The sequence below is a fragment of the Streptomyces sp. cmx-4-9 genome (assembly GCF_046548835.1).
GTDB lineage: Bacteria > Actinomycetota > Actinomycetes > Streptomycetales > Streptomycetaceae > Streptomyces.
Window position 1 is genome coordinate 111,847 of record NZ_JAEBEE010000010.1, and the last position, 56,596, is coordinate 168,442.

General features: G+C 73.9%; 48 protein-coding genes (2 of these 48 running past the window's edge). 33 read left to right on the top strand and 15 right to left on the bottom strand.

What is annotated here, in order from left to right; all coding sequences use genetic code 11:
- Together ACLJTM_RS29180 and ACLJTM_RS29185 are read left to right on the top strand one after the other, a co-directional pair.
- On the top strand, nt 1-701 hold the final stretch of the coding sequence (locus ACLJTM_RS29180; RefSeq protein WP_411106748.1) for an NAD(P)/FAD-dependent oxidoreductase. 712 nt of this gene lie to the left of the window's left edge; 701 of the gene's 1,413 nt are visible here — the last part of the coding sequence; the start codon falls outside the window, past its left edge; it ends in the stop codon at nt 699-701.
- Nucleotides 702-783: 82 nt separating this feature from the next.
- Nucleotides 784-1,977, top strand: coding sequence for an MAB_1171c family putative transporter (locus tag ACLJTM_RS29185; RefSeq protein ID WP_411106749.1), 1,194 nt, complete (start codon nt 784-786; stop codon nt 1,975-1,977).
- Between the two features lie 40 nt (nt 1,978-2,017).
- Here the strand turns inward: ACLJTM_RS29185 and ACLJTM_RS29190 are convergent, their stop codons facing one another.
- From ACLJTM_RS29190 to ACLJTM_RS29215, 6 genes are all read right to left on the bottom strand, one after another.
- Nucleotides 2,018-3,292: an NADH:flavin oxidoreductase/NADH oxidase family protein gene (locus tag ACLJTM_RS29190; RefSeq protein WP_411106750.1), complete on the bottom strand. Its 1,275-nt coding sequence runs from the start codon at nt 3,290-3,292 to the stop codon at nt 2,018-2,020.
- Between the two features lie 166 nt (nt 3,293-3,458).
- Entirely contained in the window at nt 3,459-4,649 is a 1,191-nt protein-coding gene (locus ACLJTM_RS29195; RefSeq protein ID WP_411106751.1) for an epoxide hydrolase family protein, read from the bottom strand.
- Nucleotides 4,650-4,674: 25 nt separating this feature from the next.
- Nucleotides 4,675-5,463 carry a thioesterase II family protein gene (locus tag ACLJTM_RS29200; protein WP_411106752.1) on the bottom strand — a complete coding sequence of 263 codons (789 nt, stop codon included), beginning with the start codon at nt 5,461-5,463 and terminating at the stop codon, nt 4,675-4,677.
- A 14-nt stretch (nt 5,464-5,477) separates the two neighbouring features.
- Nucleotides 5,478-5,801, bottom strand: a complete 324-nt coding sequence (gene fdxA, locus ACLJTM_RS29205; RefSeq protein WP_411106753.1) for a ferredoxin — start codon at nt 5,799-5,801, stop codon at nt 5,478-5,480.
- Nucleotides 5,802-5,861: 60 nt separating this feature from the next.
- Entirely contained in the window at nt 5,862-6,344 is a 483-nt protein-coding gene (locus ACLJTM_RS29210) for a hypothetical protein (protein ID WP_411106754.1), read from the bottom strand.
- Between the two features lie 166 nt (nt 6,345-6,510).
- A complete protein-coding gene (locus tag ACLJTM_RS29215; protein ID WP_411106755.1) occupies nt 6,511-6,687 on the bottom strand; it encodes a hypothetical protein in 177 nt (58 codons plus the stop codon).
- A gap of 674 nt (nt 6,688-7,361) precedes the next feature.
- Here ACLJTM_RS29215 and ACLJTM_RS29220 point away from each other — a divergent pair.
- The 11 genes from ACLJTM_RS29220 (at nt 7,362) to ACLJTM_RS29270 (ending at nt 27,054) form a co-directional block, all read left to right on the top strand.
- Complete coding sequence (locus ACLJTM_RS29220; protein WP_411106756.1) at nt 7,362-8,561, top strand: cytochrome P450; 1,200 nt, start codon at nt 7,362-7,364, stop codon at nt 8,559-8,561.
- 30 nt (nt 8,562-8,591) lie between these two features.
- Nucleotides 8,592-10,250 (top strand): condensation domain-containing protein, encoded by a 1,659-nt coding sequence (locus ACLJTM_RS29225; RefSeq protein WP_411106757.1) that lies wholly within the window; start codon nt 8,592-8,594, stop codon nt 10,248-10,250.
- A 71-nt stretch (nt 10,251-10,321) separates the two neighbouring features.
- Nucleotides 10,322-13,750, top strand: a complete 3,429-nt coding sequence (locus ACLJTM_RS29230; RefSeq protein WP_411106758.1) for an amino acid adenylation domain-containing protein — start codon at nt 10,322-10,324, stop codon at nt 13,748-13,750.
- 32 nt (nt 13,751-13,782) lie between these two features.
- Nucleotides 13,783-17,490, top strand: a complete 3,708-nt coding sequence (locus ACLJTM_RS29235) for a type I polyketide synthase (RefSeq protein ID WP_411106759.1) — start codon at nt 13,783-13,785, stop codon at nt 17,488-17,490.
- Nucleotides 17,477-18,748 (top strand): MFS transporter, encoded by a 1,272-nt coding sequence (locus ACLJTM_RS29240; RefSeq protein ID WP_411106760.1) that lies wholly within the window; start codon nt 17,477-17,479, stop codon nt 18,746-18,748. Before ACLJTM_RS29235 ends, ACLJTM_RS29240 begins: the two co-directional genes overlap by 14 nt.
- A 20-nt stretch (nt 18,749-18,768) precedes the next feature.
- Nucleotides 18,769-20,082, top strand: coding sequence for a cytochrome P450 family protein (locus tag ACLJTM_RS29245; protein WP_411106761.1), 1,314 nt, complete (start codon nt 18,769-18,771; stop codon nt 20,080-20,082).
- 4 nt (nt 20,083-20,086) lie between these two features.
- On the top strand, nt 20,087-21,097 hold the full coding sequence (locus ACLJTM_RS29250) for an NAD-dependent epimerase/dehydratase family protein (RefSeq protein ID WP_411106762.1): 1,011 nt from the start codon (nt 20,087-20,089) through the stop codon (nt 21,095-21,097).
- Nucleotides 21,094-21,900 carry a hypothetical protein gene (locus tag ACLJTM_RS29255; RefSeq protein ID WP_411106763.1) on the top strand — a complete coding sequence of 269 codons (807 nt, stop codon included), beginning with the start codon at nt 21,094-21,096 and terminating at the stop codon, nt 21,898-21,900. The genes ACLJTM_RS29250 and ACLJTM_RS29255 overlap by 4 nt, the downstream gene beginning before the upstream one ends.
- Nucleotides 21,897-24,359, top strand: coding sequence for an amino acid adenylation domain-containing protein (locus tag ACLJTM_RS29260; protein WP_411106764.1), 2,463 nt, complete (start codon nt 21,897-21,899; stop codon nt 24,357-24,359). The genes ACLJTM_RS29255 and ACLJTM_RS29260 overlap by 4 nt, the downstream gene beginning before the upstream one ends.
- A gap of 104 nt (nt 24,360-24,463) precedes the next feature.
- On the top strand, nt 24,464-25,747 hold the full coding sequence (locus ACLJTM_RS29265; RefSeq protein WP_411106765.1) for a homoserine dehydrogenase: 1,284 nt from the start codon (nt 24,464-24,466) through the stop codon (nt 25,745-25,747).
- 32 nt (nt 25,748-25,779) lie between these two features.
- Nucleotides 25,780-27,054 (top strand): MFS transporter, encoded by a 1,275-nt coding sequence (locus ACLJTM_RS29270; protein ID WP_411106766.1) that lies wholly within the window; start codon nt 25,780-25,782, stop codon nt 27,052-27,054.
- A gap of 34 nt (nt 27,055-27,088) precedes the next feature.
- Here ACLJTM_RS29270 and ACLJTM_RS29275 read toward each other — a convergent pair whose 3' ends face one another.
- Nucleotides 27,089-27,709, bottom strand: a complete 621-nt coding sequence (locus tag ACLJTM_RS29275; RefSeq protein WP_411106767.1) for a hypothetical protein — start codon at nt 27,707-27,709, stop codon at nt 27,089-27,091.
- Between the two features lie 200 nt (nt 27,710-27,909).
- On the opposite strand from ACLJTM_RS29275, the gene ACLJTM_RS29280 reads away from it, so the two are divergent.
- Both ACLJTM_RS29280 and ACLJTM_RS29285 read left to right on the top strand, forming a co-directional pair.
- Complete coding sequence (locus ACLJTM_RS29280) at nt 27,910-28,050, top strand: hypothetical protein (protein ID WP_411106768.1); 141 nt, start codon at nt 27,910-27,912, stop codon at nt 28,048-28,050.
- A 150-nt stretch (nt 28,051-28,200) separates the two neighbouring features.
- Entirely contained in the window at nt 28,201-29,439 is a 1,239-nt protein-coding gene (locus ACLJTM_RS29285; protein WP_411106949.1) for a helix-turn-helix domain-containing protein, read from the top strand.
- Nucleotides 29,440-29,490: 51 nt separating this feature from the next.
- On the opposite strand, the gene ACLJTM_RS29290 is transcribed toward ACLJTM_RS29285, so the two are convergent.
- Nucleotides 29,491-30,768 (bottom strand): M6 family metalloprotease domain-containing protein, encoded by a 1,278-nt coding sequence (locus ACLJTM_RS29290; protein WP_411106769.1) that lies wholly within the window; start codon nt 30,766-30,768, stop codon nt 29,491-29,493.
- A gap of 243 nt (nt 30,769-31,011) precedes the next feature.
- On the opposite strand from ACLJTM_RS29290, the gene ACLJTM_RS29295 reads away from it, so the two are divergent.
- The 4 genes from ACLJTM_RS29295 to ACLJTM_RS29310 all read left to right on the top strand — a co-directional run bounded on the left by ACLJTM_RS29295 (nt 31,012) and on the right by ACLJTM_RS29310 (nt 35,631).
- Nucleotides 31,012-31,680, top strand: a complete 669-nt coding sequence (locus ACLJTM_RS29295) for a TetR/AcrR family transcriptional regulator (RefSeq protein WP_411106770.1) — start codon at nt 31,012-31,014, stop codon at nt 31,678-31,680.
- A gap of 70 nt (nt 31,681-31,750) precedes the next feature.
- Nucleotides 31,751-33,283, top strand: a complete 1,533-nt coding sequence (locus ACLJTM_RS29300) for an MFS transporter (protein ID WP_411106771.1) — start codon at nt 31,751-31,753, stop codon at nt 33,281-33,283.
- A gap of 138 nt (nt 33,284-33,421) precedes the next feature.
- Nucleotides 33,422-34,183, top strand: coding sequence for a dioxygenase (locus ACLJTM_RS29305; RefSeq protein ID WP_411106950.1), 762 nt, complete (start codon nt 33,422-33,424; stop codon nt 34,181-34,183).
- A 461-nt stretch (nt 34,184-34,644) separates the two neighbouring features.
- A complete protein-coding gene (locus ACLJTM_RS29310; protein WP_411106772.1) occupies nt 34,645-35,631 on the top strand; it encodes an RNA polymerase sigma factor RpoD/SigA in 987 nt (328 codons plus the stop codon).
- A 96-nt stretch (nt 35,632-35,727) separates the two neighbouring features.
- On the opposite strand, the gene ACLJTM_RS29315 is transcribed toward ACLJTM_RS29310, so the two are convergent.
- Nucleotides 35,728-36,684 (bottom strand): helix-turn-helix transcriptional regulator, encoded by a 957-nt coding sequence (locus tag ACLJTM_RS29315; protein WP_411106773.1) that lies wholly within the window; start codon nt 36,682-36,684, stop codon nt 35,728-35,730.
- 63 nt (nt 36,685-36,747) lie between these two features.
- Here ACLJTM_RS29315 and ACLJTM_RS29320 point away from each other — a divergent pair, with 63 nt between their 5' ends.
- The 3 genes from ACLJTM_RS29320 (at nt 36,748) to pfkB (ending at nt 40,198) form a co-directional block, all read left to right on the top strand.
- On the top strand, nt 36,748-38,328 hold the full coding sequence (locus ACLJTM_RS29320) for an MFS transporter (RefSeq protein WP_411106774.1): 1,581 nt from the start codon (nt 36,748-36,750) through the stop codon (nt 38,326-38,328).
- A 140-nt stretch (nt 38,329-38,468) separates the two neighbouring features.
- On the top strand, nt 38,469-39,230 hold the full coding sequence (locus ACLJTM_RS29325; protein WP_411106775.1) for a DeoR/GlpR family DNA-binding transcription regulator: 762 nt from the start codon (nt 38,469-38,471) through the stop codon (nt 39,228-39,230).
- Nucleotides 39,227-40,198 carry a 1-phosphofructokinase gene (gene pfkB, locus ACLJTM_RS29330; RefSeq protein ID WP_411106776.1) on the top strand — a complete coding sequence of 324 codons (972 nt, stop codon included), beginning with the start codon at nt 39,227-39,229 and terminating at the stop codon, nt 40,196-40,198. Before ACLJTM_RS29325 ends, pfkB begins: the two co-directional genes overlap by 4 nt.
- Nucleotides 40,199-40,216: 18 nt before the next feature.
- Here the strand turns inward: pfkB and ACLJTM_RS29335 are convergent, their stop codons facing one another.
- Nucleotides 40,217-40,987, bottom strand: coding sequence for a DUF6227 family protein (locus tag ACLJTM_RS29335; protein ID WP_411106777.1), 771 nt, complete (start codon nt 40,985-40,987; stop codon nt 40,217-40,219).
- A 192-nt stretch (nt 40,988-41,179) separates the two neighbouring features.
- Between ACLJTM_RS29335 and ACLJTM_RS29340 the strand changes: the two genes are divergently transcribed.
- Nucleotides 41,180-41,821 carry a vitamin K epoxide reductase family protein gene (locus tag ACLJTM_RS29340; protein WP_411106778.1) on the top strand — a complete coding sequence of 214 codons (642 nt, stop codon included), beginning with the start codon at nt 41,180-41,182 and terminating at the stop codon, nt 41,819-41,821.
- A 135-nt stretch (nt 41,822-41,956) separates the two neighbouring features.
- On the opposite strand, the gene ACLJTM_RS29345 is transcribed toward ACLJTM_RS29340, so the two are convergent.
- Nucleotides 41,957-42,367: a rodlin gene (locus ACLJTM_RS29345; RefSeq protein WP_411106779.1), complete on the bottom strand. Its 411-nt coding sequence runs from the start codon at nt 42,365-42,367 to the stop codon at nt 41,957-41,959.
- A gap of 272 nt (nt 42,368-42,639) precedes the next feature.
- Here ACLJTM_RS29345 and ACLJTM_RS29350 point away from each other — a divergent pair, with 272 nt between their 5' ends.
- A complete protein-coding gene (locus tag ACLJTM_RS29350) occupies nt 42,640-43,068 on the top strand; it encodes a hypothetical protein (protein WP_411106780.1) in 429 nt (142 codons plus the stop codon).
- 144 nt (nt 43,069-43,212) lie between these two features.
- On the top strand, nt 43,213-43,452 hold the full coding sequence (locus ACLJTM_RS29355) for a chaplin (RefSeq protein WP_411106781.1): 240 nt from the start codon (nt 43,213-43,215) through the stop codon (nt 43,450-43,452).
- Nucleotides 43,453-43,521: 69 nt separating this feature from the next.
- On the opposite strand, the gene ACLJTM_RS29360 is transcribed toward ACLJTM_RS29355, so the two are convergent.
- The 4 genes from ACLJTM_RS29360 to ACLJTM_RS29375 form a co-directional block, all read right to left on the bottom strand.
- Complete coding sequence (locus ACLJTM_RS29360) at nt 43,522-43,869, bottom strand: hypothetical protein (protein WP_411106782.1); 348 nt, start codon at nt 43,867-43,869, stop codon at nt 43,522-43,524.
- 179 nt (nt 43,870-44,048) lie between these two features.
- Nucleotides 44,049-45,182, bottom strand: coding sequence for a chaplin (locus ACLJTM_RS29365; RefSeq protein WP_411106783.1), 1,134 nt, complete (start codon nt 45,180-45,182; stop codon nt 44,049-44,051).
- Nucleotides 45,183-45,300: 118 nt separating this feature from the next.
- Nucleotides 45,301-45,534 carry a chaplin gene (locus ACLJTM_RS29370; RefSeq protein ID WP_411106784.1) on the bottom strand — a complete coding sequence of 78 codons (234 nt, stop codon included), beginning with the start codon at nt 45,532-45,534 and terminating at the stop codon, nt 45,301-45,303.
- 238 nt (nt 45,535-45,772) lie between these two features.
- Nucleotides 45,773-46,183, bottom strand: coding sequence for a rodlin (locus ACLJTM_RS29375; RefSeq protein WP_411106785.1), 411 nt, complete (start codon nt 46,181-46,183; stop codon nt 45,773-45,775).
- A 273-nt stretch (nt 46,184-46,456) separates the two neighbouring features.
- Here ACLJTM_RS29375 and ACLJTM_RS29380 point away from each other — a divergent pair, with 273 nt between their 5' ends.
- The 8 genes from ACLJTM_RS29380 to ACLJTM_RS29415 all read left to right on the top strand — a co-directional run.
- Nucleotides 46,457-47,629 carry a DUF3344 domain-containing protein gene (locus ACLJTM_RS29380; protein ID WP_411106786.1) on the top strand — a complete coding sequence of 391 codons (1,173 nt, stop codon included), beginning with the start codon at nt 46,457-46,459 and terminating at the stop codon, nt 47,627-47,629.
- A gap of 19 nt (nt 47,630-47,648) precedes the next feature.
- Nucleotides 47,649-48,851, top strand: a complete 1,203-nt coding sequence (locus ACLJTM_RS29385; RefSeq protein WP_411106787.1) for a glycosyltransferase — start codon at nt 47,649-47,651, stop codon at nt 48,849-48,851.
- The gene (locus ACLJTM_RS29390) at nt 48,848-50,383 is read left to right on the top strand and encodes an exopolysaccharide biosynthesis polyprenyl glycosylphosphotransferase (protein WP_411106788.1); all 1,536 of its coding nucleotides are present in this window, start codon (nt 48,848-48,850) and stop codon (nt 50,381-50,383) included. The genes ACLJTM_RS29385 and ACLJTM_RS29390 overlap by 4 nt, the downstream gene beginning before the upstream one ends.
- Nucleotides 50,383-51,771 (top strand): O-antigen ligase family protein, encoded by a 1,389-nt coding sequence (locus ACLJTM_RS29395; RefSeq protein ID WP_411106789.1) that lies wholly within the window; start codon nt 50,383-50,385, stop codon nt 51,769-51,771. Before ACLJTM_RS29390 ends, ACLJTM_RS29395 begins: the two co-directional genes overlap by 1 nt.
- Nucleotides 51,772-51,851: 80 nt before the next feature.
- Entirely contained in the window at nt 51,852-53,939 is a 2,088-nt protein-coding gene (murJ, locus tag ACLJTM_RS29400; RefSeq protein WP_411106790.1) for a murein biosynthesis integral membrane protein MurJ, read from the top strand.
- A complete protein-coding gene (locus tag ACLJTM_RS29405) occupies nt 53,929-54,702 on the top strand; it encodes a polysaccharide deacetylase family protein (RefSeq protein WP_411106791.1) in 774 nt (257 codons plus the stop codon). The genes murJ and ACLJTM_RS29405 overlap by 11 nt, the downstream gene beginning before the upstream one ends.
- Nucleotides 54,699-55,901: a glycosyltransferase gene (locus tag ACLJTM_RS29410; RefSeq protein WP_411106792.1), complete on the top strand. Its 1,203-nt coding sequence runs from the start codon at nt 54,699-54,701 to the stop codon at nt 55,899-55,901. The genes ACLJTM_RS29405 and ACLJTM_RS29410 overlap by 4 nt, the downstream gene beginning before the upstream one ends.
- Nucleotides 55,902-55,969: 68 nt before the next feature.
- Nucleotides 55,970-56,596: the 5' portion of a lipopolysaccharide biosynthesis protein gene (locus tag ACLJTM_RS29415; RefSeq protein ID WP_411106793.1), read on the top strand. 90 nt of this gene lie beyond the right edge of the window; the window shows 627 of its 717 coding nt (coding positions 1-627); the start codon lies at nt 55,970-55,972; the stop codon falls past the right edge of the window.

Genomic DNA, 56,596 nt, shown 5'->3' on the forward strand with positions numbered 1-56,596 from the left:
TCGTCCCCGTCGAGGACGGCCAGTGGCAGGTCACCCTCTCCGGTACGCGGGGCGGCGAGCCCACGGCGGACCCGGAGGAGTTCATCCGCTTCGCCCGGGACATCCGCGACCCGGTCGTGGGGGACATCCTGGCCGGCAAGCAGCCGCTGTCCGACATCACGCTGTGGCCCGGGACGGCCAACCGGCGCAACTACTACGAGAAGGCCGAACTGCCGCGCGGCTTCTTCGCCATCGGCGACAGCGTGGCGACCTACAACCCGCTGTACGGGCAGGGCATGACCGTGGCCGCCAGGGGCCTGCTGGAGGTACGCAAGGTGCTGCGCAGCAGGGGGCTGGGCGATCCCGCCTTCGGCAGACGCGCCCAGCGGGCCATCGCCCCGATCGTGGGGGACGCCTGGGCACTGGCGACCTCGCAGGACTGCCTCTACCCGGACGCCCGGGGCATGAGCCCGCGCCCCGGATCGTCCCTGCTCAACGCGTACGTCAACCGGCTCGTCACCGGTGCCACGACGAACCCGGCCTCCACCGGGGACTTCCTGCGCGTCATCACCATGAGCGAGCGCCCCGCGGACTGGCTGCGGCCGGGTGTCGTCTGGAGGGTGCTGCGCGCCACCTCCCGGGGCGCCTTGACGGCCCCTCCGCTGACCGTGGAGGAACGCGCCGTGGCCGGGCTGCAGGACGCCCAGCTCAGGCAGCCGTGATGCGCCGCCCGCAGCCCCGCCCCCCGTACCGCACGGACGGCGCGGCCCGCCGGACCGGAGCCCGCCGCGGAGGAGGTGCACCGTGGACGACGGCCTGATCCTCTACCTTCCCGGCGCCCTGCTCATCGTCGCGCTGGCCGTCAAGGCCCCGGCGATGAAGCGGAACTGGGAGCAGCCGCTGATCCGCTCCGTGTGCGCGCTGCTGTTCGTCGGCTGCCTCGTCCTGGTGCTCGCCGCCCCGCCGACCATCAAGGCGGTCAACCGCCTCACCGGGATCACCAACGTGGCGGCGCCGCTGGTGTACAGCGTGCTGACGGCGTTCTCCGGTGCCTCCATCGTGGTCATCCTGCACTGGCGCGGCGGACCGGCCGAGCAGCTCAGACGGGCCACGATCTGGACGGTGACGGCCTACAGCACCGTCACCGCGCTGATCATCGCCGCTTTCGTGGTCGGGGAGGCACCCGTCGAGCAGCTGCGGACCCTGGACACGTACTACGCCAACACCCCGTACATCCAGCTGATGATCGTGCTCTACCTGCTCGCGCACACCGTGGGCACGGTGGCCTTCACCACCCTGTCGTGGCGGTGGTTCCTGCGGGTCCACCCGACGCTGCGCCCGCTGCGCACCGGGCTCGCCCTGCTGACGGTCGGCGGGGTCTTCGACCTCGGCTACCTGGCGGCCAAGTGGACCGCCGTGGGCGCCCGCTGGACGGGCACCGACTGGGACACCCTGTCCACCGACCTGGCGCCGCCGCTGGCGTCGGCCGCCGCGCTGCTGTCCGGGGCCGGGTTCATCGCCCCCCTGGTCGGCGACTCCAAGGCCTGGCGGGACTACCGCCAGTACCGGCGGCTGCACCCGCTGTGGAAGGCCCTGCACGCTTTCGCGGCGGTCAACGTGACGACGGTTCCGCTGCAGTGGTGGTCGCCGATCGGCATCCGGCTGATCCACCGGGAGTCGGTCATCGACGACGGGATCCTCGCCGTGGCGCCGTTCTGTGAGGAGTCCGTACGCCGCGAGGCCTACGAGGCCGCGGTGCGCGAGGGGATGGACGAGCCGCGGGCGTTGCTGGTGGCCGATGCGGCCATGCTGGCCGTCGCCTGCCGGGCGAAGGCCGCCGCGGGGGAGGACGGGCAGGCCGTACGGGACGGGGTGCAGGCCGCGGAGCACCGCCTGGACGACCAGCCGCTGGCCGCCCTCGCCGCCGAGTTCGCGCACTCTCCCGTCGTGGCCTCGGCCCTCGGCCGGGCCGTCCCGGTCCACCGGACGGGCGGGTAGGCGCCCTTCGGCGGGGCCCGCGGGGACGGGCCCCCGGGCCTCAGGGGGAGCCGGCGCCCGCCAGGGCCGTGGAGCGGGCCTGCTTCGTCAGTTCGCTCCGGTACCGGCTCACGGCCTGGCGGCGGCGCACCTCGTCGCCGAGGAAGGTCAGCAGGGGGGAGATGCCCGGCCGGTGCGCCCGGCCCCGGGCCGTGCGCCGCAGGTGGCGGCGGACGACCGCGATGTGGCCCGCGGCCCTGAGGGAGGTGTCCCGCCACGTCACCGCTTCGACCCGGGTGCTGGGCGCCTCGCCCTGAGCCCAGCGCTGGGGGAGGTCGGGGACCAGGGCCAGGGCGGTGGCCATGCCGACCATGCCGATGCCCTCGGCCAGCACGTTCTCCGCCACGGAGCGGCGGGCGATGCCCCCGGTCAGCATCAGGGGGACGGGCAGCTGCGCCGCCAGGAGCTCGCGGGCGATCGACAGGAACCAGGCCTCGCGGGCCAGGGCGCGCTCGTCGCCCGCCGCGTCCGGGACGGCCGTCACGGGGCTCTCGACGTTCCCGCCGGACAGTTCCACGAGGTCGATGTCGAAGGCGGACAGGAGCCGCAGGACGGCGAGGGCGTCACCGGCGTCGAAGCCGCCGCGCTGGAAGTCGGAGGAGTTGATCTTCACGGCGACGGCGAAGGAGGGCGACACCCGCCGGCGCACGGCCTCGACGACGTCGACGAGGAGCCGGGCGCGGTGGGCCAGCGGGCCGCCCCAGCGGTCCTCCCGGCGGTTGACGAGCGGGGAGAGGAACTGGCTGATGAGGTAGCCGTGCGCGGCGTGGATCTGCACTCCGTCGAAGCCGGCGGCCTCCGCCCGCTGCGCGGTGACGGCGAAGCGCTCGACCGTCGCGGCGATGTCGGCCTCCGTCATGGCCCTCGGCCGGGCGAAGCGGCGGCTGTGCCGGCCGATGCTGACCGCGACCTCCGAGGGTGCCCAGGACACCCCGGGCATCTCCGAACCCACCTGCCTGCCGGGGTGGTTGATCTGCATCCACACCCGGCCGCCGCCGCTGCGGGCGGTTGCCGCCCACCGCTCGAAGGGCTCCAGCGGGGCGTCCGCGTCGAGCACGATGGCCCCCGGGGCGGTCAGCGCCCTCTTGTCGACCATGACGTTGCCCGTGATCAGCAGTCCGGCGCCGCCGGCCGCCCACCGCCCGTAGAGCCGCAGGATGCGGTCGTCGGGCAGGCGGCCGGGTCCGGCCAGGCTCTCCTCCATCGCGGCTTTGCAGACCCGGTTGGGAATCACCGAGCCATTGGGCAGGGTCAGGGGAGAGAACAGTCGGTCCATGTGTTCCCCCGGTCCCGGCGGCGGGCTTCCCGGCGGTCCGCCGAAGCCCCGAACGTAGTGATCATGACTGAAAAATGACCCTACGTCGCGGCTGCCGGATCTGGCAATGCCCTCCGGTTATCCGCTGCGCCCGGGATGTTTCGGAAGGTCGAAATCCGTATTCACGCTATTCGCGATCCATAACGTTCCCACCGGCCGTCCGGCCCGCCAGGCCGGCGAAGAAGGCGCGGATGTCGCCCGCCAGCAGACGGGGCTGTTCCATCGCCGCGAAGTGGCCGCCGCGGTCGTACTCGGTCCACCGGACGATGGCGTCGGTCCGCTCGGCGAGGTGGCGCAGCAGGACGAAGTTCTCGCGGGGGAAGTGGGCCAGGGCGGTGGGGGCTTCGGAGGGCTCCGGCGGCCCGCCCCAGTAGTCGGCGTGCGCCCGCTCGTAGTAGAGGCGGCCCGAGGAGCCGGCCGTGCCCGTGAGCCAGTACAGCATCACGTTGGTGAGCAGCAGGTCGCGGTCGACGGGGCCGTCCGTCCACTCGTGGAACTTCTCGGCGATCCAGGCCAGCTGCCCGACGGGGGAGTCGGTCAGCCCGTAGGCGAGGGTCTGGGGGCGGGTGGACTGGATGTCGGCGTAGCCCTGCCGGTCGCGCGCCCACTCCTTGAAGCGCTCCCAGGACTCCCGGGTGCGCTGCGCCTGTTCCGGGGAGAGGTCCGAGAGGTCGTCCGGCTCCTGGGACATGTACGCGTTGGGGATCAGGTTCAGGTGGACGCCGATCACCTCGGGCCGGGTGCGCCCGATCTCGCGGGAGATGGCCGCGCCCCAGTCGCCGCCCTGGACGCCGTAGCGCTCGTACCCCAGGCGGCCCATGAGTTCGGCGAACGCGGCCGCGACCCGGCGGAACTCCCAGCCCTTCTCCCGGGTCGGACCGGACAGGCCGAAGCCGGGGATGCTCGGCAGCACCAGGTGGAAGGCGTCCGCCGGATCGCCCCCGTGGGCGGCCGGGTCGGTGAGCAGGCCGGCGATCTCGGTGAACTCGACGATGGAGCCCGGCCACCCGTGCGTCATGAGCAGCGGTGTGGCGTCCGGCTCGGGCGACCGCACGTGCGCGAAGTGGACCTGCGCCCCGTCGATGACGGTGGTGAACTGCGGCCAGGTGTTCAGCTGCGCCTCGGCGGCCCGCCAGTCGTACTCGTGCCGCCAATACCGCGCCAATTCTCTCAGGTGGTCCCCGGGGATTCCGTAATCCCATCCGGCCCCGGGAATTTCCTCCGGCCACCGGGTCCGGTCCAGACGTTCATGGAGATCGTCCAGATCGGATTGCGGGACACTGATCCGGAAGGGATCGACCTTCTCTGAAAGAACCATGCGGGGCATCTTATTTCATCCGTCCTCAGTGTTCCGTTACGAGAGCCAGGGAGCGGACGAGGTCGGCGATTTCCGGCCAGTTGTCCTGGAGGTAGAAGTGGTCGCCGCTCAGGACCTCCAGCCGGAAGGGCCCGGTGGTGTGCTCCGACCACGCCCGGAGGTCCTCCAGCGGGGCCACCGGGTCGACGTCCCCGCCCAGGGCGACGAGGGCGCAGTCCAGCGGGGCGTCGCCGCGGGGCCGGTAGGTCTCGCTGGCCCGGTAGTCGCCGCGGATCAGCGGCAGCAGCAGGGCGCGCATCTCGGGATGATCGAGCAGCCCGCCCGCGGTGCCGCCCAGCCAGGCCACCTGCCGGGCCAGGGCCTCGTCGTCCAGCAGGTAGGACGTGGTGAGCCGGACCCGGGAGGGCGCCGGGCGGCCGGAGGCGATCAAGGCCACGGGGCCTTCGCCGCCCAGGCGTTGGGCGACCTCGTAGGCGAGGATGGCGCCCATGCTGTGCCCGAAGAAGATCCGGGGCACGTCCGCGGGCGCGGCGCGCAGGGCCCCGGCGACCCCGTCCGCCAGTTCGTGCAGGTCGGTGACGAGGGCTTCGCCGTGCCGGTCCTGGCGTCCGGGGTACTGCACGGCGACCACCCGGGCGTCGCCGGCCATGGCGGCCGCCAGTGGCCGGTAGACGCTCGCGGCCCCTCCCGAGTGCGGGAAGCAGACCAGCTGCGGCACGCGGGTGCCGGGCTCCGCGTGCGGCGCGTGCCCCGGGGCGCGGGCCGGGGGCGCGGGCGGGTTCAGGTACTTGAGCCAGGCGGAGGACTCGGGCATCTTCGGGTCCTCCCTCAGGCGGATGCCGGTACGGGCAGGGCTTCGACGACCGGGTGGTCGTGGTCCACCATGCCGAGCTTGGACGCGCCGCCGGGAGAGCCCAGTTCGGCGAAGAAGCCGGAGTTCGCCTCGCGGTAGGCGTGCCACTCCGGCGGGGTGTCGTCCTCGTAGAAGATGGCCTCGACCGGGCAGACCGGCTCGCAGGCGCCGCAGTCGACGCATTCGTCCGGGTGGATGTACAAGGACCGGCGGCCCTCGTAGATGCAGTCGACCGGGCATTCGTCGATGCAGGCCTTGTCCTTGACGTCCGCGCAGGGCTGGGCGATTACGTAGGTCACTCTGCTGTTCCTTGTCCGGGGGGCCGGCGGCCGGAGGGCCGGTGTGCCGGGGTGGGTGGGTCAGATCAGGTCGACGCGGTAGCTGGTGCCCGCGTCCGCGAGGGCCGAGTAGCAGTACGCGGCCCTCGCGGCGGACAGCAGCGGCAGCCGCAGCGACCGGGCGAGCAGGACGGAGTGGCAGGCGGCCAGCACCTCGGGGCCGACGACCCTGCGGTCCGAGCAGCCCGCGTACAGCTGTCCGGCGGAGAGCGTGTCGGTGGGGCTCATGTCGACGATGTCCACGCCCCCGAGCTCCTGGAACCTGCGCAGCGGGACGCCCGCGCCGTGCTGGTGGCCCTGCTCGCACTCCTCGTCCCAGCAGGTGCGCATGGAGCAGGCCACGGCGAAGGACACGGCGGGTGTCACCAGGCGGGTCCTGCCGGACCGCACGGAGTCCCGCAGGGCCGCTCCCTTCGGGGTGTGGCCCACCGCGATGCGGTAGAGCGACAGCGGGTCGACGACGGCGGTATCGGTGATGCCCGAGAGATCGTCCTGGACAGCCACGGCGGTTCCTCCTCGACAGCGGTGCGGTGCGGTGGGTGCGGGTGCGGTACGCGGTGGACGGGATGGGTCCGCGGCCCTCGCACGGGATCGCCGTGTCCGGGCCGCGGATGCCCGGCCGCCCGGCGGATCGGGCGGGCGGGGTGCTCGGGGTGGGCCGGGGCGGGTTTCAGAGCCCGCGGTAGGCCGGGTCGATGCCCGCGCAGCCGTCGCCGTCGGGCGCGTGGTGCGAGCCGTGCAGCGGGCGCAGGGGGGTCCGGGCGACCGGGCGTTCGTACGTCTCCATGCGGTGCATCGCGGGGCGGAACGAATCCGTCCGCTCTGTGGCGTGGTCGTCGTGGTGCACAGGCGGTCTCCTATCGGGGCGGCGGGGCGGCGGGCGGCGGGGCCGTGCGGAAAGACGGCGGGAAAGCGGGGGAGGGCGGCGGTATGGGGGCCGGGGAGGGTGCGGAAAGGGGTGTGGAAAGGGTGTGGAGAGGGGGGTGGAAAGGGGGTGGCGGACAAAGGGGGGACGGGAAACGGGGAAAGGTGAACGGAAAGCGGCGAGGGGGTGGCGGAGCGGAAACGGCGGGGGCTCCCGTCCGGCGGCCCCCGGGGTGCACGGCAGGCGCCGAGCGAAAGGGTGGGTCGTGGCGAACGGCTTGTCAATGGGGCCCCGGAATGCCCCGGCAGTGCCCGGCGCCGGTCGTCCCGGGCTTCCGATACTGCCCCACGGGAAGGGCGTTCGGGGAGTTCACGAGGCTCCGTACCGGGGGAGTGGCATCTACTTGCCAGCCCCCTCGGGGTGCTTCCGACCCGCCCTAGAGTCGAAGCCGTGCCGCGAGCACGGGTTGCGTTCTCTGCCGGCCGTCCGCCGGTGCGCTTTTCCCCGACGCAGCCCCCAGCGCCCTGAAGCAATTTCGCGTGGGCCGATATGCGCCTGTCGATACCGCACACGCCCATCCGGTAGCCGCGACGCCTTAGTGAAAGGAATCGGCCATCTCCATCCACGACACTCGTACGTCCGGATGTCCGGTTGACATGGGATCGGCCGATCTCGTCGACCCGACCCTGTACAGCCACGGCGACACGCACGAGATCTGGCGCCGGATGCGCCAGGCCGACGGCCTCGCCTGGCACCAGGTCGACGAGAAGCGCGGATTCTGGTCCGTCGTGAAGTACGCCGACACGGACCTGGTCCTGCGGGACACCGACACCTTCACCTCCGAACGGGGCACCCTCCTCGACCTCCTGGGCACCGACGACCCGGCCGGCGGCCAGCAGCTCGCCGTGACCGACCCGCCGCGGCACACCGAGCGGCAGGCCCGGCTGAAGAAGGCCCTGGCCGTCAAGGCGGTGGACCGCCAGCGCGAGATGATCCGGCCCAAGGTCGTCGACCTGCTGGCGCCCCTCGCCGACGGCGGGGCCTTCGACTTCGGCGCCGCCATGCTGGGGCTGCCCATGTCGGTCACCGGCACGATGATGGGCCTGCCCGAGGAGGACTGGGCCTGGCTCAGCCGCCTGACCACGGTGTGCATCGCGGCCGACGACCCGGAGTTCCAGGACGAGGGCGGCAAGGAGGCCACCCTCAAGTCGGCGCACCGCGAGCTCTTCGGGTACTTCCAGGACCTGATGCGCCACCGCCGGGACAACCTTGGGGACGACCTGCTCAGCGTGCTGATCTCCACGCGTTTCGAGGGCCGGCTCATGTCCGCCAGCGAGATCGTCGCGAACTGCTACAGCCTGCTGCTCGGCGCGAACGTCACCACCCCGCACGCGCCGACCTTCGTGATGGCCGAATTCACCGAGACCGACGTGCTGGCCGACTGGGCCGCCCATCCCGAGGTGAACGGAACCGCCTACGAGGAGGCGCTGCGCTGGGCCTCGCCGGTCAACCACATCCTGCGCTACGCCACCCGGGACACCGAAGTGCGCGGTACGAAGATCGCCGCGGGCGAAGCGGTGGTGGCCTGGCTGGGTGCGGCGAACCGCGACGAAGAGGTCTTCGAGGACAGCCACACCTTCGACATCCGCCGAAAGCCCAACAAGCACCTGGCCTTCGGAATCGGACCGCACTACTGCGTGGGCCACAGTGTCGCCCGCGTCACGATCGGCATCCTCTTCGAGGAACTGCTGGGCCGGTACGAGGATTTCCGGCTGGCCGGCAAACCCGAGCGGCTCATCTCGAATTTCGCGTCCGGCTACAAGCACGTGCCGATCACGGCGCGGCTGCGCAAGTAGGAACGCCGCGTGCCCCCGAAAGGTCCTGCCTTGTCTGCACTTTCCGCGCACCCTCCCGCCGACCCCGTGTGGTACGAGGCCAATCCGGCGCAGAAGGGGCTGTGGGTCCTCGACCAGGTCGAGCAGCTGCGCCCCACCAGCCTCATCCCGACCGTCGTGGAGTTCACCGGCGCCCTGGACCACGCGCTGTTCACGCAGTCGGTCCAGCGCGTCCTCGACCGGCACCCGGCCCTGCGCTCGCGCTTCCGGCTGGACATCGGGCGCCGCCGGATCGAGTACCGCACGGACGGCCCGTCCGCCGAGGCCGGCTTCATCGACGCCGCGCAGGAGGGCTGGTCGCAGGAGGAACTCACCCGTCTCGTCGACGTGTTGTGCTACGCGCCCTTCGACCTCGCGGCCGAGGCCCCGGTGCGCGCCGAGGTGGTCCGGCTCGACGCGGACACCACGCTGCTCGTGTTCACGGTGCACCACATCGTCTGCGACGGCTGGTCGCGGAGCCTGCTCATGGCGGAGATCGCCACCGTGTACCGGGCGCTGCTCGCGGGGAGCGAGCCGGAGCTCAGCGATCCGCCGCACCCCAGCGAGGTCGTCACCATGCTGGGCCCGGACGAGGTCCAGGAGCGGCTGCCGGACGTCGTCGAGCGGCTGCACGGCGCGCCGATCGAGGTCGAGGTGCCGTTCCGCCGGGACACCGGCGACACCTCGCTGGCCGGGGGCACCCTCAGCACCCGGTTCGACGCGGAGCTGACCGAAGCCCTGCTGGCGGCAGCCGGGGAGGAGGGCTGCACCCCCTTCATGACCGGGGTCGCCCTGCTCGCCGGGACCCTCGCGCGGACCGGCGGCCAGCGGGACTTCCTCTTCGCCTTCGGCTGGCCGGGCCGGGACGACCCGGCCGTCGCCGAGGCGATCGGCATGTTCATGAACACGGTCATGGTCCGGGTGACGCTCGACGACTCCACGACCTGGCGCGAGCTGCTGCGCAGCGCGCGGCTCGGGTCCATGGAGGCGTTCATCGACGCCGACGTGCCCCTGGACGCGGTGACCGCGGCCCTCAAGCCGGAGCGCGACGTCATCTGGCCCCCGCTGTCGGCGGTCCTCGTCAACATGGCCGAGGTCCCCGCGGACATGGAGCTGGCGCCCGGCGTGCTGGGCCGGCTTCAGCCGCTGCCGTCGCTGCACATGAAGTACGACCTCGGCCTCTTCGTGTGCCTCGCCGAGGAGTCCGGCCGCACCCGGCTGGAGCTCTCCGTGGACTACACGAAGGCCCTCTACGGCGACGACGCCGTGGCCGCGTTCCTTTCGGACCTGCGGCGAAGTGCCCTTGCCCTCTCCCACTCCCTGGAGGAAACCGTGACCGACCAGTCCACCACCGAGGTAGACCTCTCCACCCCCGAGGCGCGCATCGCCCTGGTGCGCTCCCTGTGGCAGGAGGTCCTCAAGACCGACGAAGTCGCCGACGACGTCAGCTTCTTCGACGTGGGCGGCGACTCGCTGCTCCTGATCGTCCTCGTCGAGCGCATGACCCAGGCCTCGGGCCGCTCCGTCAAGACGATGGACATCTTCCGCGCGGGAACGGTGCGCGGCCACGCCGAGTTGCTGGCCGCCCCGGCCGCGGCCGCCACCGCGGGCGCCGGCGCCAGTGCCCGCGAGCGCCTGCTCGGAGCCGCACGGGCCGGCGGCCAGGGCTGATCCGTCCGCGGCCCGCGCTCCGCGGGCCGCGGGCGCTGCCACCTTCCCGTTCCTCTCTGGAGAAATGACCAATGACGCTTGATGATCTTGCCTCCGCCGTTCTGGGCACGGACGCGGACAGTACGGGTTTCGGAACGCGGAGCTTCATCGAGCTCGGCGGCGACTCCCTCCGCGCCCTGCGCCTGGACGCCCTGGCCAGGGAGCAGCTGGGCCTGAAGCTCTCCGTGCAGGCCCTGCTCGGCGCCGGCCCGCTGGCCGACGCGCTGCGCCGGGCCGAGGCCGTCCCGGCGGGCGCACCGGTCCTCGCCGGGGCCGGCGCCCCCGCCGAAGAGGACCTGAACGGGCTCTCGCACACCCAGCGCGGCATGTGGCTGATCGAGAGCATCACGGGGGGCTCTCCCTACAACCTGGTCTTCACCGCCTTCACGGTTGCGGGCGAGCTGGACCCCGCGGCCTTCCGCACGGCGGTCGCCGCGACCGCCGCACGGCACGAGGGCCTGCGCACCGTCTTCGCCGAGGGCGCCGGCGGCGTGGTCCGGGAGGTCCTGGACGACCACACCCCGCAGACCACCACCTTCACCTACGCGGGCGACCCGGCCGGCTTCGAGGCGTACGTACGGCTGACCACCGACGCGCAGTCGCGCCGCCCCTTCGACCTGACGGCCGCCCCGGCCGTGCGGTTCCTGCACTTCGCGCACCCCGCCGGACACGACGCCGTCGTCCTGATCGCCCACCACATGGTGCTCGACGGCTGGGCGGTGGGCCTCGTCCTCAAGGAGCTCTTCGCCCGTTACGAGGAGCTCACGGGGGGAACGCCGGCGGCCTACGGGCCCGGCGTCCCCCTCAGCGCCCTGATCCGCAGCCAGGAGGCGCAGCGCGCCGACGGCACGTGGGACCGCCAGGCCGCGTTCTGGGCCGGGCACCTCGCCGGCGCCCCCACCGTCCTCGAACTGCCCGCCGACCGGCAGCGGCCGCCCGTGCAGGACGCGGCGGGCGCCCGCACCCCCCTGGACCTCGGCGCGGCCGTGAGCACGGCCGTCACCGCACGGGCCCGGGACCTGGGCATCACCCCCTTCGCGCTGCTGCTGGGTGCGTTCGCCCTCACCCTGGGCCGGACCACCGGCGCGCGCAGCCTGCTCGTCGGCGTACCGGTGCTCGGGCGCGGCACCGCCGAGCTGGAGGGCCTCGTCGGGGTCGCGGGCAACCTCGTACCCGTCCGGATCGACATCGACGACGACGCCACCGCCGCGCAGTACCTCCGCGCCGTGCAGCGCTCCCTCACCCTCAGCATCGACGCGGGCCTGCTGCCCTTCGAGGAACTGGTCGCCCGCCTCGGCCTGGAGCGCAGCATCGGCTGCCACCCCCTCGTCCAGGTCTGCTTCGGCATGCACGACCAGCTGGTCCCGCAGCACCTGGCCGCCGGACCGCTGGAGGTCCGGATCGAGGAAGGCCACGGCGGCGGCGCCCAGTTCGACCTCACCCTGCTGGTGGGCCGGTCGCAGCCCTCGCTGGCCGGCCACGTCGAGTACGCGACCGCGGTGTGGAACGAGGCCGAGGCCGACGGGTTCGTCGCCGACTTCCAGGCGGCGGCCGAGCAGCTGGCCGCGTCCCCCGAACGCGTCCTGGAAGAGGTGCGCTGCCTGTCCGACGCGCGCCTGGCCCGGCTCGACGCCGTCAACGCGGTACGCGAGGACTTCCCCGCCACCTCCCTCAACGAGCTGTTCCGGGAGACCGCCCGCCGCCACCCCGGCGCGGTGGCGGTCCGCGAGGCCGGCGTCGAGCTGACGTACGCGCAGCTGGCGGCGGCCGTCGCCGAGCAGGCGCGGCTGCTGGCCGAGGCCGGGGTACGGCCCGGCGACACGGTCCTGGTCGGGGTGGAGCGCTCCCTCGCCGAGGCGGTGGCCGTCCTCGGCACGGTGACGGCGGGCGCCGCCTACGTGGGCGTGGACCTGAGCCTGCCCGCGGCCCACACCCGGCTGATCGTGGCGAAGGCCGCACCGGCCGCCGCCCTGGCCGGCCCGGAGGCCGCCGCCCACGAAGGGCTGCAGGGGGTCCCGCTCGTCGCGACCTGGGACACCTCCTGGGAGCCCGTGCCCGACGAGGACGCCCCGCTGCCCAAGGCGGACCCGGCCCGCCAGGCGTACGTGGCCTTCACCTCCGGCTCCACCGGCGAGCCCAAGGGCGTCAGCATCCCGCACCGCGCCGTCGTCCGCCTCGTCCACGAGGCCGGCTACGTACGGACCGGCCCGGGCGAGACCATGCTGCGCCTGTCCCCGCTGGCCTTCGACGCCTCCACCCTCGAACTCTGGGGAGCCCTGCTCACCGGTGCCACGCTGGAGGTCTACCCGGCGTCGTCGCTGCCCTCGCCGAGCGAACTGGGCGCGTTCCTGCTGGAGCGGGACGTGAGCGTCGCCTGGCTGACCGCGGGCCTGTTCCGGCTGGTCGAGGAGTTCGCACCGGACTCCTTCGGCAGGCTCCGGCAGCTGCTCACCGGCGGCGACGTCGTCCCGCACGACCACGCCGCGCGCGCCCTCGCCCGCCACCCCCAGCTGGTCGTCACCAACGGCTACGGGCCCACCGAGAACACCACCTTCACCACCACCCACACGGTGCGCAGCGCGCAGGAGATCACCGGCCCGCTGCCCATCGGCACGCCCGTCCCGGGGACGCGGGTGTACGTCCTGGACGAGCGCGGCCGGCGCGTCCCGCCCGGCGCCGTCGGCGAGCTGTACACCGGCGGCGAGGGCCTGGCCGACGGCTACGCGGGCGACGAGGCCGAGACCGACCGGCGGTTCGGCCACTTCAGCGCCGACGTCCAGGAGCGGCTCTACCGCACGGGCGACGTCGTACGCCTGGACACCCGCGGCCGCCTCGCCTACCTGGGCCGCTCCGACGACCAGGTCAAACTGCGCGGCTACCGCATCGAACTCACCGCGATCAGCGACGCCCTGAAGGCCGACCCGCGGGTCAAGGACTCGGTGGTCGTCGTCACCGGCGACCACAGCGCCGAGAAGCGGCTCGTGGCGGCCGTCGTCCCCGCAGCGGGGAGCACGGTCGGCACCGGCGAACTGCGGGACCTGCTCTCGGGCACCCTGCCCGCCTACATGGTCCCCACCTTGTGGACGGTCGTCGACAGCATCCCGCTCACCCCGAACGGCAAGGTCGACCGCAAGGCGCTGGCCGCGGTCGCCGGACCCGCCGGGCCCTCGGCCCCCGCCGCCACCGAGGCGGCACGGACGGCGGCCGACGACACCCTGGCCCGGATCTCGGGCCTGTTCGCGGAGGCCATCGCCCGGACGGGCAGCCGCGCGGACGGCGAGGAGCAGGAGATCGGCGCCGACACCGACTTCTTCGCCTGCGGCGGCACCTCCCTGGGGGCGGTGCAGCTCATCCGGCTGGTCAAGGACCGGCTGGGCGTGACCGTGAAGCTGCGCAGCCTCCTGCTGGCACCCACCCCGGCCGGCGTGCTGCTGCTCGTGGACAAGGCGCAGGACAAGTGACCCGCCCGGCGACGCAGAAGGAGGCCGTGGACATGGACACGGACACGTACACGCACGGCGCCCGGGACACCGGCGCCGCTGCGGACACCGGCCGGGCGGTGGCCGTCGTCGGGACGGCCTGCCGCTACCCGGGCGCCGCCGACGTGCGGGAGTTCTGGGACATGCTGCGCGGCGGCGTCGAGGGGATCACCCGCTTCGACGTCGAGGACCTCGTCGCCCGCGGCGCGGACCCCGCGCTCGTACGGCGCCCCGAGTTCGTCCCCGCCAAGGGCGTCCTCGCGGACTCCGGGAACTTCGACTGGGAGTTCTTCCGGTACAACCGGGCCGACGCCGGCCACATCGACCCGCAGCAGCGCGTCTTCCTCGAATGCGCCTCGACGGCCATCGACGACGCGGGCATCGACCCCGGCCGGTTCCCCGGGCGGATCGGCGTCTACGCGGGCTCCGACCGGACCCTCCTGGACGCCGGCGACGACCTGAGCCCCCTGGCCCGCGTGGTCAGCCACGAGAAGGACTTCGTGGCGACTCGCGTCGCGTACAAACTCGGCCTGCGGGGACCCGCGGTCACCGTCCAGACGGCGTGCTCCACCTCCCTCACCGCCGTCCACATGGCCGTGCAGGCGCTGCGCAGCGGCGAGTGCGACGCCGCGCTCGCGGGCGGCGTCGCCGTGTCACCGCCCGGCGAGTGGGGCTACCTCCACGAGCAGGGCAGCATCCTGTCGCCCGACGGCCACTGCCGGCCCTTCGACGCGAAGGCGGGCGGCACCATACCCAGCGAGGGCGTCGGAGTCGTCGTCCTCAAGCGGCTCGACGACGCCCTGCGCGACGGGGACCGGATCGCCGCGGTCATCCGCGGCTCGGCCCTGAACAACGACGGCGCCGACAAGCTCGGGTTCACCGCCCCGTCCATCCCCGGGCAGAGCGAGGTGATCCGGTACGCCCACCAGGTCGCGGAGGTCGCCCCGCAGGAGATCCACTACGTGGAGTGCCACGGCACGGCGACCCCGATGGGCGACCCGGTGGAAGTGGCCGCGCTCACCGAGGCCTTCGGGACCGGGCCCGGCGGGGCCACCACCTGGCTGGGCGCGGTCAAGAGCAACATCGGCCACACCAGCGCCGCCGCGGGCGTCGCCGGCTTCATCAAGACGGTCCTGATGCTGGAGCACCGGGAGCTGGTCCCCACCCTCCACTTCACCAGCCCCAACCCCCTGCTGGACCTGGCCGACTCGCCGTTCGAGGTGTGCACCGAGACCCGCCCCTGGCCCGCCGGCGGCACGCCGACGGCCGCCGTCAGCGCCTTCGGCGTCGGCGGCACCAACGCCCACGTCGTCCTGCAGGCCGCGCCCGCCCGGCAGCGCCCGGAAGCCGCCCCCGGACCCCGCGTCCTCACCCTGTCCGCGGCCTCGCCCGAAGCCCTGGGACGGCTGCGCGAGGACCTGGCCGGACGCCTGGAGGGCGCGGACGGGCCCGCGCTGGACGAGACCGCCCGCACGCTGGCCGGCCGGCGCGGGTTCCGCCACCGCCAGGCCTTCGTCGTACAGGACCGGGCCCAGGCGGCGGAACTGCTGCGCGGTGCACCGCGGTCGGCCGTCCCGAGCTCCCTGGCACAGGTCGCTTTCCTCTTCCCCGGGCACGGAGTGCTGCGGCACGCGGCCGGAGCGGCCGCCCACCGGCTGCTGCCCGAGTTCCGCGCCCACTTCGACGAGATCGGCGCCTTCGTCCGCGACGCCTACGCCGTGGACCTCTCGCCGGTGGTCACCGGCGCCGAGGTGCCGGCCGGCTGGTACGAGGACTGGGCGCACCAGCAGGTCGGCCTGTTCGCGCTCGGCTACGCGCTCGGCCGCCAGCTGAACGAGTGGGGGCTCAAGCCCGCCGCCCTGTTCGGCAACAGCGTCGGCGAGTACGCGGCCGCGGCCCTCGCCGGGGTGTGGTCCCCGACGGACGCGGCGGCCCTGGTCTACGAGCGGGCCCAAGGGCTGCGCGCCACCGAGCCCGGCCGGATGGTGGCCGTCAACGCACCCCTGGACGAGGTGGCCCGCCGGGTCCCGCTGGACGGCCGGGTGGCCGTGTCCATGGTCAGCCGCGGCGGCGTCGTCCTGTCCGGCCCGGCCCGGGACATGGCGGAACTGCTGGAGGGCGACGCCCTGCGGGGCCTCGACCTGCGGCCGCTGAACGTGGACCGCGCCGCGCACTGCGACATCCAGGCGCCCGTGGCGGACCGGCTCACCGAACTGATCAACGGCACGCCCACCCAACTGCCCGCCCTGCGCCTGGTGTCCAACGTGACCGGCGGCTGGGCCGAGCCGGCGGCCGTGTGCGGCCCCGACTACTGGGCGGCGCAGGTACGCCGGCCGGTACAGCTCGACGAGGGGATGAAGACCCTCCTCGGCTCGGACTGCGACACCTTCATCGAGCTCGGACCGGGCAGCACGATGCTCGGCGCCCTGCGCTTCCGCGGGGAATGGGACCCGGCCCACACCGGCGTGCCCATGCTCGGCAGGCCCGAGGACGGGGACCGCGGACTGCTGCGGGCCCTGGGCACGCTGTGGGAGCACGGCCTGGACGTCGTGGAGGACGTGTTCGCGGGCACCGGGGAGCCGCCGCTGCGCTGCTCCCTGCCGGGGCACCCCTTCGCCGCCCGGGACCCGCGCGCCGAGCAGCCCCGCCCCGCGGGCAAGACCGTCCGCAGCCCGGGCGCCGGGGCGCAGGGCACACCGCTGCGCACCCAGGTGGAGGAGCTGTGGTGCCGGGCACTGGGCGTGGCCTCGGCCTCCCCGGCCGACGACTTCTTCGCCCTCGGCGGGGAGTCGCTGATGGTGCTGAACCTGGTGACCCAGCTGCGGGAGAAGGCCGGAGTCCCCGTCTCGGCCGCCGAGTTCCTGCGCGAGGCCACCTTCGGCCACCTGCTGGAGCTCGCCGGACGGCAGCAGGCCGCGGACGGCGGCGCCGAGGCGGCCGCCCCGACCGGCCCCGGCGGCTCCGTGGTCCTGCGGGACGGCGCCGGACGGCCGCTGTTCCTGGTGGCCGACGCCGCCGAGTCCTCCCTCAGCTACCGGGCCCTGGCGGCGGCCCTGGACACCCCGCGCCCCGTCCACGGCCTCGAACCGAGGATCGCCGACTCCTCGCGGATGTCCGTCGAGGACATCGCGGCGCACCACCTCCAGTCCCTGCTGCAGGCCCAGCCCGCCGGCCCCTACACCCTCGGCGGATGGTCCTTCGGGGCCGTGGTCGCGCACGAGATGGCCCTCCAGCTCGCGGCCCGCGGCGAACGCGTGGACCTGCTGGTGTGCCTCGACGCGTACGTACCCGGGCGCGCGGGCCGGCGCATCGCGGCGGACCCCGCCTTCGTCCTCGGGCACCTGCGCCTCATGGCGAGCGCGGCCCTCGGCCTCGGCCAGGTCGGCGCGCAGGCCCGGCGCAACCCCGCCCTGCGCAGGCTGCTGGCGGACAAGTTCCGGGTCCTGGCCCGCTACCGGCCGCGCCCCGTCGACTGCCCTGCCGTGGTGCTCAAGGTGGAGGTGGACCGGAGGGAGGCCGAGGAGCTGCGGCGCGGTGTCCGCGGCCTGTACCGGGGCGGCGTGGCCGTCCTCCCGGTGGCCGGCGACCACTGGTCGATGCTCCGGGCCCCGCACGTCGACGGGCTCGCGGCCGCCCTGGCCGGGGCGCTCCCGGCGGACGGGGACGCGGCGGCGGACGCGGCGGACGCGGCGGCGGACGGGGTGTCCCATGGCGCTCGATGACACCCCGGGCGGGACGAAGACCCTCGAAGGGGAGCCGGCACCGGCCCCCGGGCCCTCGCTGCTGCGCAACCGCTCCTTCCAGTCGCTGTGGAGCAGCGAGGCCCTCGCCGGGATCGGCGAGAACGCGGCCGGGATCGCCTACCCGCTGCTGGTCCTCGCGACGACGGGCTCGGCGGCCTACGCGGGCGCCGTCGGCTCGGCGCAGCTGCTGGCCAACGGGCTGATGTCGTTCTGGGGAGGCATCCTCGCGGACCGGGTGGACCGCAAGCGGCTGCTCATCGGCTGCAACGCGGTCCGGGCGGTCCTGCTCGGGCTGTTCTCCGTCCTGCTCTTCGCGGGGCAGGCCAACGTGTTCGCCACCTTCGTCATCGCCATCGTCTCGGCCTGCTGCCACGGCCTGTCCATGCCCGCGGGGATGGCCATGATCAAGCAGCTGGTCCGCCCGGACCAGCTGGCCCAGGCCACCGCACAGAACCAGATCAGGTGGTTCGGCGCGATCACCGCCGGCCCCTCCATCGGCGGCGTGCTGTACGGGTTCGCCCGGGCGCTGCCCTTCCTGGGCGCGTGCGTCTCCTTCGCGGCCTCGACGGCCCTGATGCTGTTCGTCAGGGGCACCCCCCTGCCGGAGGCGCCCGCCGACGGGAAGAAGGGGCTGTTCGAAGGGTTCCGTTACCTGACGCGGGACCCCGTGCTGCGCCCCCTGATGATCAGCATCACCCTCTCCAACCTCGCCTTCAACACGGTCGGCATGTCGCTGGCCGTGATCGCCACCGGCAAGGACCGGGGCGCGTCGGACTCCTTCATCGGTCTGACGCTCTCGGTGGCCGGTACCGGCGCCCTGGTGGGCGCGCTGCTGGCGGCGCAGGTCATCAAGCGGGTCCGGCCCTCGACGATCTTCATCGCCGGGTACTGGGTCGGACCGGCGGCGGCCGTGCTGCTGATGACGGTCCCCGGGGTCATCCCCCTCGGCATCGTCGTCGCCTGCGTGTACGTCCGCGGCCCGCTGATCAACGCCCTGTTCCTCACCTATGCGGCCAAGACCGTTCCCGACGAACTCCAGGGCCGGGTCCTGGGCGCCATCGTCTTCACCTCCACGATCATCTCGCCGATCGGCGTCCTCGCCATCGGAACGATCTTCGACGCCTGGGGTCCGACCTGGGTGTTCGCCACCGTGGGCGTGATCGCGACGCTGGCGGCCCTGCCGACCCTGAGCCGCAGCATCCGGACGTTGGCCTCCCTCGACGAGGCATCCCCGTGAACGACAGCAAAGGAAACGCCATGACCCAGGACGCCCTCGAGGCAGCGCCGGCCACCCCCGCGGCAGCCGAGCCGCTCCCGCCGGAGTTCTTCACGCACCCGCTGGAGGACCGCAACGCGCAGTACGCCAGCCTGCGGCAGACCTGCCCGGTCCGCGCCATCAACCACCCGCCGGGCGCCGAGGCGTACATCGTCTCCGACTACGAGATGGCGCTGAAGGCCTTCGGGGACCCGCGCATCTCCAAGTCGCTGGAGAACACCCCGAAGTGGTTCCGCGACCAGCTGTACGACAACAGCCCGGTGCAGTCCCGCAACATGCTCATCGCCGACGCCCCCGAGCACTCGCGGCTGCGCAAGCTCGTCAGCAAGTCCTTCGTGCCGCGCCGCATGGAGAACCTGCGGCCGCGCATTCAGGAGATCGCCGACGACCTCATCGACGCCTTCCCCGAGTCGGGCGAGGTCGACCTCATGGAGTTCGCCCGGGTCCTCCCGGTCATGGTGATCTTCGAGTACCTCCGGGTGGACGTGGCCGACCGCGAGATGCTCTACGAGTGGTCGCACGTCCTCGGCGGCGCCCCGTACGCCGACGAGGCGGGCAACGCCCGTCTGAAGCAAGTCAGTTCGGCCTTCGAGAAGTACATCCTCGACCTGCTGGCGGACCGCCGCTCCGATCTGGGCGAGGACCTCGTGAGCCAACTGCTGGTCGCGGCCGAGGAGGAGGACAAGTTCACCATCGACGAGATCGCCTCGACGATGTCCCTGGTGATCATCGCCGGGCAGCGGACCACCACCAACCTCATCGGCAACGGCACTCACGCCCTGCTCACCCACCCCGACCAGTTCGACCTGCTGAAGTCCCGCCCCGAGCTGGTGGTCCCGGCCGTCGAGGAGTTCCTGCGCTTCGAGTCCCCGAGCTACCGCGGCACCCTGCGCGTCGCCGCCCAGGACATGGAGATCGAGGGCACCGAGATCGGCAAGGAGGCCTTCGTCCACCTGCTGATCGCCGCTGCCAACCGCGACCCGAAGGTCTTCGCGGACCCGGACCGCCTCGACATCACCCGCGAGTCCAACCGCCACCTCACCTTCGGCCACGGCGCCCACTACTGCCCGGGGGCCCCGCTCTCCCGGCTGGAGGGGCACGTGGTGTTCCCGACCCTGCTGCGCCGCCTGCCCGGACTGGCCCTGGCCATCCCGGAGGAGGACACCGAGTGGGTGTACGACAACTCCGTCAGCCGGGGCCTGGCCTCGCTGCCCGTGCGGTACGACCGCCGGCTGCCGCGGGACGCGGGCGCCCCCGCCGAGGCGGGCTGCCCCGTGGCCCACGGGAGCGTGTGACCCGATGAAGACCCTCGTACTCGGCGGGACCGCCTTCCTCTCGCACGCCGTCGCCGCCGAAGCGGTCCGGCGCGGCCACCAGGTGGTCTGCGCCGCCCGCGGCACCTCGGGGCGGGTCCCCGAGGGCGCCGAGCTCGTCACGGTCGACCGCGACGACCCGCAGGGCCTGGCCCCGCTGGCGGGCCGGCACTTCGACGCGGTGGTGGACGTGGCCACCATGTCCTACCCGTGGGTCCGCGACGCGCTCGCGGCGCTCGGCGCGAGCGCCGGCCACTGGACCTTCGTCTCCTCCATCAACGTCTACGCCGACGCCGTCACCACCGGCCAGGACGAGGACAGCGCCCTGCACGAGCCCGCCGAGAGCGGGGCCGACGCCCAGGAGCGGATCCGCCACCCCCACCTCTACGGCGGCATCAAGGTCGCCTGCGAGAACGCGGTGCGCGAGGCCCTCGGCGACCGCGCGCTCATCGTGCGCTCCGGGCTGATCGTGGGCCCCGGCGACGTCTCCGACCGGTTCGGCTACTGGCCCGCGCGCATCGCGCGGGGCGGCCGGGTCGTCGTACCCGACACCCTCGACCAGCCCACCCAGTACGTGGACGTACGCGACCTGGCCTCCTGGATCGTCGACGCGGGCGAGCAGAAGACCTCCGGCACCTACAACGGCGTCGGGCCCAGCCGCCCCCTCGGCGCCCTGCTCGACGCCGTCGTGGAGGCGGTGGGCGCGCCGGACACCGAGCTCGTGCCGGTGTCCCCCGAGGTCCTGGCCGCGGCCGGGGTCCAGGTGTGGCGGGGGGAGAAGTCCCTGCCCGTGTGGGTCCCGCCGGAGGACTGGGGGTTCATGGCGCACGACCACTCCCGGGCCCAGGCCGCGGGACTGCACCACCGGCCGCTGGCGGAGGTCCTCGCGGACGTCCTCGCCCACGAACGGGAACTGGGGCCGGACCGCGAGCGCAAGGCCGGACTGACCCCGGCCGAGGAAGCGGACGTCCTGCAGACGGCCGGGGAGGGCCGATGAGCACGGGATCCTGGCGGCGCCTCAGCGAGGGCGACCCGCACCGGACGGTCCTGGCCGTCGACTTCGACTCCTCCGCCCGCCCCGAGGCGGGCTTCCCCCGCCTGGCACCGCTGCTGCCGCCGGGCCGGGAGATCTGGCTGACCGGCCAGCCCGAGGAGGCCGAGAGCCGCCTGCTGGACGCCGAGGCGTACCTGAGCCGGTGGCGCGCACTGCCCGGCGGCGCCGACGCGCACGTGGACACCGTGATGGGCTACTGCGTGGGCAGCGTCTTCGCCGCGGCCCTCGCCGACGACATCGCGCAGCGGCAGGGCGTCCGCCCCGCGCTGCTGCTGTTCGACCCGGAGCCGGTCGAGGCGATGAGCCTGTACCGGGACCTGGAGAAGGCCGTCGGGGCGATGTCGGTGCTCTCCGAGGAGGAGCGCGCGGGACACGCCGCGGAGGCACTGACCCTCTGCACGGCGGCGGGCACCGGGGCGGACGCGTTCCGCGCCACGGCCCTGCAGGTGGTCAAGGTGTACGAGACCGCCGCGGGCACGGCCTTCGAGCGGCTGGGGCTGGACGAGGAGACCGCCGACGACCTCATGGGGATGTTCCGCTCCTACGTCTCCTACCTGACCGCCGCCCGCGGACTGGACCCCGCGCCGGGCTGGGCCACCGCCGTCGCCCTGACCTCCGCCGGGTCCAGCCCGGGCGCCCCGCTGGCCCTGCGGGAACAGGGCTTCCCCCTCCCCACCGGGGAGCTGCTGAACGACCGGAACGTGGCCGAAGCCGTGCACCGCTTCCTTGAGGAGCGCGGCGCGTGAGCCTGCAGGAGACCGCCATGGAACTGACCGACACCGCCGTACGGGACGCGGACCTGCGCCCCTGGACCCCCGCCTCGGCACCGGCTGCCGCACCCGCCGCCGCAGCCGCGTCCGCACCCGCCGACGGCTCCGCCGGCCGGGCCGCCGCAGCCGGGGTCGCCGCCCTCCTCGACGCCACGCAGGCGCACTGGACGGACCTGGCCCTGGTGGCCGCCGCGGCCTACCTCTACCGGATGACCGCGGCCGACGAGGTCGTGCTGGCCGTCGGCCCGCAGTCGCTGCGGCTCACCGTCACCCCCGCCACCACCGTGGCCGGGCTGCTCGCCGAGGTACGCGGGGCCCGCGCGCAGGACGGGGCGGCCGCAGCCGGCCCGGACGCCCCGCCCGCCGGCGCCGAGGTGGTCTTCGCCGAGGGTCCCGGGGCCGTCCCGCGGGCGCGGCCCGCGGACGGCGCGGGCCACCCGGACCGCCCCGTCCTGGCCTTCGCCTTCGACCCCGCGGGCGCCCGCCTGCTCACCCCGGCCGACCCGGCCGGCCGGCCGGCCGAACACGCCGAGCGCCTGGGCCACTTCACCCGGCGGCTGTTCGAGGGCGGCCCGGCCGCCGAGGTCGGCGGGATCGACCTGCTCACCCCGGCCGAACACCACCGGCTCATGCACGAGTGGAACGACACCGCCCACCCGGTGCCGGACCTGACCCTGGCGGAGCTGGTCGAGGCGAACGCCGCCGCCCACCCCGACCGGCCGGCCGTCAGCCGGCACGAGGAGCGGCTGACCTACGCCGAACTCGACGCCCGGGCCAACCGCATCGCGCGGCTGCTGATCGCCGGCGGCGCCGGCGCCGGGGACATCGTGGCGATGGTCCTGCACCGGTCCGTGGACTACGTCGTCGCCGCGCTGGCCATCGTCAAGACGGGCGCCGCCTACCTGCCCGTCGACACCGGATACCCGGTCGAGCGCATCAACCAGGTCCTCTCCGACGCGGGCGTCTCCCACGTGGTGACGACCACCGGCCTGTCCGGCTCGGTGCAGGTGGCCGCGGAGCAGCTCGTCCTGGACGACGAGGCCACCGCCGCCCGCCTCGCCGCGGCCGACCCGGCGGCGCCGACCGACGAGGACCGGCGGGCCCCGCTCACCCCCGACAGCCCGGCGTACGTGCTCTACACCTCGGGCTCCACCGGCCGCCCCAAGGGCGTGGTCGTCGCCCACCGCGCGATCACCAACCGGCTGCACCACATGCAGCACCAGATCCCGCTCGGGCCCGACGACCGGCTGCTGCAGAAGACCCCCGCCGGGTTCGACGTGACCGTGCGCGAGGTGTTCTGGCCCCTGCTGGCCGGCGCCTCGATCGTCGTCGCCGACCCCGAGGGCCACCGCGACCCGGCGTACCTGGCCGAGACGATCGTGGCGGAGGGCATCACCATCGCGCACTTCGTCCCCTCGGGCCTGAAGGTCTTCCTCCAGGAGCCGGACGCGGCCCGCTGCGTCAGCCTGCGCCGCGTGGTGTGCGGCGGCGAGGCGCTGCCCGCCGAGCTCCAGGCCTGGTTCGCCTCCGTGCTGGCAGCCGACCTGTACAACGTCTACGGTCCCACCGAGGCCGCCGTGGACGTCACGTCCATGCTGTGCCCGAGGAACCCCGAGCCCGGCCCGGTGCTCATCGGCCGGCCGGTCTGGAACACGCGGCTCTACGTCCTCGACGAGCAGCGCCGCCAGCTGCCGCCCGGTGTGACGGGCGAGCTGTACCTCGCGGGCGTACAGCTGGCCGAGGGCTACCTCGGCCGCCCCGACCTCACCGCGGAACGCTTCGTCGAGGACCCGTACGGGGAGCCCGGCGCCCGCATGTACCGCTCGGGCGACGCCGCCCGCTGGCGCGCGGACGGCGTCATCGAGTTCTTCGGCCGCCTCGACCACCAGGTCAAGATCCGGGGCTTCCGGGTCGAGCTGGAGGAGATCGAGTCGGTGCTGCTGCAGGACGGGCAGATCGGGCAGGCGGTCTGCCTGGTCCGCGAGGACGTGCCGGGCGACCAGCGGCTGGTGGCGTACGTCGTCCCGGCGGCGGGCAGTGGCGCGCAGCCGGACCTGGAGGCGCTCGGCGCCCGGGCCGCGGCGGTGCTTCCGGACTACATGGTGCCCAGCGCCTTCGTCGTCCTGGAGCGGCTGCCGCTCACGCCGAACGAGAAGCTGGACCGCAAGGCGCTGCCGAGGCCGCAGGCGCCGGCCGTGCAGGCGGGCCCGGCGCCCGCCACCGCCGAAGAGGTCCTCGTCGCGGGGCTGTTCACCGAGCTCCTGGGGGCGGGGCCGGTCGGTGTGGAGCAGGAGTTCTTCTCGCTGGGCGGCAACTCCCTGCTCGCCAGCCGCCTGATCAACCAGCTCCACGAGCGCACCGGCGTCCGGCTGCGCATCAAGAAGGTCTTCGAAGACTCGAGCGTGCGGGCGATCGCCGGGCTGATCTCCGGCTAGTCCTGCTCGAACCCTCCGGACGGGCGGGGCACAACCCGCCCCCGCCCGTCCGGAACCCCCCGCGGAACACCCACACACACTGGCCATGGGAACGGAGTCGGACGATGCGGACACTGAAGGTAGCGCTGCTGGGGTGCGGAGTGGTCGGCAGCGACGTCGCCCGGTACATGGCGGCCCACGCAGCCGACCTGGAGGCACGCATCGGTGCCCCGGTCGAACTCGTCGGGATCGCCGTGCGCCGGGCCGGGGTGCCCCGCCCGGGCATCCCCGAGCACCTCCTGACGACGGACGCGGACGCCCTGGTCGCCCGCGCGGACGTCGACGTGGTCGTCGAGGTCATCGGGGGCACGGACCGGGCCCGCGACCTGATCAACGGCGCCTTCGCCCACGGCGCCTCCGTGGTCAGCGCCAACAAGGCCCTGATCGCCGCCGAGGGGGCCGCCCTGCACGCGGCGGCCGCCGCGCACGGCGTCGACCTCTGCTACGAGGCCGCCGTCGCCGGGGCCGTCCCGCTGCTGCGGCCGCTGCGCGAGTCCCTCGCCGGGGACCGCGTCAACCGGGTCATCGGCATCGTCAACGGCACGACCAACTTCGTCCTCGACAAGATGGACGTCCTCGGCGCCGACTACCCCCAGGCGCTCAAGGAGGCCACCGCCCTCGGCTACGCGGAGGCGGACCCCACCGCGGACGTCGAGGGCCACGACGCCGCAGCCAAGGCCGCGATCCTCGCCGGGATCGCCTTCAACACCCGGGTGCGGCTGGACGAGGTCCACTGCGAGGGCATCACCTCCGTCACCGCCGCCGACATCGCCGCCGCCCGGGCCGCGGGCTGCGTCGTCAAACTCCTCGCCATCTGCGACCGCGACGCCGACGGCGCCTCCGTGAGCGTCCGCGTCCACCCGGCGATGATCCCGCTCGACCACCCGCTGGCCGCCGTACGGGGCGCCTACAACGCCGTCTTCGTGGAGGCCGAGGCCGCGGGGCAGCTGATGTTCTACGGCCCCGGCGCGGGCGGAGCGCCCACCGCGAGCTCGGTGCTCGGCGACCTGGTCGCGGTGTGCCGCAACAAACTGGCCGGGACCACCGGCCCCGGCGAGGCCGCGTACGCCCGGCTGGCCGTGCGCCCCATGGCACAGGTCGTGACCCGCTACCACCTCGGCATCGACGTGGCGGACAGCCCGGGCGTGCTCGCCGAGGTGGCCACCGTCTTCGGGGAACACGGCGTGTCCATCGAGCACTTCCACCAGGAGCGCCGCGACGGCGGCTGCCGGCTGGCCCTGTCCACCCACCCCGCCACCGACGCCGCCCTGTCCGCCGCCGTGGCCGGACTGCGCGCCTCGGCCCGCGTCCAGGGCGTGACCGGCATCATCCGCGTCGAAGGACGCTGAGCCCCCTGCCCGGGGCGCGGAAGGAGTCCACCATGACCAGCAGGCACCGCGTGCCCCGGGCGTTCGGGAGGGTGTGGGCCGCCTCCGGCGCGGCCTCCTTCGGCGACGGCATCCATCGGACGGCCCTGCCGCTGCTGGCCCTCGGCCTGACCCGCGACCCGCTCCTGCTGTCCCTCGCCACCGCCGCCGCCCTGCTGCCCTGGCCGCTGCTCGCCCTGGCCGGCGGCGGCCCCGCCGACCGCCGGGACCCGCGCCGCACCCTGCGGACGCTGCACGCGGTACGGGCCGTGCTGCTGCTCGCGGCGGCCGGCTGCGCCGCGGCCGGAGCCTTCGGCCTGCCGCTGCTGACCGTGCTGGCTTTCCTCCTCGGGACCGTCCACCTCCTGTCCGGCAACGCCCTGTCGGCCTGTCTGAGGCCCCTCCTGCGCGGGGACGGGCCCGCCCTGCGCGGGGCCCGCGTGCGGCTGCACGCCACCGCGGACGCCGCCCAGGGGATGGCGGGCCCTCCCGCCGGTGCACTCCTGTTCACCCTGGGACGGGCCGTGCCGCTGGCCGCCGAAGCCCTTTCGTTCCTCTTCGGCGCGCTGCTGCTCCGCTCCCTGCCGCCGGGGCCGCCTCCGGCCCGCGCCGCCCGCGGGCCGCGGCTGCGCGAGGCCCGCGCGGGCGCCGCACACCTCGTACGGGACCCGCTGCTGCTCGCCCTGGCGCTGCGCCCCGCACTCGGCAACCTCGCGCTGACCGCCGGGACCGCCGTGCTGGTGCTCTTCGCCCGCGAGGAACTGGGCCTCGGACCGGCCGGGTTCGCCCTCCTGCTGGTCGCCGAGGCCGTCGGCGGACTCCTCGGCGCAGTGCTGTCGGCCCGGATCGCCGAGCGGATCGGCATCGGCGGCACGCTGGCGCTGACGGCGGGACTGCTGGCGCTGTCCCAGGCGGGTCTCGGGTTCGCCGTGCACCCGCTCGCGGCGGGGGCCGCGCTGGCCCTGGGCGGGGCGGCGGTGGGCGCCGCCCTGGTACCGGCCGCCGCCGTCCGGCAGGGCCTCGTAGCGCCCTCGGCGGCGGCGGGGGTCACCGCGGCGAGCCGCCTGCTGGCCGTGTCCGCCGCTCCGCTCGGTGCGGTCCTCGGGGGCTGGGTGGCGAGCACGGCCGGCCTGCGGGCCCCGTACCTGGCCGGCGCGGTCTTCCTGGCCGCCGGCACGGTGGTCGGCCTGGCCGTCACCACGAACCGGAGGATCGAGACGGGGCTGGCGCGGGCGCACACGGCCCGCGGGGAGCCCGCGGCCCGGCTCCGGCGGGCGGTCCCGGCCTAAGCCGACCCCTTCGGATCGTGTCGGGGCCCGGCCGTCACAGGAGCAGGTCCCGCTGGGCGGCCAGATAGCCGGCCTGGAACCGGCTGCGCGCGTCCAGGGAGTCCATCAGGCGGGACACCACCCGGCGGTAGGTGCGCAGGGCCATGCCGATCTGCCGGGCGGCCGTCTCGTCGGTGGAGCCGAGCGCCAGCTGCCGCAGCACCTCGCGGGAGAGGGGGTGCAGTTCCGCTTCGGGAGCGGCCGCGTCCTGCTCGGTCGGTGCGGGCGCCGTCAGGGAGCGCACCAGCATCCGGGTGACGATCAGTTCGCGGCCGATCAGGGCCCCGTGGCTGTAGTCCTCCTGGTTGCGCGCCAGGACGACGACCGAGCGGTCGACGATGGCCATGCGCGGGGTGGTGTCGTGCGTCGAGTGGATCTCCATGCCGTCCTTGGCGAGGGCGGTGAGCCGGTACTCGGGCAGGTCGCCGGTGCCGCGCGCGGCCGCGGGGACGTACACCTTCACGCTGACCCCGGTCTCGGCGGAGAGCAGTTGGGCGGCGGCGACATCGACCTGGCCCTCGAAGGCACAGTTGGCCGGCAGGGCGAGGAGGACCTCCGACCGTGCGTTCTGGATGGCGTGACGGATCTGCGTCGCACCGGCGATGTTGATCTGCATGTCCCAGCTCCCCCAGTCCTCCGCTTCGGTTGCGGTCCAGACCTTAGGGGGACTTGCCTACACTTGTCAATTACTTGCCAAACCCTTGTCAATCAAAGTCGGCTCGTGATTGAGTAGCGGCGTGCCACAGGGCAGGAAGCGGCCACATCGGGGCGATGGCACACCGTGTGTTCAAGGGAGTGGAATCTGTGAAGCTGCGCGTGGAATTCATACCTGTTCTGGTCGGAATGTTCCTGGCTGTCGCCCTGGGCGTGACGGTCGAGGAAGGCTCCACCGCGGGCCAGGAGGTCGCCGTGACCGCCACGGTGGCCAGCGCCCAGAACGAGATCGGCTGGCCCTGACGCCCGGACGGGCGCGAAATGATCATCCCGTTGCCGGGTCAACAAAAATGTCATGTTTGGCAATTTTTAACCTCGAATTGACAAGTCTGTCGAATGAAGGGCAGCCTGGTACGTATGCCAGGTCGTGTGCGTCGCATCCCGGAACAGCCGATGTTCGGTCGTCGGCTTCGTGAACTGAGAGTGGCCCGGGGCCTCTCCCAAGCCGAACTCGTGGGCACCGACATCTCGGCCGCCTACCTGTCGCGGCTGGAGTCCGGCGCCCGTCCGCCCACCGAGCGGGTGCTCTCACTGCTGTGCGACCGCCTCGAGGTCGCCCCGGCGGACTTCCTGTCCCCGGTCAGCAGTCCGCTGGCCCAGGCCCTCGCGACGGCCGCCACGGTCGGCGAGTCCCCGCAGACCGCCGCCGTCCTGGAGGACGCCCTGCGGCGGGACGGTGAGGGCGACGCCGTTCTGCGCTGGCAGGTCATGTGGCTCCTCGCCCGCTCCTACCAGGGGCAGGGCCGTGCGGACGACGAACTGCGCACCCTGCGCGACCTGGTCGCGCTGGGAGACGAGATCGACCTGCCCGAGATCCAGGCGCGGTCGCAGGTCCGGCTCGCCCGCAAGCTGCGCGCCTCCGGCGAACTCGCCGAGGCACGCGCCGCCGCGGGCCGCGCCCTCGACCTCGCGACCGAGAACAAGCTGTCGTTCCGCGACGTCGTCGAGGCGACCCTCACCCTCATCTCCCTGGATGCGGAGACCGGTCAGCTGGCCGAAGCGCGCAGACGCGCCGACCAGCTGACCCGGTCGCTCGCCGAGGGTGCCGAGGGCCCGCTCTCCGAGCTGATCTCCACCCGCCTCCAGGTCGAGGTGTTGTGGACGGCGGCCGGTGTGGCCGTGCGGCAGGGCGACCGCGAGGGCACGGCGGACCTGCTCCGGCGCGCGCTCCAGAGCATGCCCAGCAACGAGGACCCCGTCCTGTGGATGCGGCTGCGGCTCGCCGCCGCATCGATGTACCTGCAGATGGACCCGCGCGACCTGCCCGAGGCCCGGCGATGTCTGGGCGAGGCCGCTTCCGCAGCGACGCTGGTCGGGATGCCCCTGCACCAGCTGGAGGTCCTGCTCCTGCAAGGCCAGCTCGCCTTCCACGAAGGCCGGTTCGGGGACGCCCGGGAGATCGTCGACCGGCTCGGCGACCGGCCCGAGGGCATGGGCCGGCGCGACCAGACCGCGCTGGAGATCCTGCGCAACCAACTGGCCGTCATCGACGGCGACCGGGCAGCCGCCCGGAGCGCCATGGAGCGGATCGCCAAGGAGGCCCGCGCATCCGGGAACGTCGAGGTCTCGGCCGAGGCCTGGCGCGCACTGGCCGAATCCCTGGCGGTGGCGAACGGCGCCGCCGGCGGCTGAACCCGTAGGACGGGCGGACGGACGGGCGGGCGCGACCCGGCCCGGCCACCGTCAGGGGCGGATGATCCGCACCTGGAAGCTGCCGTTGCGCAGCTCGCCCACCACCGAGACGCTGATGCCCGCCTTCTCGTCCGTGAAGGTCTCGCCCGGCCGGAACGGCGCGTCCGACAGCTCCGCGTGCACATTGGGCCGCCGGGTGCAGCCCCCGCTCGCGTCCGAACTGTCCGAGACGATCACCGGTCCGCGTCCGGTGTCCACATCGGAGTCCACCTTGTAGATGAGCACCCCGGGTTTGCACACGGACTCGTCGTTGCCTGCCTGGGTGCGCACCTCCACCGCGTAGCCGGAACTCTCCGACAGCGGTACGAAGGCCAGTTTCGTGCCGCCGCCGACCGCCAGCGGGGAGAGCACGTGGTCGCTGGTGCCGGATTTCGCGGCGCAGCTGATCTGCGTGCTGTCCAGCCAGCCCAGCTTCCACTTGTGCCAGCCCAGCAGGTCGTTGTTGGCGCCCCAGTCCTCGCTCATGATGTCCCAGTGCCCCACGCTCCCGCCGCCGTCGGAGGTGTACAGGTCGGGCAGTCCGAAGACGTGCCCGTTCTCGTGCGGGAGCACCCGGTACCCGGTCTCGCGGTAGGAGCCCGATCCGTCGTCCTGGCGGCTGTAGACGAAGGACGTGTTGCCGAGGGGGACCCCGTCGGCGACGGGGGCCTCGCTGTTGCTCGAGAAGGTCACCGACAGGACGGTGTCCAGGGCGGACGGCCCGGCGTTCGGCGTGACCAGGATGTTGATCAGGTCGTAGCGGCTGAAGTCCACCTCGGAGTCGGCGGCCTTGGCGATGTGCTCGACGAGCTGCCGGTAGCCGGGCTCGTACGGGGACCCGCGCTCGATCCCGTACGCCGCGAACGGCATCGGCATCCGCAGCCAGCTCCTTATCGGGGCCTCGGCGCGGTAGCTGAGCCGGCCGTAGGAGCTGGTCCGGAACCAGTCGGAGGTCTGGGGGAAGAACTCCGCCATCCGGTCCAGGGCCGCGCCCTCGCCCTTGGTGTCAGGAAAATCGATCATCAGGTTCAGGGCCCGCACCTCGCCGGTGGAGCGGGAGTACCCGGGCGGCGTCGGCAGGCCCTCGGACATCTGCACGCCCATCGTGCCGGCGATCCGGCAGGGGGCGAGCGCCGATTCGGCGGTGTTGGCCACGGGGCCGGCTGCCGAGTGACCGCGACTGGATATCCCCGTGCTCGCCGTCGCCGTGACGCCGAGGGCCAGCGCGGTCAGGCCGATGAACGCGCTGGTGCGGCGGGATGTGCGTATCCGGTGGCGGGTCTGCGGCATGGAGATCGCCCTCGTGTCCGCGGCAGCCGGCCGGGCCCGGTCTGCGCTCTGTCCGCCCACCCTCCGACGGCTGCGGCGCGCCCGCGCGCCGGGAGAGGCCGAACGTGCGCACCCCTGTGACCCAGCTCACACGCGCGGGTGAAATAACCGGGGACTGGTTCCCCGTTTGTACGTGAGTCCCACGAAGTGGGGACCGGCTCCCCGTTTGGGTGGGCCGTACGAGCCCCCAGGGAGGCCCCGGCAATGAAGAGCACCGCCGACTCCCCGTGCACCGCCCCGGCGGCCTGCCGGGTCCCGCGGCCGCGCGCCGACGCCGTCCGCAACCGCGAGCGGATCCTGGAGGCGGCCCGCGAGGTGTTCGTCGAGTTCGGCCCGGGCGCCCCCTTCGACGAGGTGGCCCGCCGCGCCGGCATCGGCAACGCCACCCTGTACCGGCACTTCCCCGACCGCGGCAGCCTCGTCCACCACGTGGTGCTCTTCGTGATGGACCGGGTCACGGCCACGGCCGAGGCGGCCCTCGCCGAGGAGCCCGACGCCTTCGCCGCGCTGTGCCGGTTCACGCACGCCGCCGCGGACGAGCGCATCGGCGCGCTGTGCCCCATGCTCGGCGACGGCTTCGACCGCGACCACCCCGAACTCGTCGAGGCGAGCCAGGTCCTGACCGAGGTCACCGAGGCCATGGTGGCCGCCGGCCAGGCCGCCGGACTGATCCGTACGGACATCGGCGTCGGCGACCTGATGGTCGCCCTCTCCCAGCTCAGCCGCCCCCTCCCCGGCACCGCCTGCCCCGACGCCGACCGCTTCGTCCACCGCCACCTCCAGCTCTTCCTGGACGGGCTGCGGGCTCCGGCCCGCTCCGATCTGCCCGGTTCGCCCGCCACCCTCGACGGGCTGCGGCGGAAAACCCCGTGACCCGGCCCGGCCATTTACCTATCTTTTTCCGGTTAATCCAGTCATTCCGCACAGTGAAGTAGGTACCCCCATGCCCCGAACAGCCGCGACCCTGCCGCCGGCTGCGGATCCCAGCCGCTGGAAGGCACTCGTCTTCATAGCCCTGGCCCAGCTGATGGTCGTCCTCGACGCCACCATCGTGAACATCGCCCTGCCCTCCGCCCAGACCGACCTGGGCATCTCGGACGGCAACCGCCAGTGGGTCATCACCGCGTATGCGCTGGCCTTCGGCGGGCTCCTCCTCTTCGGCGGCCGCATCGCCGACAAGTGGGGCCGCAAGAACGCCTTCGTCGTCGGCCTCATCGGCTTCGCCCTGGCCTCCGCCCTCGGCGGCGCCGCCACCGGCGAGGCGATGATGCTGGGCGCCCGGGCCCTCCAGGGCGCCTTCGGGGCCCTGCTCGCACCGGCGGCCCTGTCGCTGCTCGCGGTCATGTTCACCGACGCCAAGGAGCGCGCCAAGGCCTTCGGCATCTACGGCGCGATCGCCGGCGGCGGCGGCGCCGTCGGCCTGATCCTCGGCGGCTTCCTCACCGAGTACCTGAACTGGCGCTGGACCTTCTTCGTCAACATCCCCTTCGCCATCGCCGCGGCCGTGGGTGCCTGGCTGGTCATCCGGGAGCCCGCCGGCGGCCGCAACCGCGCGCCGCTCGACATCCCCGGCGTGTTCCTCTCCACGCTCGGCCTGGTCGCCCTGGTGTACGGGTTCACCCGCGCCGAGTCGGCCGGCTGGTCGGACGGCGTGACCGTGGCCATGTTCGTCGCCTCGGCGGCGCTGCTGGCGTCCTTCGTCTTCGTCGAGTCCAAGGTGAAGTCCCCGCTGCTGCCGCTGCGCGTCCTGCTGGAGCGCAACCGCGGCGGTGTCTACCTCTCGCTGGGCCTGGCCGTCATCGCGATGTTCGGCCTGTTCCTCTTCCTCACCTACTACCTGCAGGTCGTGAAGGGCTTCTCGCCCGTCAAGACCGGCTTCGCCTTCCTCCCGATGATCGCCGGCATGATCACGGGCTCCACCCAGATCGGCGCCCGCCTGATGACCCGGGTCCCGCCGCGCCTGCTGATGGGCCCGGGCTTCCTGCTCGCCGCCACCGGCATGCTGCTGCTGACCCAACTGGAGGTCGGGTCCTCCTACCCGGCGCTGATCCTGCCCGCGCAGCTGCTGCTCGGCCTCGGCATGGGCACGGCGTTCATGCCGGCCATGTCCCTGGCCACGCACGGGGTGGACCCGGCCGACGCCGGAGTCGCCTCCGCCATGGTCAACACCTCGCAGCAGGTCGGCGGCGCCATCGGCACCGCGCTGCTGAACACCATCGCCGCCTCGGCGACCACCGCGTACCTGGCCGACCACGCGGCCGAGGCCGCCGCCGGCGGGCCGGCCGCGCGGCTGATCCAGGCCCAGGCCATGGTCGAGGGCTACTCCTCCGCCATCTGGTGGGCCGTCGGCATCCTGGCCGCCAGCTCCGCGATCGCCCTGACGCTGATCAACACCGGCCGTCCGGGCACGGGTGCCCCGGTCGCCGCAGGCTCCGGCGAGGCCGCCGAGCTCAAGGTCCCGGTGATCGCCCACTGACGGGCCGCCCCGGCACCCGGGAATGACTGACGACCCCGCTTCGTTCAAATTTGAACGAGGCGGGGTCGGTCCGTATGCGGCCCCGGCCTCCCCGTACCGACGACCGAGGAGCGCCCCGTGACCACCGCCCCCGCCCGTATGCCGGCGCTCTACCTCAGCCACGGCGCGCCCCCGCTCGCGGACGACCCGCTCTGGCCCGCCGAGCTGGCAGCCTGGTCGGCCGCCCTGCCCCGCCCCTCGGCGATCCTGATGGTCTCCGCCCACTGGGAGGAGGCCCCGCTCGCCCTCGGCGCCACCGAGCGCGTACCGCTCGTGTACGACTTCTGGGGCTTCCCCGAGCACTACTACCGGGTGCGGTACGGGGCCCCGGGCGCCCCGCAGCTCGCCGCCTCGGTACGGGCACTGCTGCGGGCCCCCGGCATGCCGGTGCAGGACCTGCCCGACCGGGGCCTGGACCACGGTGCGTACGTCCCGCTGGTCGAGATGTATCCGGATGCTGACATTCCGGTCCTCCAGATGTCCCTGCCGACCCTGGACCCGCGCCGGCTGATGGACCTCGGCCGCAGGCTCGCGCCGCTGCGCGACGAGGGGGTGCTGATCGTCGGCAGCGGGTTCTTCACCCACAACCTCGCCGCGCTCCGGCACCCGGGCACCCCCGCCTGGTCGGCGGAGTTCGACGCCTGGGGGCACGAGGCGCTGGCAGCGCAGGACGTGGACTCCCTGCTCGACTTCGAGGCCGCGTCGCCCTCCGGCCGGCTGGCCCACCCCCGCACGGAGCACTTCGCTCCGCTCTTCGTCACCCTGGGCGCGGCCGAGGCGTCCGGGGACCTCGGCGCGCGCCGCGACACGGTGGACGGCTTCTGGATGGGCCTGTCCAAGCGCTCCCTCCAGTTCGGCTGAGCCGGGCCGAGGTCCATCGGTATTGGGGTGAATCGCACCTTTGTCGGGTATCCGGCCATTCGATCGCCAGTCCAGGCAACCGGATGCGGAGGGAGCCCGTCTTGAGGAGGGGAGCGCAGCCGAGAAACGGCGCCGTCCCGGTGGGACCCCGATGTCCGGGTAGGTGACGGCGGTCTCATCCGGCCGGTGGTCGCGCACTCCCGTCACGGTGGTCGGTCCGGCCCCCTCACGGGCCTGACCTGCACCTCTCCCGGTTCCGACAGGATCCGGCCCCGTCTCGTGGCGGGGCAGGATACTGCAAGATCTCGGGAAACAGGGGCCGGCGTGGGAATTCTGTCCCGATTCCCATCGTTGTTTCCTTCGGAAGCGGGCACTCGGGAGAGTGTCCGGGGATGCACCACCGCCCACCGGTGGACGTCCGGCAGCCGCACCGCGACCGAACTCATCGCAAGGGAGCACGCATGGCAACCCGCGCCGTCGCCCGTCGTCAGTCCACGAGCAGCGCCCGCTCCGTGGGCGGGGAGATCGCAGACCGCGACCTGGTCGGCATGTACCTGGACGAGATCGCGCGCACCCCGCTGCTCGACGCCGCCAAGGAAGTGGAGCTGTCCCAGATCATCGAGGCGGGCGTGTACGCCCGGCAGCTCCTCGACGGGGCCGCGGTCCGCGAGGACGCCGAGGGGCCGAGCCCCGCGCGCGAGGAACTGGAGGCGCTGGCCGCGGAGGGCGAGCGCGCGAAGGAGGTCTTCATCCGCTCCAACCTGCGCCTCGTGGTGGCCGTCGCTCGCCGCTACCCGCGCAGCGGCCTGCCGCTCCTCGACCTGATCCAGGAGGGCAACGCGGGCCTGGTCCGCGCCGTCGAGAAGTTCGACTACGCGAAGGGCTTCAAGTTCTCCACGTACGCCACGTGGTGGATCCGCCAGGCCATCACCCGGTCCATCGCCGACCAGTCCCGCACCATCCGGCTCCCCGTCCACCTGGTGGAGGAGCTCGGCCGGATCCGCCGCATCCAGCGCGAGTTCAACCGCGAGAACGGCCGGGACCCGGAGCACGCCGAGATCGCCGCCGAACTCGAAACGACCGAGAAGCGCGTCGGGGACGTCCTGGACTGGGCGCGCGACCCGGTCAGCCTCAACATGTCGGTCGACGACGACGGGGACACGCAGTTCGGCGACCTCCTGGAGGACACCTCCGCGATCTCCCCCGAGCAGTCCGTGCTCTCGCTGCTGCGCAGTGAGGAGCTGGAGGACCTGCTGGGCAAGCTCGACCAGCGCACGGCCTCGATCATCAAGATGCGCTACGGCATCGAGGACGGCCGCGAGCGGACCCTCACCGAGGTCGGCAAGCAGCACGGCCTGACCCGCGAGCGGATCCGGCAGATCGAGAAGCACGCCCTGCTGGAGCTCAAGCGGATGGCCCGCGACACCGGCTTCGACGCGGTGGCCTGAGCCCCGCCCACTCCACCCCCGAACGAGCCCCGGTGCCTACCCCCCCCAGGCGCCGGGGTTCCCCCGTGCACCGCACGCGCCGCCCGGCCCACGGCCTCAGGCGGTGCCCGCCGCGGCCGACAGGCGGGCGCCGAGCGCCGCGGCCGCCTCCGCCAGGGCCGCCGGGCCGTGCACCGTGAAGACCTGCCCGGTCAGGGCCAGCCGCGCCGCCAGCCACTGCGGCGGCTCCGCGGTCCGGAAGCGGACCCGCACCCCGCCCGGCGCCGGCGCCGTCTCATGGCCTTCGGAGTGCAGCCACTGCGGCAGCTCCGCGGCCTGCGCCGCGAAGGTCACGTCCACCGGGTAACTCTCGCCGCCGCGCAGCCCCCGGCCCACGAACTCGCGCGCGTCCATCGGCAGCTCCCGCGGCGCGAACCGGGCCCCCGTGGCGAAGGGATCGCTCACCCGGTCCACTCGGAAGGTCCGCCAGTCCTCCCGCTCCAGGTCGTAGGCCATCAGGTACCACCGGCTGCCGGTGCTGACCAGGCGGTACGGCTCCACCAGCCGTTTGGACTCCGCCCCGTCGCGGGCCCGGTAGGCGAACCGCAGCCGCTCCGGTCCCGCCACCGCGGCCGCCATCGTCGTCAGGGTCCGCGGGTCCACCCGGGCCCCGTCCCCGCGGGTCAGCGCGACCGTGGCCGACTGGAGGGCGCCCACCCGCCGCCGGAGCCGCGCGGGCAGTACCTGCTCCAGCTTCGCCAGGGCCCGTACGGAGGCCTCCTCGACCCCTTCGATGGCGTGCCCGGCTCCGGCCCGCAGCCCCACCGCGATCGCCACCGCCTCCTCGTCGTCGAGCAGCAGCGGCGGCATCGCCGCCCCGGCCACCAGCCGGTAGCCGCCCTCCGCGCCCAGCGTGGCCTCCACCGGGTACCCGTACTCCCGCAGCCGGTCGATGTCGCGCCGGATCGTGCGGGCGCTCACCCCGAGCCGTCCGGCCAGCTCGCTCCCCGGCCATTCGCGGGGCGTCTGCAGGAGGGACAGCAGGGAGAGCAGCCGTGCCGGGGTGTCGGTCATGGGATCCAGGCTGCCAGCGAAAGAGGACACAGGCTGACCTAGATGCCGTCTAGGTTTCTCTCCATGAGCACCGAGACGTCCAAGGCATCGCCCGAAAGAGAGAACGGGCCCGTACAAGAAGAGCGGAACGACACCCACAACGACGCACCGAGCAGCAGCTCGACCGCCGACCGCCGCCGCTGGCTGGCGCTCGCCATCGTGATGACCGCGGCCTTCATGGACCTGGTCGACGTCACCATCGTCAACATCGCGATACCCAGCATGCGCCAGGACCTCGGCGCGTCCACGAGCGCGATCCAGTGGATCACCGCCGGATACGCCCTCGCCTTCGCCGCCGGCCTGATCACCGGCGGCCGTCTCGGTGACATCTACGGCCGCAAGCGCCTCTTCCTGGTCGGCATCTCCGGATTCACCGCCGCCTCGCTGCTCTGCGGCATCGCCGCCGACCCGGCGATGCTGGTCGCCTCGCGCCTCCTGCAGGGCGCGATGGCGGCCATGATGGTCCCGCAGGTCCTGGCGATCATCCACGTCACCTTCCCGCCACACGAGCGCGGCAAGGTCTTCGGCATGTTCGGCGCGATCGTGGGACTTGGCGCCGTCTCGGGCCCGCTGCTCGGCGCGCTGCTCACCGAGTGGAACCTGTTCGGCCTCGAATGGCGCCCGATCTTCCTGATCAACCTGCCCGTCGGCATCGCCGGCGTGATCCTGGGCCGCCGGTTCATCACCGAGTCCAAGGCCCCGCAGGCGCTGCGCCTGGACCTGGTCGGCGTGGTCCTCGCGACCCTCGCCCTGGTCATGCTGATCTTCCCGCTCACCCAGGGCCGTGAGCACGGCTGGCCGCTGTGGGGCTTCCTGTGCATGGGCGCGGCTCCGTTCGTCTTCGCCGGCTTCCTCGCGTACGAGAAGTACAAGATCGAAAAAGACGGCTCCCCGCTCGTGGAGCTCTCCCTCTTCAAGGTCAAGAGCTTCGCGGGCGGCATCGCCGTCCAGCTCACCTTCGGCATCGCCACCGGCATCTTCTTCCTGGTGTGGACCCTGTACATGCAGATGGGCCTGGGCTGGAGCGCCCTGCGCGCCGGGGTCACCGGCATCCCCTTCTCCATCGCCGTGTCCGCCGCCGCAGGCCTCTCGGTGCAGCAGCTCGTCCCGCGCTTCGGCCGCAAGGTGCTCCAGGCCGGCGCGCTGACCATGGCCGCGGGCCTGCTCCTCTACATCTGGGAGTCCGACCGCTACGGCATGGGCATCGCCTCCTGGCAGATGGCGCTCCCGCTGGTCGTCATGGGCCTCGGCATGGGCCTGATCGTGGCGCCGCTGACTGACACCGTGCTGTCCGAGGTGCCGCGCGAGCACGCCGGCTCGGCCTCCGGCCTGATCAACACCACCGGCCAGATGGGCAACGCCCTGGGCCTCGCCCTCACCTCGGTGGTCTTCTTCGGGCTGATCGAGGACGACCGGCAGTTCGGGGCCCCGTACGTGGAGGCCTTCCGCGGCGCGCTGTGGTGGGTGGTGGCCGTCCTGGTCGTCATCTTCGCGGTGATGTTCATGCTGCCGCGGCGCCAGGTCCCGGTCGAGCAGCGCGAGGGCGGCCCCGGCGCCGCCGCCGAGCCCGCCGCCCCCGCGCCGGAGCGGGTACCGGCCGGTTAGGCGGTCCTGAGACCCCCACGGGCATGTCTGCTTCTGTTGGCAGACATGCCCGTTTGCTTGGCTTTGTCAGGGAAGCGGCGTACGGTGGACGGGAACCCACAGATTCGGGCACACCGCCCCCGAGTGGAGCGGACGGCGCCATGTACGGACCGGAGCGTCAGCAGGAGATCCTCCGCCTCGCCCGTGAGGCGGGCCGGGTGGAGGTGCTGTCTCTTGCCGACCGTTTCCAGGTGACGGCCGAGACCGTCCGCCGGGACCTGACGGCTCTGGACCGGGCGGGCCTGGTCCGGCGGGTGCACGGCGGGGCGATACCGGCCGGGCGGCTCGATTTCGAGCCCGACCTGACCGAACGCGAGGGCACCGCCGCCGACGAGAAGGGCCGCATCGCCGCCGCCGCCCTGACCCAACTCCCGGACGGCGGCAGCATCGTCCTCGACGCGGGCAGCACCGTCGCCCGCCTCGCCGCCGGCATCCCCCCGGACACGGCGCTCACCGTGGTCACCCACGCCCTGCCGGTCGCGGCCCGCCTCGCCGGCCACACCGGCATCGAGCTGCATTTGGTCGGCGGCCGGGTCCGCCACCGCACCCGCGCCGCCGTCGACGCCTGGGCGCTGCGCGCCTACGCCGAGATCCGCGCCGACGTGCTCTTCCTCGCGGTCAACGGCTTCTGCCCCGACCGCGGCCTGAGCACCCCCGACCTCGCCGAGGCGGCCGTCAAACGGGCCGCGATCGGCGCCGCCCGCCGCGTCGTCCTCCTCGCCGACTCCGCCAAAGCCGGCCGGGAGCACTTCGCGCGCTTCGCCTCCTTCACGGAGGTCGACCTGCTCATCACCGACACCGGGCTCGCCCCGGAACAGCAAGCGGCGATCGAGGCCGCCGGTACGGAAGTCGTGCTCGTATGATCCTCACCGTCACCCCCAACCCCTCCCTCGACCGGACCTACGAGATCCCCTCACTGGACCGCGGTGCGGTGCTGCGCGCCGAAGGCGACCGGGTCGACCCCGGCGGGAAGGGCGTCAACGTCTCCCGGGTGGTCTCCGCCGCGGGCCTGCGCACGACGGCGGTCCTCCCGCTGGGCGGTGCCACGGGAACCCTGCTCGCCGGTCTGCTCGGCATCGAGGGCGTGGACGTCACCGCGGTCTCGGTCGCCGGCCGCACCCGCTCGAACGTCTCCCTCGTCGAACCGGACGGCACCCTCACGAAGGTCAACTCGCCCGGCCCGGAGCTCTCGGCACAGGAGTCCGCGCTCCTGCTGGAGACGGTACGCACCTGCGCCGGCAGCCCGGACTGGATCGCCTGCTGCGGCAGCCTGCCGCCCGGCCTCGGCCCCGGGTGGTACGCCGAACTCGTCGAGCGCGCCCACGAGGCGGGCGCCCGCGTCGCCCTGGACACCTCCGGCGCGGCCCTGCTGGCGGCGCTCCCCGCCCGGCCCGACCTCGTCACGCCGAACGCGGTGGAACTGGCGGAGGCCGTCGGCCGCCCCCTCGCCACCCTCGGCGACGTGCTCAAGGCGGCCGAGGAGCTCCGCTCGCTGGGGGCCGGCGCCGTACTGGCCACCCTGGGCGCGGACGGCCAGCTGCTGGTCTCCGCCGAAGGCGCCTTCCACGGCACCGCCCCCGCCGAAGCGGTGCGCAGCAGCGTCGGCGCCGGCGACGCCTCGCTCGCCGGCTTCCTGATCGCCGCCGGTCCCGACGGCCCCGCGGCGGGCCGCCCCGCACGGGCCCTGGCCTCGGCGCTGGCCCATGGCGCGGCCGCGGTCCGGCTCCCCGGCAGCGCCATGCCGACCCCCGCGGACCTGCGCCCCGGGGCGGTGCACCTCAGCCAGGAACCGCCCCTGGACCTCCCGCTGTCCCAGCCCGCCGCGCTCTGACCCGGACGGCCTGTCTCCTCAGCGCACCCGCGCGCGCACTTCCATGGCGCCCCGCGCGGCGGCCTCGCTCTCGTACACCTCGCACATGTGGCGTCCGTCCGGCGTCGCCGTGTGCTCCACCTCCCACAGGCTCACCTCCGAACCGTCCAGCAGGACGAAGGCGTGCTCGTAGAGCTGGAAGCCGCCCTCCCGTCCGTCCGACGGCGTGCGGCGGCCGCCGAACGCCTGGGTGATCCGGTGCGCGTACGCCGAACGGAGCAGCTGCGCCGTCCCCTCGCCGGGCCGGTCCTCGTTCTCCGCGCGGCGCAGCACCCGCCGGGCGTGGTCGGCTGACTCCTCCACCGCGTACTCCCGGTGCCCCCGCGCCGGGGCCGAGGCCGCGAACAGCGCGCTCAGCGCCGCCATGTCGTCATCCGGCTCCTCGTCCCCGGGTAGCAGGGCCGGATCCAGGCCGGCCTCGGCGGGAGCCTCGCCGAACAGCCGGGCCACCGCCAGGCAGGCCTCCGCCTTGCTCAGGAAGAGCTCGTGCCGGACGGACCGGTCCCCCTCCTGCCGGTACACCAGCTCCCACAGCGCGGCCGATCCGCCGTCGGCCAGCAGGTGGGTGTGCTGGTGGATCTCCCGCCACAGTCCCGTCGCCGGACTGTGGTGGGCGGTGTGCAGTGAGGAGCTGTGGGCGAGCGCCGTGGTGAGGCGCTCCACCAACCGGTCCGGCAGGTCGAAGGAGTTGAGGGCGCGGCCCAGGAGTCGATCGAGGTGGGCCTCGGTTGTCTCGTACGGATCGCTCAAGGTGGGTCTCCAGGCCGTCGCAGCTTGTCACTCAGCGGAAGCACAACGTAGCCCCTGGGTCTGACATCACGTCCGGGGTTCGGTAAAACGTCCGGGAAGCGCCGGGGGTTCCCGCCACACCTTCAGGTCAACTTGCAGCGGAATCAGCATGGTTCGGCCTGCTCTGTGGTGGAGCGCGGGACTATGGGCCGCATGGCAACGAATACAGTGGGCGTTCCCCGCCAGCAGGGACGGCCCGGAACCGGACACGAGGGCGAACAGCAGCCCGTACCGCGGGGGTTGGCCTGGCTGCTGGTGCTCAGCGGGGCCGCCGGGGTGCTGGCCTCCTGGGTGATCACCCTCGACAAGTTCCTCCTGCTGGAGGACCCGGACTTCAAGCCCGCCTGCAGTCTCAACCCGGTCGTCTCCTGCGGCAGCGTGATGCAGAGCGAACAGGCGGCGGCCTTCGGCTTCCCCAACCCCATGCTGGGCCTGGCGGCCTACGCCGTCGTCGTGTGCGCCGGCGCCGGTCTGCTGGCGGGGGCCGCCTACCGTGGCTGGTTCTGGCTGGGCCTGAACGCGGGCACCCTCTTCGGCGTCGGCTTCTGCTCCTGGCTGATGGTCCAGTCGCTCTACGAGATCAACGCGCTCTGCCTCTGGTGCTGCCTGGCCTGGGCGGCGACCCTGCTGATGTTCTGGGCGGTCACCGCGCACAACCTCCGCACCCGGGTCCTCCCCGCACCCGGCCCGCTGCGCGGCTTCTTCGCCGAGTTCGCCTGGGTTCCGCCCGTGCTGCACACCGGGGTGATCGGGATGCTGATCCTCACCCGGTGGTGGGAGTTCTGGACCTCCTGATCCGACGGGCCGGCGGGCCCGCATCCGTACGGGCGCACGCGAGGGCCCCGGCAGCCGGTGGCTGCCGGGGCCCTCGTCTCAGCGCTCCACGGGCCGCGGGGGCCCGCGCCGTTCGTCAGGGCGCGGGAGCGGGGTTCAGCTGCCGACGGAGGCGTTGCCCGAGAGGACCGGGATGTTGCTGAGCAGGTGCGAGAGCGGCTCGTCACCCTTGGCCTGGGTGGAGTTCTCGGTGCACTGCTGGTTCTGCGGGTTCGACAGGACGTTGATGTCCTGGACGCCGACGTTGATGAGCGCGAGGATCGACTGGGCGTTGACCTTCGCCGGCAGGCCGATGCAGGGCTTGTTCAGGGTGCCCTGGACCAGGCCGAGCTGCGGGCTCAGGTCGCCGGCGGTCTTCTGGTTGCCGTAGATCTGCTGGGAGCCGTTGCCGTTGACGGTGTTGATCCCGTTGTCGTTGCCGATGGCCATGGCCGGGGCAGCAGCAGCAGCGCCCGCGCCGACGGCAACGGCGGAGACCGCGGCGGCGGTCATGAACTTCTTGAACATCTTGATCCTTCTGTCGCACGAGTGCCCGCTGATGGAGCGTCCTGGTCAACTGCCCTGACGGGGGGTTGGTTCCGCTGCTTCACTCAAACGGCCTGCGCCGGGAGTGGTTTTCCCCGGCCCGGGTGAGAGGCCCCCGGACGCCTGCGCGAAGCCCGTACGCAGCCCGCAGCGCGGATCGCTCCGGTTGCGCTCCGTGCAAGGTGTTCGCACGGTGGGTGAGAAGGCGGATCGATCAGTTCCGCTTATCTGCGCGACACGAGAAGGAAACACCCATGCACCGCACGAAGCCGTCCCGCGCCCGGATCCTCGTCCCCTCGGCCCTCGCCGCCGCCATACTCTTCGGCGCGGCGGCTCCGGCGAGCGCCCTCGACGCCGGGGACCGCGCGGCAGCGCCGCGCGCTGCAGCCGCCGGCCCCGTCGACGACCTCGTGAAGGGCATCCTCGACGCGATCAAGGGCCTGCTGCCGCCCGGGGTCACGCTGCCGGACATCAAGATCCCGGAGATCAAGCTCCCCGAGATCAAGCTGCCGGAGATCCCGGGCGTGGAACTCCCGGAGATCCCCGGGGTCGAACTGCCGGAGCTGCCCGCGCTCGTCCCGCCGGCCCTGCCGAGCCCGGCGGCGCCGGTGGAGCTGACGCCGGAGCTCCCGGAGGTCCCCGACCTGCCGGAGCTCCCGGACGGGCTCGGCAGCCTCCCCTAACGGTCCGGGGGCGCGCAGAGGTTACGACGATTGGGCTGAACAGGTCTGATCGTGCGCGGAACCGTGTCGTCTGGGAAGCTGGACCGTTTCGCTCGGTGTGCGCCCCGCATCGGGGCAGAACATCGAACAGAAGGTGCACTTCCCATGAACTCTGCCAAGAAGGCCGCCCTGGTCCTGGCCACCGCTGGTCTCGCTGCGGCCGGTGCCGCCGGCTCCGCCGTCGCCGACGCGTCGGCCGAGGGCGCGGCCGTGGGTTCCCCCGGTGTCCTCTCGGGCAACCTGGCCCAGGTCCCGGTCCACATTCCGGTGAACGTCTGCGGTAACTCCGTCAACGTCATCGGCCTGCTGAACCCCGCGTTCGGCAACGTCTGCGTCAACGACTGACGTCAGCGCACACAAGACTGTGGGCGCCCCGGCCTCGCCGGTGGCGCCCACAGTCATGTCCGGGCCCGCTCAGTGGGCGCCGCCGTTGAGCTTCACACCGCCGAGGAGCTCCGGGGAGGCCTGCGTGGCCCCGTTCGCCAGACCGAGGACCTCGCCCGGCACGTCGTTGCGGACCTTGTTGACCTTCTGGACGGTGCCCAGGACCTTGTCGACGTGGCCGCCCTGCTCGGCGAGCCCGTTGCCCACCGTCTGCGGGAGCGACTCGGAGACGGGGTTCACGGCATCCGTCACCGCCGTCACCCCGCTGGTCAGGCTCATCGGCATGGCGGCCGGGGCATCGGCGGCGAAGGCGGGGGCGGAGGCGCCGAGTGCGGCCACGGAGCCGGCCAGGACGGCGGCGACCTTCGAGAGCTTCATTTCGAAATCCTCTTTCTTTCGTGAACGGAAGTGGGAGCGGCGACCGTCGCGCTGCATTCGCCTTGGGTAACGATGGGCGGCCGCTGCGGAAACGCAGGGGCGTATGTACACGGCAGCGGCCGGAGAATCCGACAAAGGACTCTCCGGCCGATATCCATTTCCGATGACCGGTACGGCGGTCAGACGGTCCGGGAGCGCCGGTAGAGGATGGCGCCGCCCAGGATCAGGGCCGAGGCGAGGACCGCCGCGGCCGCGGGCTGGCCGGCTCCGGTCTCGGCCAGCACCGGCGCGCTCACGTGGGCCGGAGCGGGAGCCGGGACCGTGCCGGAACCGGGCGCCGGAGCCGGGGCGGGTGCCGGGAGCGGCTGCGGCCCGGGCTCCGGGGCCGGGGGCAGGTGCACGGGGGTGTCGCCGGCGGGGGAGCCGGGCGGCTGGTCCGCGGGCACGGCCTCCGGCGCGGGCGCCGGGGCGGGGTGCTCCACGACCTGGCTGCCGTGCGGCGGCCGGGGCGCGGGCGCCTCCTCGGCCGGGGCGGGGGCCGGCAGCGTGTGCGGCGCCTCCTCGGCCGGGGCGGGCGCCGGCAGGGTGTGCGGCGGGGGCTCCGGGGCGGGCTGCGGTACCGGCTCCGGGGCGGGGGCCTCGTGGACGGGACCGGGCGCCGGGAGGGGCTGGGGCACGGGCTCAGGCTGGGGTTCCGGCAGGGGCGCGGGAGCCTCCTGGACCGGCTCCGGGGCGGGGGCCGGGGGAGCGTGCTGCGCCGGGGGCGGCGGGGTGGCCCGCGGGTGGTCGTCGCACTCCTCCTCGGGCTGTCCGCCCTCGCCGGAGTCGCCGTAGCCGTCCTCGTGGCGCGGCTCCTCGTGGCGCGGGGCGGCGTGCCGCGGGGCGGCATGCCGGGGCCGGTGGGCACGCGGGGCCTCCTGCTCGGCCTCCTCGTGGCGCTGCTGCGGCAGGGCGTGCCGCGCCTCGCGCTCGTCGAGGTAGCGCTCAAGGGCCTGCGCGTTCTCGGGGCTGAGGTGGCGCGCGTACTCCTCGTGGGAGTGCCGGGTGTCCGCGCCGGTCGTGGTGGCGCAGGTGTTCCCCATCGCGGGGTTGAGCGCGGCACCGCCGTCGACGCTGTTGCCGCACACGTTCGGGGCGAAGGTGATCGGTACCGAGACGCTGTTGCCGGCCAGCACGCCCGGTGAGTGGGCGGCCTCGGCGCTCGCTCCGGGGTGGGCGTACGCCGCGCCGGTCGCGATCGACAGCAGACTCGACGCGGCCGCCGCCGTGAGCATCCCCTTGCCCAGTACCTGTCGGCTCAGTACCTGTCGCATGGGTCCTTCCCTGTCTACCGGCACAGCCGCCGGTGGCTGGATCGAAGGCGGCCTCGGAGTGCACCGCCGTGCACTCCGAGGCCACCCCGAGGAGGTCTGCCCTGGCGGGCGCGTGACGTCAGGCGTTGACGCAGGTGTTGCCGAACGCGGGGTTCAGCAGACCGATCACGTTGACGGTGTTGCCGCAGACGTTCACCGGGATGTGCACCGGGACCTGGAGCAGGTTGCCGGACAGCACGCCGGGGGAGCCCACGGCCGCGCCCGCTGCGCCGGCGTCGGCCATGGCGGGGGAGGCGGCACCGGCGGCCATCAGAACGCCGGCGGCCAGCACCACTGCCTTCTTGTACGTCATTTGATTTCGATCCTTTCCCGCAGAGGCGTATCCACTGCAAAATCAACAACGAGCGGCTCCGGAAAAAGAAACCGCATTTTTTCGGCGGGTGTCCGGTAATTCGCCCCGACGTCCGCCGGAATTCGCGGGGCGCCGCTGGCGGTGGCGGCGGCGGTATGCGCGGAGTGCGCCGCCGCCCCACACGCGGCGAGGCCGCCGCGACCCGGAGGTGCGGCGGCCTCGCTGGCGCGGTGCGCGATCAGCTGCCGGCGGACGCGTTGCCGGAGAGGATCGGGATGTTGCTGAGGATGTGCGAGAGAGCCTCGTCGCCCTTGGCCTGGGTGGAGTTCTCGGTGCACTGCTGGTTCTGCGGGCTGGACAGGACGGGGATGTCCTGGACGCCGACGTTGACGAGCGCGAGGACCGACTGGACGTTGGCCTTCGCCGGCAGGGCGATGCAGGGCTTGTTGAACGAGCCCTGGATCAGCGCCATCTGCGGGCTCATGTTGCCGTACGTGGCCTGGTTGCCGTAGATCTGCGAGGCGCCGTTGCCGTTCACGGTGTTGATGCCGTTGTCGTTCCCGATGGCCATCGCCTGCGGCGCCATGGCGGCACCCATGCCCACGACCGAGGCCGCAACCGCTGCCGTGGCCATCATCTTCTTGATCATTGTCGTCCCTTTTTTGCAGGATTGCCCGGTACTGGAGCATCCGGAACAACGGGCCGGCAGCGGTTCGGGTTGCGTGGCTTCACCCGGATGCCGCCGTTTCGGACGGCGGGGTTGACGCTCAGGCGTTCGCCGGGCGGGCCCGGAGCGGGGCGGGAGAAGGGTCCCGGAGGGCCGCGGCGCGCTTTTTCGTCCGGGCAATGGTTCACGCCATAACGACCCGCCGGCGGTGAGGGTGCGTGCCATCGCCCAAAAGGCCGTACGAGCGAGTCCGACGTGATTTCCAGCCCGATTTCTGACAAAGTGCACTCCTGTTTTGTCCCCTTGATCGAATATGGAGACAGGGTCATGGGTTCCTCCCGCAGAATCCTCGGCACGCTCGGTCTGCTGTCCTGCCTCGCACTTTCCGTCAACGTCCCGGTCGCCTGGGCCGCTCCTCCCGCCCCGAAGGAATTGCCGCGGATCCCGTTCACCCAGCGTTACCAGGCCGTGCAGCACGGCGGACTGGTCCGGGCCTCCAATGCGGGCATCGGCTGCCGCGGGGTGCAGTCCCCCCAGGCGGAGCCGTGCGCCGAGGTCGAGCGGGGGGCGGCGGGGGTCAACGGCGACTACGAGATGTTCTACAGCGAGGTCGACAAGGACCCGGACACCTACAACTCGACCCGGGCCGAGCTGAAGGTCCCCAAGGGCGCGAAGGTCTCGTACGCCCGGCTGTACTGGGGCGGGAACCTGCGGGTCGGGGAGCAGAAGCCCCCCGAGGACAACGGCCGGGTGCTCGTCGCCGAGCCCGGCGGCGCGTACAAGGAGGTGCTGGCCGACACCGTGATCGGCCACCGCGTGGACGCGGGCAGCGACGCCTACCAGGCCTCCGCCGACGTGACCCCGCTGGTCCGCGGGGGCGGGGCCGGCATGTGGACGGTCTCCCAGCTCAACATCGCCATGGGGCACTCCGAAGCGGGTGCCTGGGGCGGCTGGACGCTGGTCGTCGCCTACGAGCACCCGCAGGAGCCGCTGCGCCGGATCTCGCTGTGGGACGGCTTCGAGCCGCTGGCCGCCGGCGGGGGCGAGGCGGCCGGGGAGACGGTCGAGATCAGCGGCCTGGACGCCCCCGCGGGGGCCGCGGGACGGGCCGGGGTGGTCGGCTACGACGGGGACCGGGGGAGCCTCGGGGACTCACTGACCGTGACCGCGGACAGCGGGCGCCGGGTGAGCCTCAGTGATGCAGAAAATCCTTTTAATGATGTTATGAATTCCACGATCACGGAATTCGGCCGTCGCCCGTTCGTGCGACAGCCCGAACATATGAATAACCTCGGATATGACGCGGACGTGTTCGACCTGAGTCCCGCCCTGTCCGGTGGTGCCCGCAGCCTGAACTTCAGGTTCACGGGCGAAAGCCAGGGTCATTTCCTCGGTGTGCTCTTCGTTCAGACAGACGCGCGCCGCTGAACGTAGGAGACCACTCCGCGTGCCGACACAGCCTTCCTCCGCCCCGCCCCGCCCCGACCGCCCCCTGACCGTGCTGCACCTCGTCCAGCCCGTGGACGGCGGTGTCGCCCGGGTCGTCGTCGACCTCGTCCGGGCCCAGACCGCCGCCGGGCTGCGCACCGTCGTCGGCTGCCCCCGCGGCGGCACCCTCGCCGACGCCGCCCGCGACGCCGGGGCGCAGGTCCTCCCCTGGCGGGCGGGCCGGGCGCCCGGGCCCGCCCTGCCCGCCGAAGTGCTCGGCGCCCGCCGACTGGTCCGCCGGGCCCGGCCCGACCTGCTGCACGCCCACAGCGCCAAGGCGGGACTCGCCGGCCGCCTCGCCGTCCGCGGCACCCTGCCCACCGTCTTCCAGCCCCACGCCTGGTCCTTCGACGCCGTCGGCGGGGCCACCGCCGCGCTGGCCCTGCGCTGGGAGCGGTTCGGGTCCCGCTGGGCCGACCGGGTGCTCTGCGTCAGCGAGGCCGAACGCCGCGCGGGCGCGACCGAGGGCATCACCGCCGACTGGTCCGTGGTCCGCAACGGGGTGGACCTGGAGCACTTCCGCCCCGGGGTGGCCGACCCCGACCAGGACAAGGCCCGGGCCCGGGCCGGACTGCCCCTGCCCGCCGGATTCCGAGGCGACGGGCCGCTCACCGTCTGCGTGGGCCGCCTGTGCCGGCAGAAGGGGCAGGACGTCCTGCTCCGGGCCTGGCCGGAGCTGGTGGCGACCGTCCCCGGAGCCCGCCTCGCCCTCGTCGGCGACGGCCCCGACACCGAACGGCTGCGCCGCACGGCGCCGCCCGGAGTGCTCTTCGCCGGAGCCGCCCGCGACATCCGACCGTGGCTTCGGGCCGCCGATCTCGTTGTACTGCCGTCGCGGTGGGAAGGCATGGCGCTCGCCCCGCTCGAAGCCATGGCCTGCGGCCGGCCCGTCCTGGTCTCCGACGTCAGCGGTGCCAGGGAGAGCCTGCCGCCCGGCCAGGGACGGCTGTGCCTGGTGCCGCCGGAGGACCCGACGGCCCTGGCCAAGGCCCTGGGACGGCTGCTCTCCGAACCGCGGCTGCTCACCGAACTCGGGGAGCAGGCCCGGCAGCACGCCCGGACGGACTTCGACGTGCGGCGGACCACGGAAGCGGTCACCGGCCTGTACCACGAACTGCTGGGCAGGCCCCGGCCCTCGAACCAGGAGCGCATCAGCCGATGACGATGGACAGCGCACCCGCCCGGCACACCGGGCAGGGCGGCACCGGGCCCGCCGGCGGCAGCGCCTTCGCGCCGCCGCCCCCGGTCGCCCGCCGCTCCACGACCGCCATCCACCCCCCGCGCGGCCCCCGGACCGGCCAGGCCCGCGCCGCCGCACGGCCGCAGCGGATCCGCCGCGGCGACGGGGTCCTGCCGCTGCTGGCCGCCGACGCACTGGCCGCCGTCCTCACCGCGACGGCCCTGCCGGGCCCCGCCCTGCCGGCCGCGGCCGTCCTGCCGGCCGCCGCGGTGCTCGCCGCGCTGCACGCGCAGGCCGGGCTGTACCGGCCGCGGCTGGCCCCGTCCGCGCTGCGCGACCTGCCCGCGCTGGCCGGACGGTCGGCCGCCCTGTGGTGCGCCGCCGCGGCGGTGGCCGCCGCCGTCGACCCGCACCGGGCGCTGGCCTGGAGCGCGCTGCTCACCGCGGTCTGCCTGCAGACCGTCCTGGTGTGCGCGGGCCGCGGGTTCGCCCACCAGCTGCGCCGCCGCACCGCCCGCCGCAGGCCCGACTCGGCCCTCGTGGTCGGGCCCGGCGCCGGGGCCGCCGCCGTGGCCGCCGCCCTGCACGGCCGCCCCGAGTACGGGCTGCGCCCCGTGGGCCTGGCCGACACCCCGGCCGGCGACGGCGAACCGCAGCCGGTCCGGCCCGGCGCGCTGCCCGTGCTCGTCACCCACGAGGACGTACGGCGCGCGGTCATCCAGAACTCCGTCCGGCACGCCGTGTTCACCCGCCCGGCGGAAGCCGACGAGCGCACCGCCTCGCTGGTCCGGCTCTTCCACGACCACGGCTGCCGGCTGTGGCTCGCCGACCCGGCCGGTACCGCCAAGATCACCGGCATGCGGCTGCCGCACCCCGCCGACCAGCTGTGGGGGTACGCCGTGCAGCCGCTGCTGCCGCGCCCGTCGCGGCCGCTGGAACGCTGGGTCAAGCGGGGCATCGACGGGCTGCTGGCGGCGCTCGCACTGGTCGCCGCGGCCCCCGTGATGGCCGTCTGCGCCGTGGCCGTCCGGGTCTGGGACGGCCCGGGGGTGATCTTCCGCCAGGAGCGGGTCGGCCTGTACGGGCGCCCCTTCACCCTGCTGAAGTTCCGTACCCTGCGCGCGGACGAGCACGAGGCCGCCACCCGCTGGACCGTGGCGGGCGACCGCCGGATGAGCCCGGTCGGCTCCTTCCTGCGCAAATCCTCGCTGGACGAGCTGCCGCAGCTGTGGAACGTCGTACGGGGCGACATGAGCCTGGTCGGACCCCGCCCCGAACGGCCCTTCTTCGTCGCGAAGTTCAGCAGCATCCACCCCGGATACGAGGCCCGCCACCGGATGCCCGTCGGCATCACCGGCCTGGCGCAGATCAACGGCCTGCGCGGGGACACCTCCATCGAGGACCGGGCCCGCTTCGACAACCACTACATCGACACCTGGTCGCTCTGGCAGGACCTGTGGATCCTCGCCCGCACCGCGGCCTCCTTCTTCCGGTTCCGGCTGGGGGGCAGCTGATGAGCCTCGCCGCCTCCCTGCCCGGCGTACGGCCCCGTCTGCCGGACCTGCTGCGCCGGCACTGGCCGCTGCTGCCGCTTGCCGCGACCGTGCTCTTCCTGCTGGCCCCGCTCCCGGCGGGCGACGCGACCGCCTCCGGGAAGGTCGGCCCGGCCGACGCCGCCTCGCTGCTGCTGGTGGCCGTCTGCGCGGTGCAGGCCCTGCGCGGACGGGTGCGCACCCTCAGCCCGCTGGGCGTGCTGGTGCTGGGGATGCCCGCCGTGGGACTGGCCGTGGCCACGGTGACCGCCGGCGACCCGTACGCGGCCCTGCCCGGCTTCGTGCGCTACCTCCAGGTGTTCGTACTGGTCCCGGCCGCCGTGGTGCTGCTGGTGCGCGACGCCGGCGAGTTCCGGCTCGCCGCCGGCTGCTTCGTGGTCCTGGCACTGGTGCAGGGGGCGGTGGGCGTCGTGCAGTACGCGACCCACACCGGAGCCTCCTACCAGGGCGAGGACGTCCGCGCCGTGGGCACCTTCGGCCCCGGCGACGTCATGGGCATGGCCACCGTGGTGGCGTACGGGCTGATCGTCGCGACCGCCGCCGCGCTGGCCCCCGGGCTGCCGCGGCGGGTCCGGCGGGCGGCGGGGGCCTGCGCCCTGGCGCTGGTGCTGCCGCTCGTGCTGTCCTTCAGCCGCGGAGCCTGGATCGCCACCCTCGGCGCCGCCGTGCTGGTCATGGTGCTGGCCGGCATCCGGCGCGCCCTGGCGGTGCTGGCGGCCCTGGCGGCCGCCGCGGTCGTCCTGGTGGGCGGGCTCGGCGTCGGCTCCGACATGGTCGCCGAGCGGCTCACCTCGATTACCCAGGTCTCCAGCGCCCCCGACCAGTCCGTGACCGACCGCTACACCATGTGGGCCGCCGCCGAGTCGATGTGGCGGGAGCGGCCCGCCGCCGGGGTGGGCCTCAAGGGCTTCCCGGCGCACCGGGACGGCCACTCCTCGCTGGGCCTGTCCTCCGGCAGCGACACCGCCGGCGCGGGACAGGCGTACCTGCGCCAGCCGCTGCTCTCCCCGCACAACATGTACCTGCTGATCCTGAGCGAGCAGGGTCTGATCGGGCTGACCGCGCTGGCGGGCGGCTGGGCACTGCTGCTCGCCGCCGGCCTGCGCCGGGCGGTGTCCGGCGCGGGGGCCGGGGGCGCTGCGCTGCGGGACTGCGGACTGATCGCGACCGGCCTGCTCGTGTGGCAGCTGACCGACTTCCTGTACGCGGACATCGGCGGCCCGTCCACCGTCCTCACCGGAGTGATCATCGGACTGGCCGCGTGGTGGGCCCTGCCGTCGCCGGTCCGCGGGGACGCCCCGCCCGGCGGCCCCGTCCGGCAGGCCCACGACGGGCCGGCGGCCCGGTGACGGACACGACGCCCAGGCGGCGGCCCGCGGCTGCGGCGACCGAGGTCGCCCCAGCCGCGGGCCGTCCGCCGCATCCCGCCATGCCGCCGGCGCCCCCCGCGGGGGCGTCCGCCGCCGGGCCGGGCGGGGCGTCCGCACCCCCCGTCCCCGCCGCGCCCCCCGCCGTGCCGCCCGCCCCCGCCGCGCCGCCCGGCGCCGTCCTCGGGACCGGCGGCGGCCCCGGCCCGCGGGGCCCGTTCTGGGGTCCCGTCCTCGCCGGCCCCGCCGGGGTCCGGCAGGGCCCCGCTCCGGCCGTCGGTGCCGGCCCGGCCGCAGCGCCCGCGGCCGGTGACGCCCGGGGCGGCGCGGCATCCGGCGCCACCGGCGCCACCGACGCCCCCGGATGGTCGAGGGCGCCGGTCCTGCCCGGCAGCGAACGCACCCCGCGCGGCTCCGTGCGGGTCGCCACCGCCCCCCGGAGCACCGGCCGGCGGCCCCCCGCCGCAGCGTCCGCGCCGCGCGGCGGGCCCGGAGCGGGACGCGCCGCGGCCGATTCCGGCGGGCGCACCCCGCCCGACGCGAACGCGCCCGCCCCGCTCGGCCGGTTCCTCGCCAAGGCCGCCGCCGTCACCGCCGGACTCACCGCCGCCGGAGCGGTGTTCGGGCTGGTGCGGGACCAGACCATCGCCCACCTCTTCGGTGCCGGGCACGACAGCGACGCCTTCCTGATCGCCTGGACCGTGCCCGAGATGGCCTCGACGCTGCTGATCGAGGACGCCATGGCCCTGCTGATGGTGCCCGCCTTCAGCCAGGCCCTCGCCCGGCGCGCGGCCGCCCGCTCCGGGCTGACCCGCCTTCAGGCCCGCGCCCAGGACCCCGTACGGCTGCTCGTCGGGGCGACCCTGCCGCGGCTCGCCGTCCTGCTGGCCGCGGTCGCCTCCCTGCTCGTCCTCGCCGCCCCGCTGGTCGTGGCCCTGCTCGCACCCGGCCTGCCCGACCCCGAACTGGCCGTCCAGTGCACCCGGCTGACCGCCCTGACCGTGCTCTCCTTCGGCGTCGCCGGGTACTTCAGCGCCGCCCTGCGGGCCCACCGCTCCTTCGTCCCGCCCGCCGCGATCTACGTCTCGTACAACGTCGGCATCATCGGCACGATGGTGGCCCTGCACACCCTGTGGGGGGTCCGGGCGGCCGCCGCGGGGGTGGCCGCCGGCGGGCTGCTGATGGTGCTGGTCCAACTCCCCGCCTTCGCCCGCAACGTGGGCTTCGGCCCGGCCCGCGCCCCGCGCACCCCCCGCAGCCAGCGCGACCGCGACCGGCCCACCCTCATCGCCTTCGGGGTCATCGCCCCCGTCATCTTCTTCGCCGTCTTCCGGCAGTCCCAGGTGCTCGTCGAGCGGTTCCTCGCCGCCTCGCTGCCGTCCGGGGCCATCTCGCACCTCAACTACGCGCAGAAGGTCGCGCAGATGCCCATGGTGCTCTCCCTGATGATCTGCACCGTCACCTTCCCCGTGGTGGCCCAGGCCATGGCCGGCGGCGAGCTGGAGAAGGCCCGGCGGCGCGTGGAACAGGACCTCGCCCTCGCCTCCCTCGCCGTCCTGACGGGCACCGCCATGGTCATCGGGTACGCCCCGCAGATCATCCAGGTCCTCTTCGAACGCGGGGCCTTCACCCACCAGGACACCCTCGCCACCGCCTCCGTCATGCGGGTCTACGGACTCGGACTCCTCGGCCACTGCCTCGTCGGCGCGCTGTCCCGGCCCTTCTTCTCGACCGCCCGGCCCATCTGGTTCCCGGCGCTCGCGATGGGTGCCGGCCTGCTCGTCAACATCGTCGCCGGAGCCCTCGCCGTCGACTGGTGGGGGATCCACGGCATCGCCGCCGCCAACGCGGCCGGCATCACCACGACCGCCGCCCTGCTCCTCACCGGACTCGGCTCCCGGATCATCTCCATCCAGGTCCGCCGGGTCGCCGTCAGCATCGGCCGGCTCGCCGTGTCCGCGGCGGCCGCCTGCGCCACCGGCTGGATCGCCGGGCCGATGGTTCCCGACCCGCTGCTCAGCGCCGCCCTCGGCTGCCTGCTCGTCCCCGCCATGTTCGGAGCCACCGGCACGGCCATGAAGGCCCTCGAAGTCACCGCCCTGCCCGCCCAGATCTCCCAGCTCACCCAGAGGTTCCGCCATGCCCGCTGACACCGAGACGGCGCCCGCCGCGGTGGGCCCCGCCCGCCGGACCGCTTCGCCGTGGGTCCTCATGTACCACTCCGTCGCCGAGTTCACCGACCCCGCCGAGGACCCGTACGGGATCACCGTGACCCCGCGCGCCCTGGAATCCCAACTGCTGTGGCTGCGCTCCCGGGGCCTGCGGGGGGTGTCCGTCGGCGAACTCCTGCGGGCCCGCGCCGCCGGCCGCGGCGCCGGACTGGTCGGTCTGACCTTCGACGACGGCTACACCGACTTCCTGACCCGGGCGCTGCCCCTGCTGCTCCGCCACGGCTTCACCGCCACCCTCTTCGTCCTGCCCGGCCGGCTCGGCGTCGACAACGTGTGGGACCCGCTCGGGCCGCGCAAGTCCCTGCTCACCGCCGAGGGCATCCGCGAAGCCGCCGCCGCGGGACAGGAGGTCGGCTCGCACGGGCTGCTCCACCAGGACCTCACCGCGGCCGCCGACGACGTACTCCTCCAAGAGCTGCGGGGCAGCCGCGACCTGCTGCGCGAACTGACCGGCACCCGGCCCGAGGGGTTCTGCTACCCGTACGGGCACATCGACGCCCGCGTGGTCGCGGCAGCCCGGGAGGCCGGCTACGGGTACGCCTGCGCCATCGACCCCGGCCCGCTCACAGGCCTGCACGCCCTGCCGCGCACGCACGTCAGCCAGGCCGACGGCGCCGCGCGGATGCGCCTCAAGCAGGTCCGCCACCAGGCGCGGGAGCTGCGGCGGGCGGTGCGCCGGTGAAGGACGTCAGGGCGCTCCACGTCATCACCGGGCTCGGCGTCGGCGGAGCCGAGCAGCAGCTGCGGCTGCTGCTGCGGCACCTGCCGATGCAGGCCGACGTGCTCACGCTCACGAACCCGGGACCGGTCGCCGAGGGGCTGCGCGCCGACGGGGTCCGCGTGGTGCACCTGGGGATGCGGGGCAACCGCGACCTGGGGGCGCTGCCGAAGCTGGCGGCGTTCATCCGGCGCGGCCGGTACGACCTCGTGCACACCCACCTGTACCGGGCCTGCGTCTACGGCCGCCTCGCCGCCCGGCTCGCCGGGGTGCGGGCGACCGTGGCCACCGAGCACTCCCTCGGCGAGGGCGAGATGGAGGGCCGCCCGCTGACGCGCGGGGTCCGCTCGCTGTACCTGGCCAGCGAACGCCTGGGCGCCGCGACGGTCGCCGTCTCCGACACGGTGGCGGCCCGGCTGGAGGGCTGGGGGGTGCCGGCCGCACGGGTGCACGTCGTACCCAACGGGATCGAGGCCGCCCGCTTCCACTTCGACGCCGGGACGCGGCGGGCCACCCGGGCCCGCACCGGACTGCCCGAGCGTGCCTTCGTCGTCGGCGGGGTCGGCCGGCTGGTCCCCGGCAAACGGTTCGACGTCCTCGTGCGGGCCGTCGCCGCCCTCCCCGGGGCGCACCTGCTGCTGGCCGGGGACGGCCCCGAGCGCGCCGAGCTGCGCCGGCTGGCCGGGGAGCTCGGCGCCCAGCACCGGATCCACCTGCTGGGCGAACGCGACCCGCTGGGGGACAGCGCCGACGGCCGCACCCCCGGCATTCCCGCCCTGCTGTCCGCGATGGACGTCTTCGTCTCCGCCTCGCGGGAGGAGGCCTTCGGCCTCGCCGTGGTCGAGGCGCTGGCCGCGGGACTGCCGGTGCTGCACGTCACCTGCCCCGCCGTCGACGACCTGCCGGCCGACCAGGCCCCCGGCGCCCGGCGCATCGGCCCGGGCACGGAGGAACTCGTCGGGGCGCTGCGCGGCCACATGGAGGCGGGGGCCCGGCGCCTGCCCCCGCCGCCGGTCGTCCGCCGCTACGACATCGCAGGCAGCGCCCGGCGGCTCCTGGACGTCTACGACCTCGCCCTGACCGCCGCCCCGGCCCCCGCACCCCGGCCCCCGACGGCTCGGGCGCCCGAGGACCCGGCCCGCGCCGGTGGCGGCGCCGGCTGATCCAGCCCCCTCCCGGACGTCCCGGCCGGGATCCGAACGAACCCCCCACCCAGGAAGCGAGTACGCCCATGGCCGACACCGCCGACCACAAGAAGTCCGACCACCGCTCCGAGAAGAAGCCCCGGCGGCGGCTGCCGAAGCCGCCCGCCTGGTGGCCGCTGCCCGCCTGCGCCCTCCTCGGACTCGCCGCGGGCGGCGCGTACGGGGTGCTCAAGGCGCCCGAGTACGCCGCCACCAGCTACGTCGTCGCCGTCCCCGACGACACCACCGAGCCGGCCACCGCCCTCGGCTTCGCGCAGGCCTACGCCCGCATCGCGACCAGCAGCTCCACCCTCGCCTACGCCCAGCCGCGGGCCGGCCTCAGCGCCGGCCGGCTGCGCACCCAGGTCCGGGCCGAGACCTCCCCCGAGTCCCCGATGATCGCCGTCACCGGCACCTCCACGAGCCCGGCCGAGGCCGCCGACATCGCCAACGCCGTGGCCGACGCCCTGTCCCTGAGCAGCAATCAGGCCGCCAAGAACACCGGGGTCCAACTGCTCCTGTTCAACCAGGCCGTGGCCCCCGCGGAGCCGTCTTCCCCGTCCGCCCCGGTCAGCGCAGCCGTCGGACTGTGCGCGGGCGGACTGCTGGGCGGGCTGTGGCTGCTGGCCCGGCCGCACCGCGGGCGCCGCCGGGAGCAGCCCGGCCTGCCCGGC

Bases quoted from the DNA above. Each gene is read 5' to 3' on its own strand.
- ACLJTM_RS29190 (WP_411106750.1), bottom strand. From the start codon at position 3,292: ATGGACCGACTGTTCTCTCCCCTGACCCTGCCCAATGGCTCGGTGATT.
- ACLJTM_RS29195 (WP_411106751.1), bottom strand. From the start codon at position 4,649: ATGGTTCTTTCAGAGAAGGTCGATCCCTTCCGGATCAGTGTCCCGCAA.
- ACLJTM_RS29200 (WP_411106752.1), bottom strand. From the start codon at position 5,463: ATGCCCGAGTCCTCCGCCTGGCTCAAGTACCTGAACCCGCCCGCGCCC.
- ACLJTM_RS29220 (WP_411106756.1), top strand. From the start codon at position 7,362: ATGGGATCGGCCGATCTCGTCGACCCGACCCTGTACAGCCACGGCGAC.
- ACLJTM_RS29230 (WP_411106758.1), top strand. From the start codon at position 10,322: ATGACGCTTGATGATCTTGCCTCCGCCGTTCTGGGCACGGACGCGGAC.
- ACLJTM_RS29235 (WP_411106759.1), top strand. From the start codon at position 13,783: ATGGACACGGACACGTACACGCACGGCGCCCGGGACACCGGCGCCGCT.
- ACLJTM_RS29240 (WP_411106760.1), top strand. From the start codon at position 17,477: ATGGCGCTCGATGACACCCCGGGCGGGACGAAGACCCTCGAAGGGGAG.
- ACLJTM_RS29245 (WP_411106761.1), top strand. From the start codon at position 18,769: ATGACCCAGGACGCCCTCGAGGCAGCGCCGGCCACCCCCGCGGCAGCC.
- ACLJTM_RS29250 (WP_411106762.1), top strand. From the start codon at position 20,087: ATGAAGACCCTCGTACTCGGCGGGACCGCCTTCCTCTCGCACGCCGTC.
- ACLJTM_RS29255 (WP_411106763.1), top strand. From the start codon at position 21,094: ATGAGCACGGGATCCTGGCGGCGCCTCAGCGAGGGCGACCCGCACCGG.
- ACLJTM_RS29265 (WP_411106765.1), top strand. From the start codon at position 24,464: ATGCGGACACTGAAGGTAGCGCTGCTGGGGTGCGGAGTGGTCGGCAGC.
- ACLJTM_RS29270 (WP_411106766.1), top strand. From the start codon at position 25,780: ATGACCAGCAGGCACCGCGTGCCCCGGGCGTTCGGGAGGGTGTGGGCC.
- ACLJTM_RS29275 (WP_411106767.1), bottom strand. From the start codon at position 27,709: ATGCAGATCAACATCGCCGGTGCGACGCAGATCCGTCACGCCATCCAG.
- ACLJTM_RS29285 (WP_411106949.1), top strand. From the start codon at position 28,201: ATGTTCGGTCGTCGGCTTCGTGAACTGAGAGTGGCCCGGGGCCTCTCC.
- ACLJTM_RS29290 (WP_411106769.1), bottom strand. From the start codon at position 30,768: ATGCCGCAGACCCGCCACCGGATACGCACATCCCGCCGCACCAGCGCG.
- ACLJTM_RS29295 (WP_411106770.1), top strand. From the start codon at position 31,012: ATGAAGAGCACCGCCGACTCCCCGTGCACCGCCCCGGCGGCCTGCCGG.
- ACLJTM_RS29300 (WP_411106771.1), top strand. From the start codon at position 31,751: ATGCCCCGAACAGCCGCGACCCTGCCGCCGGCTGCGGATCCCAGCCGC.
- ACLJTM_RS29305 (WP_411106950.1), top strand. From the start codon at position 33,422: ATGCCGGCGCTCTACCTCAGCCACGGCGCGCCCCCGCTCGCGGACGAC.
- ACLJTM_RS29310 (WP_411106772.1), top strand. From the start codon at position 34,645: ATGGCAACCCGCGCCGTCGCCCGTCGTCAGTCCACGAGCAGCGCCCGC.
- ACLJTM_RS29315 (WP_411106773.1), bottom strand. From the start codon at position 36,684: ATGACCGACACCCCGGCACGGCTGCTCTCCCTGCTGTCCCTCCTGCAG.
- ACLJTM_RS29320 (WP_411106774.1), top strand. From the start codon at position 36,748: ATGAGCACCGAGACGTCCAAGGCATCGCCCGAAAGAGAGAACGGGCCC.
- ACLJTM_RS29325 (WP_411106775.1), top strand. From the start codon at position 38,469: ATGTACGGACCGGAGCGTCAGCAGGAGATCCTCCGCCTCGCCCGTGAG.
- pfkB (WP_411106776.1), top strand. From the start codon at position 39,227: ATGATCCTCACCGTCACCCCCAACCCCTCCCTCGACCGGACCTACGAG.
- ACLJTM_RS29340 (WP_411106778.1), top strand. From the start codon at position 41,180: ATGGCAACGAATACAGTGGGCGTTCCCCGCCAGCAGGGACGGCCCGGA.
- ACLJTM_RS29345 (WP_411106779.1), bottom strand. From the start codon at position 42,367: ATGTTCAAGAAGTTCATGACCGCCGCCGCGGTCTCCGCCGTTGCCGTC.
- ACLJTM_RS29350 (WP_411106780.1), top strand. From the start codon at position 42,640: ATGCACCGCACGAAGCCGTCCCGCGCCCGGATCCTCGTCCCCTCGGCC.
- ACLJTM_RS29355 (WP_411106781.1), top strand. From the start codon at position 43,213: ATGAACTCTGCCAAGAAGGCCGCCCTGGTCCTGGCCACCGCTGGTCTC.
- ACLJTM_RS29360 (WP_411106782.1), bottom strand. From the start codon at position 43,869: ATGAAGCTCTCGAAGGTCGCCGCCGTCCTGGCCGGCTCCGTGGCCGCA.
- ACLJTM_RS29365 (WP_411106783.1), bottom strand. From the start codon at position 45,182: ATGCGACAGGTACTGAGCCGACAGGTACTGGGCAAGGGGATGCTCACG.
- ACLJTM_RS29370 (WP_411106784.1), bottom strand. From the start codon at position 45,534: ATGACGTACAAGAAGGCAGTGGTGCTGGCCGCCGGCGTTCTGATGGCC.
- ACLJTM_RS29375 (WP_411106785.1), bottom strand. From the start codon at position 46,183: ATGATCAAGAAGATGATGGCCACGGCAGCGGTTGCGGCCTCGGTCGTG.
- ACLJTM_RS29390 (WP_411106788.1), top strand. From the start codon at position 48,848: ATGACGATGGACAGCGCACCCGCCCGGCACACCGGGCAGGGCGGCACC.
- ACLJTM_RS29395 (WP_411106789.1), top strand. From the start codon at position 50,383: ATGAGCCTCGCCGCCTCCCTGCCCGGCGTACGGCCCCGTCTGCCGGAC.
- murJ (WP_411106790.1), top strand. From the start codon at position 51,852: ATGCCGCCGGCGCCCCCCGCGGGGGCGTCCGCCGCCGGGCCGGGCGGG.
- ACLJTM_RS29405 (WP_411106791.1), top strand. From the start codon at position 53,929: ATGCCCGCTGACACCGAGACGGCGCCCGCCGCGGTGGGCCCCGCCCGC.